Annotated in this window: 48 protein-coding genes and 2 pseudogenes (2 of these 50 cut by a window edge); 27 read left to right on the plus strand and 23 right to left on the minus strand. The window is 71.3% G+C overall.

The features are described from left to right. Positions 1-1,065: the 3' portion of an aminopeptidase P family protein gene (locus tag ACFV7R_RS33190; protein WP_385270079.1), read on the plus strand. 87 nt of this gene lie to the left of the window's left edge; only the last 1,065 of its 1,152 coding nucleotides appear in the window; its start codon lies beyond the left edge, outside the window; it ends in the stop codon at positions 1,063-1,065. An 18-nt stretch (positions 1,066-1,083) separates the two neighbouring features. Here ACFV7R_RS33190 and ACFV7R_RS33195 read toward each other — a convergent pair whose 3' ends face one another. Further along, positions 1,084-2,739, minus strand: a complete 1,656-nt coding sequence (locus tag ACFV7R_RS33195) for a glycoside hydrolase family 13 protein (protein WP_385270081.1) — start codon at positions 2,737-2,739, stop codon at positions 1,084-1,086. Between the two features lie 294 nt (positions 2,740-3,033). Between ACFV7R_RS33195 and ACFV7R_RS33200 the strand changes: the two genes are divergently transcribed. Then, entirely contained in the window at positions 3,034-3,957 is a 924-nt protein-coding gene (locus ACFV7R_RS33200; RefSeq protein ID WP_385270083.1) for an LAETG motif-containing sortase-dependent surface protein, read from the plus strand. 84 nt (positions 3,958-4,041) lie between these two features. Here the strand turns inward: ACFV7R_RS33200 and ACFV7R_RS33205 are convergent, their stop codons facing one another. Beyond that, the gene (locus tag ACFV7R_RS33205) at positions 4,042-4,590 is read right to left on the minus strand and encodes a flavoprotein (protein ID WP_385270085.1); all 549 of its coding nucleotides are present in this window, start codon (positions 4,588-4,590) and stop codon (positions 4,042-4,044) included. Positions 4,591-4,709: 119 nt separating this feature from the next. On the opposite strand from ACFV7R_RS33205, the gene ACFV7R_RS33210 reads away from it, so the two are divergent. The 3 genes from ACFV7R_RS33210 (at position 4,710) to ACFV7R_RS33220 (ending at position 7,365) form a co-directional block, all read left to right on the plus strand. Continuing rightward, positions 4,710-5,894, plus strand: coding sequence for a helix-turn-helix domain-containing protein (locus ACFV7R_RS33210; RefSeq protein ID WP_385270087.1), 1,185 nt, complete (start codon positions 4,710-4,712; stop codon positions 5,892-5,894). Positions 5,895-5,992: 98 nt separating this feature from the next. Next, positions 5,993-6,532: a DUF6415 family natural product biosynthesis protein gene (locus ACFV7R_RS33215; RefSeq protein WP_385270089.1), complete on the plus strand. Its 540-nt coding sequence runs from the start codon at positions 5,993-5,995 to the stop codon at positions 6,530-6,532. Positions 6,533-6,639: 107 nt separating this feature from the next. Beyond that, entirely contained in the window at positions 6,640-7,365 is a 726-nt protein-coding gene (locus ACFV7R_RS33220; RefSeq protein ID WP_385270091.1) for a GAF and ANTAR domain-containing protein, read from the plus strand. A gap of 15 nt (positions 7,366-7,380) precedes the next feature. Here ACFV7R_RS33220 and ACFV7R_RS33225 read toward each other — a convergent pair whose 3' ends face one another. Then, positions 7,381-8,157 carry a hypothetical protein gene (locus tag ACFV7R_RS33225; protein WP_385270093.1) on the minus strand — a complete coding sequence of 259 codons (777 nt, stop codon included), beginning with the start codon at positions 8,155-8,157 and terminating at the stop codon, positions 7,381-7,383. A gap of 216 nt (positions 8,158-8,373) precedes the next feature. Here ACFV7R_RS33225 and ACFV7R_RS33230 point away from each other — a divergent pair, with 216 nt between their 5' ends. Then, positions 8,374-9,060, plus strand: coding sequence for a DUF899 domain-containing protein (locus tag ACFV7R_RS33230; protein WP_385270095.1), 687 nt, complete (start codon positions 8,374-8,376; stop codon positions 9,058-9,060). Between the two features lie 55 nt (positions 9,061-9,115). Here the strand turns inward: ACFV7R_RS33230 and ACFV7R_RS33235 are convergent, their stop codons facing one another. Beyond that, entirely contained in the window at positions 9,116-9,670 is a 555-nt protein-coding gene (locus tag ACFV7R_RS33235) for a DUF2269 domain-containing protein (protein ID WP_385270097.1), read from the minus strand. Between the two features lie 328 nt (positions 9,671-9,998). On the opposite strand from ACFV7R_RS33235, the pseudogene thrS reads away from it, so the two are divergent. The 5 genes and pseudogenes from thrS to ACFV7R_RS33260 all read left to right on the plus strand — a co-directional run. Next, positions 9,999-11,222: pseudogene (thrS, locus tag ACFV7R_RS33240) on the plus strand (threonine--tRNA ligase); the annotation flags it as partial. 46 nt (positions 11,223-11,268) lie between these two features. Beyond that, positions 11,269-12,228, plus strand: coding sequence for a nucleoside hydrolase (locus tag ACFV7R_RS33245; protein ID WP_385270099.1), 960 nt, complete (start codon positions 11,269-11,271; stop codon positions 12,226-12,228). A gap of 345 nt (positions 12,229-12,573) precedes the next feature. Further along, positions 12,574-13,923, plus strand: coding sequence for a tetratricopeptide repeat protein (locus ACFV7R_RS33250; protein WP_385270101.1), 1,350 nt, complete (start codon positions 12,574-12,576; stop codon positions 13,921-13,923). Positions 13,924-13,991: 68 nt separating this feature from the next. Further along, the gene (locus ACFV7R_RS33255) at positions 13,992-14,993 is read left to right on the plus strand and encodes a permease (RefSeq protein ID WP_385270103.1); all 1,002 of its coding nucleotides are present in this window, start codon (positions 13,992-13,994) and stop codon (positions 14,991-14,993) included. Then, entirely contained in the window at positions 14,990-15,709 is a 720-nt protein-coding gene (locus ACFV7R_RS33260; protein WP_385270105.1) for a TIGR03943 family putative permease subunit, read from the plus strand. Before ACFV7R_RS33255 ends, ACFV7R_RS33260 begins: the two co-directional genes overlap by 4 nt. On the opposite strand, the gene ACFV7R_RS33265 is transcribed toward ACFV7R_RS33260, so the two are convergent. The 5 genes from ACFV7R_RS33265 to ACFV7R_RS33285 all read right to left on the minus strand — a co-directional run bounded on the left by ACFV7R_RS33265 (position 15,706) and on the right by ACFV7R_RS33285 (position 22,557). Continuing rightward, positions 15,706-17,067: an extracellular solute-binding protein gene (locus ACFV7R_RS33265; protein ID WP_385270107.1), complete on the minus strand. Its 1,362-nt coding sequence runs from the start codon at positions 17,065-17,067 to the stop codon at positions 15,706-15,708. The two genes, ACFV7R_RS33260 and ACFV7R_RS33265, sit on opposite strands and share 4 nt — an antisense overlap. Beyond that, entirely contained in the window at positions 17,067-19,685 is a 2,619-nt protein-coding gene (locus ACFV7R_RS33270) for a caspase family protein (protein WP_385270109.1), read from the minus strand. The genes ACFV7R_RS33265 and ACFV7R_RS33270 overlap by 1 nt, the downstream gene beginning before the upstream one ends. Before the next feature lie 4 nt (positions 19,686-19,689). Beyond that, entirely contained in the window at positions 19,690-20,031 is a 342-nt protein-coding gene (locus tag ACFV7R_RS33275; RefSeq protein ID WP_240797517.1) for a hypothetical protein, read from the minus strand. A 96-nt stretch (positions 20,032-20,127) separates the two neighbouring features. Next, complete coding sequence (locus ACFV7R_RS33280; protein ID WP_385270111.1) at positions 20,128-21,189, minus strand: hypothetical protein; 1,062 nt, start codon at positions 21,187-21,189, stop codon at positions 20,128-20,130. A 147-nt stretch (positions 21,190-21,336) separates the two neighbouring features. Beyond that, positions 21,337-22,557: a PP2C family protein-serine/threonine phosphatase gene (locus ACFV7R_RS33285; RefSeq protein ID WP_385270113.1), complete on the minus strand. Its 1,221-nt coding sequence runs from the start codon at positions 22,555-22,557 to the stop codon at positions 21,337-21,339. 125 nt (positions 22,558-22,682) lie between these two features. Here ACFV7R_RS33285 and ACFV7R_RS33290 point away from each other — a divergent pair, with 125 nt between their 5' ends. Together ACFV7R_RS33290 and ACFV7R_RS33295 are read left to right on the plus strand one after the other, a co-directional pair. Next, positions 22,683-23,123: a hypothetical protein gene (locus ACFV7R_RS33290; protein WP_385270115.1), complete on the plus strand. Its 441-nt coding sequence runs from the start codon at positions 22,683-22,685 to the stop codon at positions 23,121-23,123. Between the two features lie 360 nt (positions 23,124-23,483). Next, positions 23,484-24,338 carry a hypothetical protein gene (locus tag ACFV7R_RS33295; protein WP_385270242.1) on the plus strand — a complete coding sequence of 285 codons (855 nt, stop codon included), beginning with the start codon at positions 23,484-23,486 and terminating at the stop codon, positions 24,336-24,338. Here the strand turns inward: ACFV7R_RS33295 and ACFV7R_RS33300 are convergent. Next, a complete protein-coding gene (locus tag ACFV7R_RS33300; RefSeq protein ID WP_385270117.1) occupies positions 24,244-25,563 on the minus strand; it encodes a PLP-dependent aminotransferase family protein in 1,320 nt (439 codons plus the stop codon). The two genes, ACFV7R_RS33295 and ACFV7R_RS33300, sit on opposite strands and share 95 nt — an antisense overlap. Positions 25,564-25,639: 76 nt before the next feature. On the opposite strand from ACFV7R_RS33300, the gene ACFV7R_RS33305 reads away from it, so the two are divergent. Together ACFV7R_RS33305 and ACFV7R_RS33310 are read left to right on the plus strand one after the other, a co-directional pair. Then, a complete protein-coding gene (locus ACFV7R_RS33305; RefSeq protein WP_385270119.1) occupies positions 25,640-26,440 on the plus strand; it encodes an alpha/beta fold hydrolase in 801 nt (266 codons plus the stop codon). 21 nt (positions 26,441-26,461) lie between these two features. After that, a complete protein-coding gene (locus tag ACFV7R_RS33310) occupies positions 26,462-28,405 on the plus strand; it encodes an FUSC family protein (RefSeq protein WP_385270121.1) in 1,944 nt (647 codons plus the stop codon). Positions 28,406-28,570: 165 nt separating this feature from the next. On the opposite strand, the gene ACFV7R_RS33315 is transcribed toward ACFV7R_RS33310, so the two are convergent. After that, positions 28,571-30,637 carry a PhoX family protein gene (locus tag ACFV7R_RS33315; RefSeq protein WP_385270123.1) on the minus strand — a complete coding sequence of 689 codons (2,067 nt, stop codon included), beginning with the start codon at positions 30,635-30,637 and terminating at the stop codon, positions 28,571-28,573. 280 nt (positions 30,638-30,917) lie between these two features. Between ACFV7R_RS33315 and ACFV7R_RS33320 the strand changes: the two genes are divergently transcribed. The 3 genes from ACFV7R_RS33320 (at position 30,918) to ACFV7R_RS33330 (ending at position 35,100) form a co-directional block, all read left to right on the plus strand. Further along, complete coding sequence (locus ACFV7R_RS33320; RefSeq protein ID WP_385270125.1) at positions 30,918-32,651, plus strand: VWA domain-containing protein; 1,734 nt, start codon at positions 30,918-30,920, stop codon at positions 32,649-32,651. A 155-nt stretch (positions 32,652-32,806) separates the two neighbouring features. Continuing rightward, on the plus strand, positions 32,807-34,522 hold the full coding sequence (metG, locus tag ACFV7R_RS33325; RefSeq protein ID WP_385270127.1) for a methionine--tRNA ligase: 1,716 nt from the start codon (positions 32,807-32,809) through the stop codon (positions 34,520-34,522). 212 nt (positions 34,523-34,734) lie between these two features. Further along, positions 34,735-35,100 (plus strand): PH domain-containing protein, encoded by a 366-nt coding sequence (locus ACFV7R_RS33330; RefSeq protein ID WP_385270129.1) that lies wholly within the window; start codon positions 34,735-34,737, stop codon positions 35,098-35,100. A 115-nt stretch (positions 35,101-35,215) separates the two neighbouring features. Here ACFV7R_RS33330 and ACFV7R_RS33335 read toward each other — a convergent pair whose 3' ends face one another. Together ACFV7R_RS33335 and aspS are read right to left on the minus strand one after the other, a co-directional pair. Then, complete coding sequence (locus tag ACFV7R_RS33335; protein WP_385270131.1) at positions 35,216-36,136, minus strand: intradiol ring-cleavage dioxygenase; 921 nt, start codon at positions 36,134-36,136, stop codon at positions 35,216-35,218. A gap of 117 nt (positions 36,137-36,253) precedes the next feature. Next, positions 36,254-38,017 (minus strand): aspartate--tRNA ligase, encoded by a 1,764-nt coding sequence (aspS, locus tag ACFV7R_RS33340; RefSeq protein WP_385270133.1) that lies wholly within the window; start codon positions 38,015-38,017, stop codon positions 36,254-36,256. A 145-nt stretch (positions 38,018-38,162) separates the two neighbouring features. Between aspS and ACFV7R_RS33345 the strand changes: the two genes are divergently transcribed. Continuing rightward, positions 38,163-40,289 carry a SpoIIE family protein phosphatase gene (locus ACFV7R_RS33345; protein WP_385270135.1) on the plus strand — a complete coding sequence of 709 codons (2,127 nt, stop codon included), beginning with the start codon at positions 38,163-38,165 and terminating at the stop codon, positions 40,287-40,289. A gap of 1 nt (position 40,290) precedes the next feature. Here the strand turns inward: ACFV7R_RS33345 and ACFV7R_RS33350 are convergent, their stop codons facing one another. The 5 genes and pseudogenes from ACFV7R_RS33350 to ACFV7R_RS33370 form a co-directional block, all read right to left on the minus strand. Continuing rightward, positions 40,291-40,641 (minus strand): nuclear transport factor 2 family protein, encoded by a 351-nt coding sequence (locus ACFV7R_RS33350; RefSeq protein WP_385270137.1) that lies wholly within the window; start codon positions 40,639-40,641, stop codon positions 40,291-40,293. 1 nt (position 40,642) lies between these two features. Further along, complete coding sequence (locus ACFV7R_RS33355) at positions 40,643-41,698, minus strand: AI-2E family transporter (protein WP_385270139.1); 1,056 nt, start codon at positions 41,696-41,698, stop codon at positions 40,643-40,645. Between the two features lie 83 nt (positions 41,699-41,781). Then, on the minus strand, positions 41,782-42,759 hold the full coding sequence (locus ACFV7R_RS33360) for a pirin family protein (protein ID WP_385270141.1): 978 nt from the start codon (positions 42,757-42,759) through the stop codon (positions 41,782-41,784). Positions 42,760-42,905: 146 nt separating this feature from the next. Then, positions 42,906-43,001: pseudogene (locus ACFV7R_RS33365) on the minus strand (VOC family protein); the annotation flags it as partial. Continuing rightward, entirely contained in the window at positions 43,000-43,473 is a 474-nt protein-coding gene (locus ACFV7R_RS33370; RefSeq protein WP_385270143.1) for an SseB family protein, read from the minus strand. The gene ACFV7R_RS33370 and the pseudogene ACFV7R_RS33365, both read right to left, overlap by 2 nt. 121 nt (positions 43,474-43,594) lie before the next feature. On the opposite strand from ACFV7R_RS33370, the gene ACFV7R_RS33375 reads away from it, so the two are divergent. The 4 genes from ACFV7R_RS33375 (at position 43,595) to ACFV7R_RS33390 (ending at position 48,059) form a co-directional block, all read left to right on the plus strand. After that, complete coding sequence (locus tag ACFV7R_RS33375; RefSeq protein ID WP_385270145.1) at positions 43,595-44,413, plus strand: intradiol ring-cleavage dioxygenase; 819 nt, start codon at positions 43,595-43,597, stop codon at positions 44,411-44,413. Between the two features lie 128 nt (positions 44,414-44,541). Continuing rightward, positions 44,542-46,368 carry an acyl-CoA dehydrogenase gene (locus ACFV7R_RS33380; protein WP_385270147.1) on the plus strand — a complete coding sequence of 609 codons (1,827 nt, stop codon included), beginning with the start codon at positions 44,542-44,544 and terminating at the stop codon, positions 46,366-46,368. A gap of 78 nt (positions 46,369-46,446) precedes the next feature. Continuing rightward, positions 46,447-47,745 (plus strand): M18 family aminopeptidase, encoded by a 1,299-nt coding sequence (locus tag ACFV7R_RS33385; protein WP_385270149.1) that lies wholly within the window; start codon positions 46,447-46,449, stop codon positions 47,743-47,745. Positions 47,746-47,810: 65 nt separating this feature from the next. Next, positions 47,811-48,059: a DUF6458 family protein gene (locus ACFV7R_RS33390; protein WP_129798910.1), complete on the plus strand. Its 249-nt coding sequence runs from the start codon at positions 47,811-47,813 to the stop codon at positions 48,057-48,059. A gap of 21 nt (positions 48,060-48,080) precedes the next feature. On the opposite strand, the gene ACFV7R_RS33395 is transcribed toward ACFV7R_RS33390, so the two are convergent. After that, on the minus strand, positions 48,081-49,910 hold the full coding sequence (locus tag ACFV7R_RS33395; protein ID WP_385270151.1) for an NHL domain-containing thioredoxin family protein: 1,830 nt from the start codon (positions 49,908-49,910) through the stop codon (positions 48,081-48,083). A 115-nt stretch (positions 49,911-50,025) separates the two neighbouring features. On the opposite strand from ACFV7R_RS33395, the gene ACFV7R_RS33400 reads away from it, so the two are divergent. Further along, entirely contained in the window at positions 50,026-50,520 is a 495-nt protein-coding gene (locus ACFV7R_RS33400; RefSeq protein WP_385270153.1) for an LURP-one-related/scramblase family protein, read from the plus strand. Here ACFV7R_RS33400 and ACFV7R_RS33405 read toward each other — a convergent pair. Then, positions 50,517-51,344, minus strand: a complete 828-nt coding sequence (locus ACFV7R_RS33405; RefSeq protein ID WP_385270155.1) for a carbon-nitrogen family hydrolase — start codon at positions 51,342-51,344, stop codon at positions 50,517-50,519. The two genes, ACFV7R_RS33400 and ACFV7R_RS33405, sit on opposite strands and share 4 nt — an antisense overlap. A gap of 219 nt (positions 51,345-51,563) precedes the next feature. Here ACFV7R_RS33405 and ACFV7R_RS33410 point away from each other — a divergent pair, with 219 nt between their 5' ends. After that, positions 51,564-52,388 (plus strand): maleylpyruvate isomerase family mycothiol-dependent enzyme, encoded by an 825-nt coding sequence (locus ACFV7R_RS33410; RefSeq protein ID WP_385270157.1) that lies wholly within the window; start codon positions 51,564-51,566, stop codon positions 52,386-52,388. 67 nt (positions 52,389-52,455) lie between these two features. Here ACFV7R_RS33410 and ACFV7R_RS33415 read toward each other — a convergent pair whose 3' ends face one another. Both ACFV7R_RS33415 and ACFV7R_RS33420 read right to left on the minus strand, forming a co-directional pair. After that, positions 52,456-53,751: a nitrate/nitrite transporter gene (locus ACFV7R_RS33415; protein WP_385270159.1), complete on the minus strand. Its 1,296-nt coding sequence runs from the start codon at positions 53,749-53,751 to the stop codon at positions 52,456-52,458. Further along, positions 53,748-54,398, minus strand: a complete 651-nt coding sequence (locus ACFV7R_RS33420; protein ID WP_385270161.1) for a GntR family transcriptional regulator — start codon at positions 54,396-54,398, stop codon at positions 53,748-53,750. The genes ACFV7R_RS33415 and ACFV7R_RS33420 overlap by 4 nt, the downstream gene beginning before the upstream one ends. Before the next feature lie 195 nt (positions 54,399-54,593). Between ACFV7R_RS33420 and ACFV7R_RS33425 the strand changes: the two genes are divergently transcribed. Further along, a complete protein-coding gene (locus ACFV7R_RS33425; protein WP_385270163.1) occupies positions 54,594-55,499 on the plus strand; it encodes a D-alanyl-D-alanine carboxypeptidase family protein in 906 nt (301 codons plus the stop codon). Between the two features lie 166 nt (positions 55,500-55,665). After that, the gene (locus ACFV7R_RS33430) at positions 55,666-56,643 is read left to right on the plus strand and encodes a D-alanyl-D-alanine carboxypeptidase family protein (RefSeq protein WP_385270165.1); all 978 of its coding nucleotides are present in this window, start codon (positions 55,666-55,668) and stop codon (positions 56,641-56,643) included. 79 nt (positions 56,644-56,722) lie between these two features. Here the strand turns inward: ACFV7R_RS33430 and ACFV7R_RS33435 are convergent, their stop codons facing one another. Further along, on the minus strand, positions 56,723-57,259 hold the end of the coding sequence (locus ACFV7R_RS33435; RefSeq protein ID WP_385270167.1) for a dihydrolipoamide acetyltransferase family protein. It continues 870 nt past the right edge of the window; only the last 537 of its 1,407 coding nucleotides appear in the window; the start codon falls outside the window, past its right edge; the stop codon is at positions 56,723-56,725.

Below are 57,259 nucleotides of genomic sequence, written 5' to 3' on the forward strand. Positions count from 1 at the left end.
GGGCTGTCGGGGCTGCTGTTCACGCCCGGCCCGGACCTGGAGTGGCTGTGCGGCTACCGGCCCCCCGCGATCACCGAACGCCTCACCCTGCTCGTCGTCACCCCGGACTCCGAGCCCCGTCTGCTGGTCCCCGCACTGGAACGCCCGGACGCGACCGCGGCCCCCGGCGCCGGTGCCCTGCGGATCACGGAGTGGCGGGACGGCCAGGACCCGTACGCCGCGGCGGCCGGGCTGCTGCGTCCCAGCGGGCGGTACGGCGTCGGCGACGCGACCTGGGCGATGCACCTGCTCGGCCTCCAGCAGACGCTGCCGCTGACCACGTACCGCGCGCTGAGCGTCGCGCTGCCGATGCTGCGGGCGGTGAAGGACGCGCACGAGGTGGAGCGGCTGGCCGCGGCGGGGGCGGCTGCGGACGCGGCGTACCGGGACATCCTGGCGGTACGGTTCGCCGGGCGCCGGGAGCGGGACGTGGCCGCCGACCTGGCCCGGCTGCTGCGCGCACACGGGCACAGCCGGGTCGACTTCACCGTCGTCGGCTCCGGCCCGAACGGCGCGAACCCGCACCACGAGGCGGGCGACCGGATGATCCAGGACGGCGACATGGTCGTCCTGGACTTCGGCGGCCTGAAGGACGGCTACGGCTCCGACACCAGCCGTACCGTGCATGTCGGCGAGCCCACCGCCGAGGAGCGCAGGGTGCACGACATCGTGCGGGCCGCGCAGCAGGCCGCGGTCGACGCGGTACGGCCGGGCGTGGCCTGTCAGGACATCGACCGGGTGGCCCGGTCGATGATCGAGGATGCCGGGTACGGCGAGTACTTCGTCCACCGCACCGGGCACGGTATCGGCGTCACCACCCATGAGCCGCCGTACCTGGTGGCGGGCGAGGAGCAGCCGCTCGTGCCGGGCATGTGCTTCTCCGTCGAGCCCGGCATCTGTCTGCCGGGCCGGTTCGGCGTCCGGATCGAGGACATCGTGACCTGCACGGAGCACGGCGGCCGCCGGCTGAACGACACCCCGCACGAGCTGGCCGTCGTCGACGGAGCGGCTGCTGCGGGCCGGTGAAGGCGGGTCAGGCCCGGCTCACAGTCCGAGCCACGCCGTGGTGTCCGGGCCCAGGCGTCCGTCGGGCTCCAGGGGCGCGCTGGTCAGCAGCGGCTCCCCCGGCGGCATCGGTACGGGCGTGCCGGACAGGTTGGCCACACAGCGCCAGCGGTCGGAACGGGTGAACTGCAGAACGCCGGCCGGGGTGTCCTCCGCCCAGGTCAGCGTCTCGCCCTCGACCAGCTTGCGGCGCAGCCGCAGGGCCCTGCGGTACAGCTCCAGGGTGGAGCCCTCCACCCCGTCCTGGGCCTGGACGGCGTACGACGCGAAGCTCGCCGGCTGCGGCAGCCAGGCGCCGCCCGCGCCGAAGCCGTAACTGGGACCGGTCGTCGTCCACGGCAGCGGCACCCGGCAGCCGTCGCGGCCCTTGCGGACCCGGCCCGTCTGCTCCCAGATGGGGTCCTGGAGGACCGCGGTGGGCAGGTCGGCGACCTCGGGCAGGCCCAGCTCCTCCCCCTGGTAGACGTACGACGACCCGGGCAGCGCCAGCATCAGCAGGGTCGCCGCCCGCGCACGCCGCAGCCCGGCCACCGCGTCGATCGCGGGCGCGGTGCCGCCGGACAGCAGCCAGGCGTTGTCGTCCGTGCCGGGCGGGAACATGAGGCGGGAGGTGTGGCGTACGACGTCGTGGTTGGAGAGCACCCAGGTGGCCGACGCGCCGGCCGCGTGGGCGTCCGCCAGCGAGTCGGTGATGACCCGGCGGATTTCTTCGGCGTCCCAACCCGCCTGCAGATACTCGAAGTTGAAGGCCTGGCCGAGTTCGTCCGGGCGGGCGTACCGGGCGCGGCGGGCGCCTGGTACCCAGGCCTCGGCGACCGCCATGCGGGGCGGGGAGTAGGCGTCCAGGATCTTGCGCCAGTCGCGGTAGATCTCGTGGACCTCGTCGCGGTCGTAGAAGGGGTGGGTGCCGGGGGCGAAGTCGCCCAGCGCCTTCTCGTCGCTCAGCTCGGGCGCACCGAGATCGCGCAGCGGCTCACTCAGGTCCTTGGCGAGGGCGTGGGCGACGTCGACGCGGAAGCCGTCGACGCCGCGGTCGGACCAGAACCGCAGGGTGGTGCGGAAGTCGGCGCGGACCTCCTCGTTCTCCCAGTTGAGGTCGGGCTGCTGGGGTGCGAAGAGATGCAGGTACCACTGGCCGTCCGGTACGCGCCGCCATGCGCTGCCGCCGAAGACGGACTGCCAGTCGGTGGGCGGGAGTTCGCCGTGTGCGCCGCGGCCGTCCCGGAAGACATAGCGTTCGCGGGCGCCGGAGCCGGGGCCGGCGCGCAATGCCTCCTGGAACCAGACGTGCTGGTGGGAGGTGTGGTTGGGGACGATGTCGACGATGACCTTCAGGCCCAGGCGGTGCGCCTCGGTGACCATCGCGTCGAAGTCGTCGAGCGTACCGAGGCGCGGGTCGACGTCGCGGTGGTCGGCGACGTCGTAGCCCCCGTCGGCGAGTTCCGAGGGGTAGAAGGGGCTCAGCCACAGGGCGTCCACGCCGAGGGCGGCGAGGTGGGTCAGGCGCTGGGTGATGCCCTTCAGGTCGCCGAGCCCGTCGCCGTCCGCGTCGGCGAAGCTGCGCGGATACACCTGGTAGATCACGGCCTGGCGCCACCAGTCGGGGTTCTTCGGGGAGAGGTCGGGCGTGGTCACTCGGTCTCCTCTGCTGTGCGGGCGGCTCTGCTTGCGGGCAACAGAAGGACTCTGTCCGGTCGGCCGGAGAAGCGAACATCGGCACGCGGCGGAGCGACGGATTCCCCCTGTGACGGATCAGTGAGGACGATCGGGAGAACCGTTGAACTCCGCTTCCGTTCCCGCAGGTTGACAGCGTTCTGCCGGTCGACCCACCATGTGCTCACACTGTGGCCCATGTGACCAGTGAGCCCAGTGTTCCTACGATGACCACTCACTCTGTGTACACCCATGTACACGCATGATGGGATATGCATGTCCATAGCGAGACGTGTCACCATGCGCCGCCTGCTGGGGGCAGGCGCCGCGTCGCTCGCCCTCTGCGCGGCCTCCGCCTCCGGTGCCTGGGCCACCGGTTCACCCGGCGGCGGCGACGGCTGGGAGGCCGGCGGCCGGTACAAGCCCGGAACAGGCGCGGGAACGGTCACGGAGACCGACCGCTGCCAGTTCTCGCTCGACGGCACGAACTTCCACGACTCCGTCAAGGTCGACGACGTGAGCCTGCGGCCCAGCGACGACGGCAAGGTCCACATCCAGGTCCGCACCGCCGGTGACGCCACCACCTGCACGGCCTCCCTCGCCTCGTACCTCGCCCACGGCGCCACCTTCGCGACCTCCGGCGAGCAGGTGTTCGTCGACTTCGACACCGTGACCGTGAAGCCGGGACAGACCGACTCGCTCGACATCGCGGTCCCGGACGCGGGCTGCTTCGCGCAGGTCGACCTCTACCGCGGCGCGGTCAAGTACGACGGCGAGGACCCCGGCATCGGCGACGGCTTCGAGCACGGCGACCTGCCCAAGGGCCCGGACCGCCCGGTCATCAAGGACAAGCTGATCGCGGCGTGGAACGGCGGGACGAAGGACTGCACGACGACCGAGACGGAGCCGCCGTCGACGCCGACGCCGACGCCGTCCGCCCCGGAGCCGTCGGTTCCGGCTGAGACGACGCCGGAGGAGACGGAGCCGGCGAGCCCGACGCCGTCGGAGGCCACGCCGTCCACCGCGGAGTCGACCACCGCACCGGCGTCCGTGCCGTCCGCGGCGGGCGACGGCGGGGACCTCGCCGAGACCGGCGCGGACGGCAACACGATGCCGATCGCGATCGGCGCGGCGGTACTGCTGGCGGGCGGCGCGGGGATCGTGCTCGCTACGCGGCGTCGGCGGGCTGTCCGCTCCTGACGCTCTTTGGCCCACCCACCCGACTCGGCCAGTTGGTGGGTGGGCACCCGACCCGTCCTGTCGGGTGCGCCGACACCCACGTGATCAGCTGCGCCTGATCCCCTCCACGGCGTCAAGGACCAGGTGCCAGGGGTACTCCGTCGGCTTGCCCTGACCGGGCTGGTTCGGCACGAAGCCGTCGTCCCCGTACAGCACCTGCACGCCCATGGCCCGCAACTCCGCGACGCTCCGCTCGAACTGCCGATGCTGCACGTAGGCGGCGTTCACGCACGGCATCGTGACCGTCGGGATGCGCTTGCCGATGCCCTCGGCGACGACGCCGACCACGAAGTCGTGCGTGAGGCCGAGCGCCCACGAGTTGATCGTGTTGAACGTGGCCGGCGCGACCGCGATCACGTCAGCCTTCGGCCACACATCCGGCTCGCCAGGCAACTTGTACTCGCTGCGCACGGGGTGTCCCGTCAGCCGCTCCAGCTCGCCGAGTTGCGGCGCCAGCCAGCGCGCGGCAGTGGGGGTGAGGCCCAGGCACACGTCGAAGCCGCGGGCCTGTGCGTCCTGGATGACCGTTGCGACGTCGAAGACCGGCGGGGCTGCGGAGCCGAACAGATAGAGCACTCGACGAGTGGTCGTCATGTACCTATCCGATCACACACAACCGCCCCTGTTCACCGGGGAGTCGGGGGACGGAAGGAAGCACCCATGCGACCGGGCGCGGGTACTGTTCCAAACGGGTGCTTTGAACGGAGACCAGTATGCCCACACTGGACGACGACCACACGGGCGCACGCATCAAGGAGCAGCGCAGACTGGCCAGGCTCACCCAGCGCCAGATGGCCGACCTGCTGCCCTACTCCTACAGCTACCTCAATCAGGTGGAATGCGGCGCCCGCCCGGCGACGTCCGCCTTCGTTGCCGCGTGTGCCAAGGTCCTCAACGTCGACGTCACGGTCCTGACGGGCCAGCCGTACGTGACCGAGTTGCAGCGTGACCGGCTAGCCCAACTCGTGCGCCCGATCCGCGAAGCCCTCGATCTGTACGACCTCGGCCCCAACCCGGACCTGACCGTACGGCCGGCAGACCGGCTCATCGCCGAGGCGGACCGGATGTGCGCCGAGGTGCGGGCGACACACCTGCGGAACACAGCCCGGAAGCTGCCGGGTCTGATTGCTGAACTCACCCACGCCGCATGGTCGTCACCGTCCACCGAGCTGTGGCAGGCCCTCGCATCCGCCTACCGGACCGGACACGACATCAGCGTCAAGCTCGGCTACTACGACCTGTCCTCCGTGGCCTTGGACCGCATGGCGTGGGCGGCAGAGCGCGCTTCCGATCCGTGCTTGGGCGCCGTGCGGCAGTACATGAGGGCCCTGGTGTATTTCCGGGAGGGCGAGTACCGGATCGGGCGGCGGCTCGTCGCCTCCGGGCACACCATCGTCGGCCAGGCCGACGAGACCCGTGAGGCCTTGGCCGTCACCGGTCAGCTACACCTCGGTGCCTCGGTCATCTCCGCGCGGGCCGAGGACGAGGGGGCGGTGAAGCTGCACATCGCCGAGGCGCGCCGGATCGCGAAGCGCATCGGTGACGCCTCCGACGTGCACTGGCTCAGCTTCGGACCGACGAACGTCGCCCTGCACAGGATGTCCGCCGCCGTCGAAATGGGGCAGTACGACGACGCCCTCAAGCAGGCCCGGAAGATGAAGCTGCCGACGCAGCTGGCCACGTCCCGCCGTGCGCACTTCCTGATCGACCGGGCACGCACTCAGATAGAGACCGGCCACACGGACTCAGCGCTGAAGTCGTTGGTGGAGGCCAGGCACCTGGCTCCCGAGCAGACCAGGTACCACCCGGCGGCCCGCGAGACAATCACCGGCCTGGTCCATCTGTCACGACGCACTCCGGACGCGCTCCATCACATGGCAGCCTGGATCGGCCTGTAACGCACACTCACATCGCTCACAAAACTGTGAGCGTTCTGCCCTTCTCACAGCGTCACGCTGTTCTCACACCTGGTCAACGACGAGGCGGAGACAGCGTGATGAGGCAGCGCACACGAGCGGCGGAGATGACCACCGAGGCAGGCCCGGTGAACGCCACCCTAGGCGAGACCGAAGCAGCCGCGCCGTCCGCCGGATTGATGCGGGCCCAGGCCTCCTGGTTCATCGACCAGCGCTCGCTGCCCCGCCACCAGACCGTGAAGGGCTTCAGCCAGGACTTCCACAGCTACCTGAAGCAGCTGATCCCGAAGATCGAGCAGCTCGCTGAAACCCTGCCTCCGGACGACGTTCCGGCGAAGGTCGCGCTGGCCGGTGTCGCCAAAGCCCGACAGCGCCTGGAGGAAGCCGAGGCCGCGGGTCTGCACGGCGAGGTCGAACGCGTCAAACGGCTCGCCCGGTCCGTCATGGCCCTGTGCGACCACCACGACGCCCTCACCGGAGTCCTGATGTGCCTGGCCTGCGACAAGCCGATCGAGGCGGCTGACGCCTGGGTGCCGTACGACCGTGTCGGCCCCTCCGGACGCACCGCACCGCCCGGCCGGATCCACGCCCGCTGCGCGGGCACGACACACCGCCGCTGATCGGTGGCTCATCCCCCGGTTTCGGGTGAGCACGCGGGGGTAGTCGGGCCTCGTTTCCGGGCGGGTGGTGGTGGGGGTCCGCCGCGTCGTCGGAGGAGGGAGTCACCGTGCGGCCCAGGGACGAGCCGGAGCCGGCGTGGGCCGCCGACGCGAGCGCCCACGGGGCCCGGGGCGCCGACCCCGGAGAGGTCCCGAGAAGGGCGTGCCGTGTCGCGGTCCGGCTGCTGCCCGTGACCTGCGCGGGCGTGTCGCTGTGCAGCGACGGTATGCCCGTGCCGCTCAGCGCCAGCGACCCGCGGGCCGCCTACCTGATGGAGATCCAGGCCACCCTCGGCGAGGGCCCCTGCCTGCACGCCGCACGCACCGGCGCCCCCGTCATCGCCGCCGACCTGGCGGGCCGGGACGCCGACCGCTGGCCGGTGTTCGCCCAGCAGGCGACCGCGGCCGGCGTACGGGCCGTGTACGCACTGCCGCTCGGTGACGCCTCGGGGTGTGTGGGCACGCTCGACCTGTACCGCGACAGCCCCGGCGGCCTCAGCGCCCGCGAACTGCACACGGCGTATCTCATGGCCGGCGTCATGACGGTCGCCCTGATGGCCCTGCCGACCGGCGAGGAGAACGACAGCCGACGGGCGGACGGACCCTGGCTGAGCGAACTGGCCACCGAGCACGACGAGGTCTACCAGGCCGTCGGCATGATCATGGCCCAGCTCGGCGTCGGCTCCGACGAGGCACTGGCCCGACTGCGGGGGCATGCGTTCGCGCGCGGCCGGACCGTCCTCGATGTGGCGCACGACGTGGTGACCCATCGAGAGCGGTTCGAGCGGGACTGACAGGGCGAACGGGCCTCACACCAGTGCCCGGCCCTGTTTCCTGACCTCCGCGAGCCGTTCGGCGCCCAGTTCGGCCACCTCGTGGGTGACCTCCATGTACACCTCCCCGAGGCCGCCGTGGGTGAGGGTGAACGCGTCCTCACCCACCCGTACGGCCGCGACGTCCAGGGTGAGGGTGACGGGCTCGTAGTCCGTGTCGTCGGTGACGGTGATCCGCAGGCCCTGCCGCGCGTCCCCGACCTCCGGCAGCTCCGCGCCGAAAACCTCCACCCTCCGCTCCACCCCGCCCGCGGTCGTCGCCGTGAACTCCCCGCACTTCTCCGGCAGCGTCTCCATCCAGGCCAGCGTGCGGTCCACGTCCGCCGCGCGCTGGGTGGTCACCTGGTGGCGCAGCTGGGCCCCCTCGTCCCCGTCGTCCAGGCCGGTCACCGCGCGGGCCGGGGCGCCGAGCAATTCGTCGGCGTAGAGGCCGTCGAGGAGACGCCCGCAGTCGCGCCGGTCGGCGGGAACGGAGGCCTTGAGGAACGCGTCCCGCCAGGTCGCCGTGCCCTGCGTCGGCGCCCACGGCTCCCCCAGGTCGGCCTCCGTGATCAGCGCCGACCGGGCCTGGGCCTCGGTGAGGGCGGGCACCCCGGTGACGGGCGGCGGCGTGGCGGAGGCGACGGGCGATGCGGAGACGGCGGCCTGCCGGGCCGCCCAGGGTTGCGCACCGGAGCAGCCGCCCACCGTCAGCAGCGCCCCCGCCGAAAGGGCGGAGGCGAGGAAGGCGCGGGCGGCCGGGGGTCGGGTCATTTAGGTGCCTCCAGGGGGCTTTCCGACAGTCGTGCATCCACGGCACCACCGGTTCCGGCCGGGCGCCAGCGGTGCCGGACCGTACGGGTGAGCGGCGTTCCGGGTGCACCGGAAACGCATGCCCCGCCTCTCGCGCACCGGCGTGCGCCCGTGGCGGCAGCGGCCGACCCTGGACACATACGTGAGCTCGAACCGGCCTGGAAGGTGAACGTCACCATGAAGACGCCCCAGATCGTTTCGCCGCAGGAGTGGGAAGATGCGCGCCGGCAGCTGCTCGATGAGGAGAAGAAGCTGACCCGCGCCCGTGACGCACTGGCCGCCAGGCGGCGCAGGATGCCGTGGCAGGCGGTGGAGAAGAAGTACGAGTTCGACGGACCCGAGGGCAGGGTGAGTCTGCTCGACCTGTTCGAGGGCCGCCGCCAGCTGATCGTCTACCGAGCCTTCTTCGAGCCCGGCGTATCCGGCTGGCCCGACCACGCTTGCGTCGGCTGCTCCATGCTGGCCGACCAAGTCGGCCACCTCGCCCATCTGAACGCCCGCGACACCACGCTCGCCTTCGTCTCCCGCGCATCGCAGCCTGAGATCGAGCGGGTGAAGGCACGGATGGGCTGGGCGATGCCCTGGTACACGATCATCGACGATTTCGACATCGACTTCGGTGTGGACGAGTGGCACGGCACGAACGCGTTCATCCGCGAGGACGACCGAGTGTTCCGCACCTACTTCATCAACGCCCGCGGCGACGAGGCCATGGGGAGCCTCTGGAGCTACCTCGACATGACGGCACTCGGGCGGCAGGAGAACTGGGAGGACTCACCCGAGGGCTATCCCCAGACCCCGCCGTACGAATGGTGGAACTGGCACGACGAATACGGGACGGCCGCCGGGCCGGCGCAGGAGTAGGTACACGACGCGCCGAGGCCCCCGAGGGCAGCATGACCGAGCCCTCCGCCCGCCCTCACGAATGAGCTCGGGTATGCGCCCGCGGCGCAGCTGCTGCCGACACCACCGGAGTGCGGGCCGCCGTCCGCAGACGTCGGCCGCGCCGCGTCGGTCCCCACGGCTTGAGGACCGAGATCACGGTCATGAAGACGTACGCGGACAGGGAGACGACCGGCCCGAACAGCACGTCACCGGCGTCGGGCAGCGGGCCGCCCGCGGCAACGGCGGTGACCGCCGCGTTCACACCGGGGCGCAGCGCGAAGACCGTGGCGGTGGTCGTGGCCAGGGTCAGCCAGAACTTGGTGTAGACCCATCGGTGCCGCGCCAGCCCCCACACCGTGCCCAGCGACAGGAGCAGGCCGCTGAGCAGGGTGAGGAACGCGACGGGGAGCAGGAGCCAGTCGGCGAAGAGCTTCATGGCCCGGACGGAGGCCTCCACGGTCACCGCGGATCCGGTGGTGGTCGCGGTGACCCCGAGCGCGAGCAGCCCGAGCGTGAGCCCGAGCCAGCTCGCGGAGGCGGCCACATGGACGACGAGGGAAGCCCGCCGTGCGGGCCGGTTCAGTTTCATGCCCATCACCGTGCCGGGCGGGAGCGGCGCGGACGTCTGACGGCGGGAGTAATCGCGCGTACTGGTCTCGGCGTACGGACGGCGTACGGGCGTACATCGGCGTACGGACGCGCGGAGGAGAGCAGAGCGCCCACCGAAAATCCTTCGCGCACCTCGTCGGCCCCCCGTTACCGTCACCCCATGAAGCGCGCCCACCCGTCTCTCACGACGACGCCGGAGAGTGTCCCGGCGCGCTGACCACTGACGACGTAAAAGTCGAAGCCCCGGGGCGAGTGCCCCGGGGCTTCGTCGTCCCGTCCGGTTCCTCGCCCCCCGAGCGAGGGAGAACCCCGTGCACGACCACCGCCGCCTCGGCCGTGATCTGGACCTGTTCGACACCGATCCCCTGATGGGTGCCGGCCTGCCGTACTGGCTGCCCGACGGGGCCGTCGTACGCCACACCCTGGAGGAGTACATCCGCGAGGCCGAACGCGCCGCCGGCTACCGGCACGTGTACTCGCCCGTCCTCGGCAAACGGGAGCTGTACGAGATCTCCGGCCACTGGTCCCACTACAGCGACGACATGTTCCCGCCGATGAAACTGGGCGCCGAGGAGGTCGTCCTGCGCCCCAGCCTCTGCCCCCATCACGCCCTGATCTACCGCTCCCGCTCCCGCAGTTATCGCGAACTCCCGCTCCGCATCGCCGAGTTGGGCGGCATGTACCGCTCCGAACTGTCCGGCGTGCTCGGCGGCCTCACCCGGGTCCGGGCGATCCACCTCAACGACGCGCACATCTTCTGCACCCTGGAGCAGGCCGTGGACGAGGCCCGCGCCGCCCTGGAGCTGATCCGCCGCGCCTACGCCGACCTGGGCATCCGCGCCGCCCGCCACCGCCTGTCCCTGCCCGCCGAGGGCGGCAAGTACGTGGCCGACCCGGCCCTGTGGCGCCGGGCGACCGCCCTGCTCGAGGAGGCCCTCGACGCCTGCGGACTCCCCTACGAGTCCGCGCCGGGCGAGGCGGCCTTCTACGGCCCGAAGATCGACGTACAGATCGCGGACCCGGCCGGCCGGGAGACCACCCTCTCCACCGTGCAGATCGACTTCCACCAGCCCGCCCGCTTCGACCTGCACTACACCGGCCCCGACGGCGCGAAGCACCGGCCGGTCATGGTCCACCGCAGCATCATCGGCAGCGTGGAACGGGCGGTCGCGCACCTCGTCGAGCAGCACGGCGGGGCGTTTCCGCCCTGGCTGTCGCCGGTGCAGCTGGTGGTCCTGCCGGTGTCCGAAGCGCAGGAGGAGCGAGCGGCGTCCGTCCTGAACCAGGCCACCGCGCAGGGCATCCGCGCGGCGCTGCACGGTCCGGGGGAGGGCAGCCTGGGGGCCCGGATCCGGGCGGCGCGGCTGGTGCCGTACCAGGCGGTGATCGGGGCACGGGAGGCCGACGGTGACCTGGTGGCGGTACGGCTGCGGGACGGCCGCCGGCCAGGGGCGGTACCCGCCGCCGAGCTGCTGCGGCTGATTGCGGCCCGCGTCCGGGACCGGCGCTCCGGGCTGTGGGAATCCGCGTAGGGTCGCTGCCGTAGGGCCACAAGGCCCGGGTGAGAGGAGTCTGGACGTGACCGGTCAGCCCATCCCCGTGATCATCGACTGCGACACCGGCGTCGACGACGCCCTGGCCCTGCTGTTCGCCGTACGGCACCCGGGCCTGGACCTGCGCGCGATCACCTGTGTCGCCGGGAACACGGACGTCGACGGCGTGGTCCGCAACACCCTCACCGTGCTCGAACAGGCCGGTGCCCCAGGCATCCCCGTCGCCCGGGGCGCCGAACGCCCGCTGATCGAGGCACCGCGCTCCGCCCGGCACGTCCACGGCCACGACGGCATGGGCGACCTCGGCCTGCCGGCCCCCACCCGCAGGCCGGTGGACGTGGACGCGGTGACCCTTCTGCGCCGGGAGATCCTTGCGTCCCCACGCCCGGTCACCCTCATCCCCACCGCGCCCCTGACGAACATCGCCCTGCTCCTGCGCACCCACCCGGAGGTGATCCGCAACATCGAGCGGATCGTCTTCATGGGTGGCGCGGTGACCACGGGGAACGCCACGCCGGTCGCCGAGTTCAACGTCTGGCACGACCCGGAGGCCGCGGCGATCCTCCTCACGGCCGGTGTGCCGATCACGATGTACGGGTTGGACGTGTTCAAGCGGGTGGTGGTGCCGGGGTCGGACGTGGCACGGCTACGGGCGAGCGCGGAGCCGGGCGTACGGCTCGGTGGCGAGCTCCTCGCCCACCGCGACCCGGCCGTCTCCGGCGACCCCACCCCCTCGGGCGGCCTCGGCGACGCGGGCGCGGTCTGCGCGGTCGCCGACCCGGAGGGCCTGACCACCGAGCGGCTCCCGGTCGAGGTGAGCCTCGCCCCGGGCCCGACCCGAGGCCAGACCGTCGTCGACCGCCGCCCCCGCCCCGGCGAGTCCGAAATCCACGACGGCACACGCGAACAGCCCCTCGTCGACGTCGCGTTGGACGTCGACGAGGAGCGGTACGTGAAGCTGTGGCTGTCGGTGGTGGAGGGGTAGTCGGCGGGGGTCGCGTGCAGCGCGGCACAGGCCCTAACCGTGCCGACTGTCCCCCGCCGACTGCGTGGATGCCGATTCCACCGCCCGAGCCGGACCCGCGTTGGCCGCGGTGATCAGCGCCGCGGCCGCGATGACGGCTGCGACGGCTGCCCTGGCGTAACGGGAGGAAGGGCGTCCGTGGGGGGCGGATGTGGGTCCGGGCACGGGAACCTCGCAACGACAGCGACGGATTAAGCGGCCTTAATCTCATTCATAACCTAGGGGGTTGAGGCCCTCGATCGGAAGAGGGGCATGGAGAGTTGAACAACTACTTGCGTAAGTCGGCTTACTGGCATGATGAATCGCATGGCGAACCGGGACGACCCCGAGACCATCGGGCGCAGGGTGCAGCAGCTGCGGCATGAACGCGGGCTGACGCAGAGGCAGTTGGCCGAGCCTGCCTACACCCCGGCATACATCTCCACCCTCGAGGCCGGCCGGGTCCGCCCCTCCGACGAGGCGCTGCGGCATCTCGCCGACCGGCTCGGTGTCGCCTTCGACGAGCTGGCCACCGGACGCCCGGCCCGTCTCGCCACCGATCTGCGGCTGCGGCTGACCGAGGCGCAGCGCACCCTCGCCACGGGGGCCGCGGAGGAGGCGGCCGAGCAGTACGCCGCGCTGCTCGTGGAGGCGGAGCGGTACGGGCTGGTGGAGGAGCAGGCCACCGCGTTGCTGGGGCTCGGCGAGTGCGGCCTGGACACCGGCGATCTGACCGCCGCCCGCCGCCACTTCGAGCGCGCCGAGAAGTCCCTCGCCGAAGCCGACGCTCCGCTCCCGGCCCGGGTGCCCGCAATCCGCGGCCGGGCGGTGTCCCACTACCTGGCCGGAGAGCTCCGTTACGCCGTCTATCTCCTGGAGTCGACTCTCGATGAGCTGAACCGCGGTGGACTGCACGATCCGGACGCGCTGCTTCTGCTCTACGCCGGGGTCATAGGCCCGTACATGGACATGGGCGCCCACGCACGCGCCGCGCAGGCCGCCGAGTTCGCGCTCGCCCTCGCGCCGCAGGCGGGCGACCCCGCGCTGGTCGCCCGGATGCACCGCCAGGTCGCCCGCACCCTGGTCGCCGAGGGTCGGCTCGCCGAGGCCGACGCCTCGCTGGCCAAGGCCGCCGACATGTACCGCCAGCTCCAGATCCGTACGGAACTCGCCAACTGCCACTGGATGCGCGGCTACGTCTACGCCCAGAACGGCCGGCTGGAGCGCGCCGAGGAGGAGCTGCGGGCCGCCCAGACGATGCTGTCCGCCAAGCGTGCCGCCCTCTACAGCAGCCAGGTCGCCGTCGAACTCGCCGACGTACTGCACCGGCGCGGCAAGTCCGACGAGGCCGCCGCCCTGCTGAACGACGTCCTCGGCGACCTCTCCTCCGAGCGCGGCGCCGTGCACGCCGCCGCCGCGCACCGCCTGCTCGGCCGGATCGCCGAGGACGCCCACGACACGGACGCGGCCGAGGAGCACTACGTACGCGCCCTCAGCCTGCTGGAACGCGCGGGCGCCGCCGGTGACCTGGCCGACCTGTGCCGGCTGCTGGGCGATCTGCTGCGCCGCACCGGCCGGGTGGAGGCGGCTCTGGACGCGTACCGCACGGGGCTGGGCCACCGTACGGCCCCCGGCACCACCACCCTCGGGCCCGCCCCCGCACAGCCACCTCTTTGACGGAACCGGGGTGGCGCACAGCGCCGCCGGTTAGCCTGCCCCCGGAATCGAGCAGCGGGGCGAGGCGCGTGGAGAACCAACGGACACTGGCCGACGGCCTGCGCCTCGGCGTGCGCGCGCTCGTCCACGCGGTCGTCGGCGGCGCGGCCCTGATCGCCATCGCGACGGTCGCCTCGGTGCTCGGCCCACTCCTCGCGCTGGACCTGTACACGCCGCCGGTGGCGGCCTGGTGGACGGTGTTCACGGCGGTCGCGGTGCAGGGCGTGCCGTTTCTGCTGCTGGGCACGGTGGTGTCGGCGGCGATCGGCGCGTTCGTGCCCGAGCGGGTGTTCAGCCGACTGCTCCCTCGCAACCAGGCGCTGGCCGTGCCGGTGGCGGGCGCGGCGGGGGTGGTGCTGCCCGGCTGTGAGTGCGCGTCCGTACCGGTGGCGGGCAGCCTGATGCGCCGGGGAGTGGCCCCGGCGGCTGCCCTGGCGTTTCTGCTGTCCGCGCCCGCGATCAACCCGGTGGTACTGGTGGCGACGTCGATCGCGTTCCCGGGGCAGCCGGAGATGGTGCTGGCCCGGCTGGTCGCCTCACTGACGGCGGCCGTGGTCATGGGCTGGCTGTGGGCCCGCTTCGGCAAGGAGCGGTGGCTGCGGCTGCCGGGGAAGGGCAGAGCGCCGGTGCCCGGCCTGCGGGGCTTCGCGAGCGGCCTCCAGCACGACTTCCTGCACGCGGGCGGTTTCCTGGTCCTGGGCGCGGCAGCCGCGGCGACCTTCGACATCGCCGTACCGCGCGCGGTCCTCGACGTGTTCACCGGCTCCGCGTGGCTGTCGGTCCTGCTGCTGGCGGTACTGGCGGTCGTGCTGTGCGTGTGCAGCGAGGCGGACGCGTTCGTCGCGGCGTCCCTGTCCGGTTTCTCGCCGACCGCGCGGCTGGCGTTCATGGTGGTCGGCCCGATGGTCGACCTCAAGCTCATCGCGTTGCAGACGGGCACGTTCGGGCGGGCCTTCGCGGTGCGGTTCGCCTCGGCGACCTGGGTGGTGGCGGTGGCGTCCAGTGTGCTGGTCGGGTGGTGGCTGCTGTGAGGCACTACGGACCGGCGGTGCTGCTCCTGCTGACCGGCGGGGCGGTGCTGCGCATCTCGGCGTTCAGCGAGCTGTACCTGCGGTACGTGCAGGCGGGGCTGCGGCCGTACCTGATCGTGTCGGGGGTGGCGCTGGTGCTGCTGGGTGTGGTGTCGGCGGTACTGCTCAGGCGGCACGAGGAGTACGACGATGACGACGGCCACGGGCACCAGCACGGCCCCGCCGGTCCGCGCGTCGCCTGGCTCCTGGCCCTGCCCGCCCTCGCCCTGCTGCTCTTCCCGCCGCCCGCCCTGGGCTCGTACAGCGCGCAGCGGGAGGCGGCGGAGCGGGCGGCACAGGGGGTGGGGACGTTCCCGGCGCTGCCCTCCGGGAGGGTGCTCGACCTCACGCTCGCCGAGTTCGGCTCCCGGGCGGTCTATGACAGCGAGCGGTCACTGAAGGGCCGTACGGTCCGGCTGACGGGGTTCGTCACGCAGGACGGCGACGGCACGTGGTACGTGACACGGCTGCTGGTGTCCTGCTGTGCCGCGGACGCGACGACCAGCAAGGTCGAAGTGCGGGGCGCGGATGCGCCGGCGACGGACACATGGGTCACCGTCACCGGTACCTGGCGTCCCGAGGGCGAGCTCGGCTCCGCCGAGGCCTGGCCGCCCGTCCTCGACGCCGGGAGCGTGCGGACGGTTGCGCAGCCGGCGAATCCCTACGAGAAGCGTTAGGGCCTGTCCGGCAGCGCCTTCTTCAGCGCCTCGTCCAGGCTCGTCGCCAGCGCCGTGTCGCTCGGCGGGCTGTCGCCGAGCAGCGCGCCCAGCTGCGCGGTGAACGTCTGTGTGAACGCGCCGTACAGCGCGGTGCGCGGCCGCTGTACGGCGCTCTGCAGGGCCGGAAGCAGGATGCGGCGGGCGTAGGCGGGCCGGCCGGCCGGGTCGCGGGGCATGCGGTCGGCGCTCTCGCCGGACGGGGAGGGAGACGTGGGTGCGGCGGTGCACCGTACGGCGTCGTCCGTGTACGCCGACTCCCGTGTCGCCGCGAACCCCGCGTCCAGCAGGCAGCGTTCGCTTTCCTTGCCGGTGAGGAACCTGATCAGCTCGACCGCCTTCGCCGACCGCTGCGAGGCCGCGGTCACCGCGAGGTTCTGGCCGCCGAGCACCGCCCGGCCGGGCAGCGGCGCCACCCCGAGCTGCTCGTCGGTGAACGACTGGTGCAGGGTGCGGTACGCGTACGGCCAGTGCCGCAGGAACGTGGTGCGGCCGTCGGCGAAGTCGCCGAGCGTCGCCGCCTCGTCGGAGTGGACGGCGTCCTGGAGCAGGTACGGCGTCTGGGTGCGCAGGCGCAGCTCCCCGATGCCCTGCGTCAGCTGGGCGACGGTGGCGTTGTAGTGGCCGTCGTCGTCGGTGAGCGTGAGGTCCGGCACGGCGGACGCGAAGGCCTCGACGGCGTTGACGGTCCGGCCCTCGTACGCGGCGAGCTGTGTGGTCCAGCCCTTCTCGTAGCCCTCGGGCGGATGCTCGTCCAGGGTGTCGACCAGCTCCTCCAGCTCCCGCCAGTCCAGGCCGCCACTCAGGTCGGTGCGCTGTACGCCGCCGTCCTCGAGGTGGTCGCGGCGGTAGTAGAGCAGTCCGACGTCGCTGTTGAACGGGGCCGCGTACACCTTGTCGTCCCAGCGGGCCGTGCCGGCGACGGACTCGATGACGTCGGGGTCGATCACCTTGTCGGGCAGGGGGCGGACCAGGCCGGCGGCGGCGAACTCCGGCACCCAGGTCACGTCGAGGTTGACCACGTCGTAGGTGGCGCTGCCGGACTGGAGGGCGCCGAGGAGCTGGCTGCGCTGTTCGTCGGCGCTGCCGGGGAGTTCCACCAGGCGGGCGCGGAAGCCGGTGTTGTCCTGCTCCTGCTGCCGGTTCCACACGTCGATCAGCTGCTGGCGGATGCCGTTCTTGCCGGTGACGTCCCGGCCGCTGGCCACCACGATGTCGCCGGGCACCTCGGGGGAGGGTGCGGCGTCGGTGCCGTTCCCGCCGCCGGTGCACGCGGCGAGCAGCAGGAGGGCCAGCAGGGCGGCGAGCCGTCGGGCCATCAGTCCTCCCCCGTTCCGGTGCGCGCGACCTCGTCGCTCAGGCCCGCGCCGAGTTCGTCGTCGGCGTCCAGACAGCGGCCGCCGCTCACGACGGAGATCCGGGCGCCCGGCTCGGCCGCGGCACAGCCGCCGCCGGCCAGCGACACCACGGCGATCGGCACCTTCGCCGACTCTGCCCTGTTCAGCACGTCGTCGAGGCGGGCGCCGGTCAGCCGGTCGGCGTCCTCGTCGTCGGTGATGTGGACGATCAGCTGGGGACGGTCGTCGTCGGCGCCCCGCCCGGCCATGTCGTCGAGGGCGGCGAGCAGGGCGGCGTACGGGTCGGCCTCGGCGTCCCGTACCCGGGCCCGGCCGTCGATGGCGCGCTCGGCCTCCTTGCGGGTGTGGTGGCCGAAGGGCAGCAGGGTGTCGTACGGCGTGCTGCCGTCGGTGTCCGCCACCGCCCACACGCCGTACTCGTCCTGCTCGCCGAGCCCGCCCAGCGACTGCTTCAGCAGGCCGGGGCCGCCGCTGGCCCCCTTCCACAGCGACGCCATCGAACCGGAGCTGTCGAGCAGGAACAGGACGCGGCCGGGCCCGCGGGCGTCGCGGTACTTCCTCAGCGACGTCTCCATCGCGTCCCGCCCCGCGGACTCGACGAGCGGGGCGGGATCCCGCAGCACCCCCTCGGGGACCTCGCCGCTCGTGTCCAGCAGGACGCGGTCACGGTCGGCGGCGCGGAAGCCGTCCTCGGCGAAGACTGCGCGTCCGCCCTCCCCGGTGAGCCACTCCCGGAAGTCGTCGGCCGCGGTGTCGCGCACGTCCCGGTCGAGGTCGGCGCCCTGCCAGCGCACCCGGACGAACACGGGCTCCAGGCCCGGTACGTCGCCGGGGTACTGGGCGAGCCGCGGAGTGCGGGTCGTCCGGTCGCAGCCGACGCCGCTCTTCATCAGGAACTCCGGCACCAGGGCCGCGGTGCGGTTGTCCACGGCCTTGTCGTCCGGCAGCGCGCACAGCAGGTCGGCGGCCGTGCGGGCGGGCGGTCCCGCCGGGGCGATCTCCTGCTCGACGCGGCTCGGATCGGCGCCGGGCGTGCCGTACAGGGCCGTCGTGGCGAGCAGCGCACTGTCCGCGAACTCCGGGTCGGGGCGGCGCACTTCGGCACGGTCGTCCCGTTCGCGCAGGGCGCCGATCATCTCGGGGAGCGCGGGTCCTGCCCGCTCGTTCAGGGAGAGGACACCGAGGTGGCGGGGCACGGCCAGCACGATGGGGGAGTACGCGAACGCCTGGTTGTCCGGCTCCAGAAGGGCGAGCGCGTCCGTGTCCTGGCCGGTGGTGACCCGGGCGACGTCCGCCGGTGTGGCGGGGATCCAGATGTCCGGCTGCGGGCCGATGTCACGCTGCGGGTTGAGGTTCTCGCGCGGTTCGTGCCAGGCGCCGGAATCGCGGCGCAGCGCGGTGACCGCGTCGGCGGAGCCCGCGCTGTAGACGGTGATGCCGCTGCGTCGGCAGCCGTCGCCGGTGGTGTTCGCGTCCGACGTCAGATACGCGTCGGCCGCGGCACCGACGGTCGCCTCCAGGTCCGGGTCGGTCAGAACGCGTAACTCGAGGGGCGGCGCACAGTCGCCGGGTCCGCCGACCAGGCCGAGGAGGCGGTACGAGCCGAGGCCCAGGGCGGCGAGGGCGGCCAGGACGCCGACCCAGGCACGGGCCCGCCGGGCCAGGCCGCGCACGTGCCGCCGGCCCGGGCGCACCGGGATGCGGGTCAGCCGGGGCCACCGCAGGCGGGCGGCCCGGGCGGGGAGCAGCCGCAGCAGCAGGGGCCGCTGCGAGCCGTGCTCCCCGTCGTCACCGGCCCGCCAGGCCGCCCAGACGCTCCAGGCCCCCTGATCCACCCCGTCCCCACGGACCGACAGCAGCACGTCCTCATCGGGTTCCGCCCGGCTCTGCGGGGTCCACGGCTCGCCGCGCAGCGTCTCGTGGCGGCCCGCGGCCATCCGGACCCGGAGCGCGTCCGAGACCTGACGGAAACCCAAATCCCCCTTTCCACCCAGGAGTTGCAGCAGCTCCCCGGTGAACGGCGTGGGTGTGACCGCGTCGCCCGCGTCGATACGGTGGTTGGCCTGCACGCTCATCAGCAGCAGCACCCGGCGCTTGTCCCGGAAGGTCTCCCAGATCCAGGCCGCGTTGCCCGCGAAGCAGCAGTCGAGGATCACCACGATCCGCTCGGCCGGGCTGCTGGCGAGCCAGGTCAGCATGGTCGTGAACATCTCCGCGCCGGGGAAGACGGCATGCCCGCCCGGGATCACGCTCGCGTTGCGCATCTGCAGGAACAGCTCGTCGCCCGCGCTGGGAATCGCGCCGTGCCCGGCGAAGTACAGCAGGAGCAGCCCCTCGGCCTCCTCGGCGGCCGTACGCAGTTCCCGCTCGAAGTCGTCCAGGGACGGCGACCGGGCGACGGTGATCTGGCGCTCGCCGAAGACGCCGCCCCGGGACAGCACCTCGCGCAGCCGGTTCAGGTTCTCCTCGACGGCCGGCAGATCGCCCGGCACACCGTGCGGCGGCTCCGTGAAGTCGTACGTGGAGACACCCACCAGCAGTGCCCGGTTCACCCGCCCGCGCGGATCGAAACGGGTCACCGGCCTACCCGTCGAGGTCCACGGGGTCCACGCTGGCCTCGGGCGGATCACCGTCCTCGACCTCGCGGCGGTTCTCCCGCCACGCCTCCACGGCATGCGCGACCTGCACCACCAACTGGTTCAGCGCGACCGACGCGGATCCCCCGATCATCGCCACGATGATCTCCATGGCGATGCCCATCGGGGCCCCGGACTCGTCCGTACGGCGCCGCTCGTGAATCCGGAGCTCGCCCGCCCGCACCTTCTCGTCGAGCCGTTGCTCCCGTTCCAGCCACTTGCGCAGCGCGCCGACATCGCTCTCGGTCGCGGTCTCGTCCAGGCGGACCCGGATGACTCGGTCGGCCACTCCATCCCCCTCAGCCATAACTCACCATCATGGCACCGTGGTTGCGAACCGGGGAGGGTCAGGACGGCGACTTCCGCAGGCAGTTCGCGCGGGCGCTCAGTGCTGTGCCTGCGGCTGAAGCCGCTGCAGCTGCTGCTGTACGTGGTCCAGGGCGCCGGCCCGCCGGCCGGGCACCCGGCCACGCAACTCCGCCAGCGCCGCGCCGAGTTCGCGGGCCCGCGCCGGATCGCGGACCTCGCCCCACTGGTGGTGGGCCCGGTCCACGGCCGCCTCCACGGCGGGCGCGTCCTCGGCCTGTCCGGCGGCCAGCCGCGCGGCGGCCACCGCGAGCCATGTACGGCAGCTGCGGGCCGCGTCCCCCGCCAGCATCGCCAGATCCGCCCGCACCTCCGTCCAGTGCAGCGCCTCCTCGGAGGCGGCACCGTGTGCCCGTACGGCCGCCTGCTCCCACCGCGCGGCCAGCCCGTCCGCATCCGCGTGCCGGCCGGCCCGGACCGCGGCGGAGACGGCGGCGTGCGGATCGCTCACGGCCGGCGGCTGCGCGGCCAGCACGATGCCGACGTCCTCACCGGTGATCCGGCTCAGTGCCTGCTGGTGCAGCTGGTCCAGCGGCGGCCGGTGCCCGCTGCGCAGGATCGTCGCGACGGCCTTCATGTACGAGGGTCCGCCCAGCGACCGCCGGTGCGGCGGGGGCGCGATCCTGCCGTACACGGCGCTCTCCCGCCCGCAGTCCAGCGGCACCGAGCGCAACAGCTCCCAGCTCTCCGCGTCCGCGTGCAGATCGAGGAACAGCGTCGTCGTCCCCGGCGCCCGCAGCCGCAGCTCCTCCCGGAACCAGTGCCAGGGAAACCCCGTGTACCGCACGGTGGCCGGCGTCGTACGCGCCAACGCCAGATGCGGCAACCGCTGCCGCCGGTCCAGCTGAATCTGCCCGGTGACGTACACGGTCAACGGCCCCGGCGCCGCCGCGGCCGCCCGCAACCGCGTCAGCACGGCCTGCGGCTCCAACGGGTCCGCCAGCTCGACGACGTTCGCGGTCTCCGCGCCCGCCAGCACACCCGGCGCCACAGCCGCCAGCACAGGAAGCACCCCCGCCGCGTCCACCAGCCGCCCCTTGCCCACAGGCGAACCGGCCACCAACAACACGGTCCCCGGCATGGTCCCTCCCAGTCGATCAGGCACCCCAGCACGGTAAGCCACGCCGCCGATCCGCGGGCAGTCGTGCCTCACCCGGTGCCATAAGGGCCTGGGGACCTGAGGATCGGCAAGGCAGTGCGGCGCCGGAACGGCGAACAAGCGCTTCTCCTACAGCCGCCGCACCGCAAACACCGTCGTGTCGTCCGCCAGATGCCCCCCGCTGTGCCGCAGCACGCCGTCCCGCACGAACACCACCAACCTCCGCGGCCGAACCTCCCGCGTGTCCGCCGCAAGCATCCGCGTCACCTCCTCGGCCAGCGGATAGAACTCCCCGTCGGCGTTCCGAGCCTCCGTCACCCCGTCCGTCGTCACCAGCAATGTCTCCCCGTCCGCCAGCGGAAACCGCCGCACCGAGGGCAGCGACTCCCCACCCGACGCACCCGACACACCCGCCCCTCCCGACGCCCCCGTGGACACGAGCTCACCGAGCCCCAGCGGCAGCCCGTCCCCCACCGGCAGTACCCGCACCCCACCCGGCCCGGCAACCAACGGCGGCTCATGCCCGAAGTTCATGACGTCCACCGCAGCCTCCGCATCCGCCGGGAACCCCAGCAGCACCGCCGTGGCGAACCGGTCCCCGTCCGTGCGCCCGAGCGCGGAAATGTGCTCCCGATGCCGTCGCATCCGCACCTCCAGCCGCTCGGCGACCGTCCGCAGCTCCCGTTCGTGATACCCGGCCTCCCGGAACGTGCTGAGCAGCACCGCCGCCGTCTCGACCGCCCCGAGCCCCTTGCCCTGCACGTCCCCGACCAGGACCCGCGTGCCGTGGAGCCCGGGCTGGATGTCGTAGAAGTCGCCCCCGACTCGCGCGTCGACGTCCGCGGTGAGATACACCGCCGCGTGGTCGAGCCCGCCCCACGGCACCGGCAGCGGACGCAGCACGGTCCGCCGGGTGGTCTCGGCGATGTCCCGCATCCGCACCATGCGCGCCTCCCCGCGCAGCCGCACCACACACGCCAGCACGGCCAGCACACCGCCGATCGCGACCAGGACGAAGTCGGGCAGCACGGCCCGGAACTCCTCCGGCCAGGCGCTGTCCAGGACGAGGTACGTCGCGAGCGCCAGCGCCCCGAACATCGCCGTGCCCCACACCCCGCAGATCGCGGCGGCGATCCCGGGCACCAGCACGCTCCAGGTGGTGATCCGGAACTCCGTGTAGAGGTCGACCAGCGCAATCCCGATGAGCAGCAGCAGCGGCGGCACCCAGGCGACGCTGCGTCCCCGTACGCGCAGCATCTGCTGCCGGTGCAGCACGTCCCGGCGCCGGGCCCGGGGATACCGGTCGAGCAGCCGTTCGCCCCCGCCGCCGGCAACGCTCACGGGGTCCATGGGCCCCAGCGAAACACGGCCCCGCCCCCCGCGCATCCCCTCCCGGTGGGGCCGGCCGGCCGACTTGCCAGGGGTCGGCCCGAGGTGTGCCCTGGAAGGCGGGGCGAGGAGAGAGGAGTGCTCTCATGGCTCATGCGGCACCCGCGTCCGGCGTCACGACCCGAGCCGCCGGTACACCCGACATCTTCAGCGCGCGCACCCACAGCACCACCAAATGGGCCGTGCCCGTCGTGCTCGGGCTTCTCTACGGCTACTGGGCCGCGGCCAACCAGCGCGACGGCGGACCCATCACCGGCTGGAACCTGCTGCTCGGTTTCGTCGCCGCGCTCGTGTTCGCCGTGGTGTACTTCGCGCTGCTCCGACTGGGGCCGCGTATGAAGCGGGAGGTGCACGCGCTGGCGTGGACGTCCTTCGCCGGTATCGCGTTCGGCTTCCTGTACAGCCAGACCGGCGCGACCGTGCTGCGCTCGACGGCGATGGCGCTGGCGGTCGCGGCGACCGTGTTCGTCATCCTGTTCTACCGCTACTACACGCGTGAGGACGCCGAGGGCCACCGGGTCTCCTGAACGGAGCCCCGGACGTCTCCTGACGGCCCCCGGACATGACGCGTGGACCCCGGCACGGTGGCCGGGGTCCACGCTTCTCCCTCATCCCTCCACTCACCGGACGACGCGGAGCCAGACCCAGCCGCCCGGAGAGGTTCCGGAAGTGTTCCCCACCACCAGGAAACACCCGTTCGGGTGAGCCCTCCACCGGAGAGCGGAATCCCCAGCTCCGCGAGGGGGCCGGAGATGCACCCGATTGCAGTTGCCCCGCTCGCCCCGCCCGCGCCCAGGCCGTTGCCTGAAAGGGTGTCGTCCCGGTCCGTACGTTTCCTCCGCCTCCGCAGCGCCCTGTCGGCGGCGCTGATCGCGTTGTGCTGCCTGATGGTCCCGTGCTCGGCGCTGGCGGCCTGGGCGGCGTACGGCCTCGCCGACACCGGCCGCTACACCCGCACGATGGCGCCGCTGGCCACCGATCCGGCGGTCCGGGAAGCGGTCGCGGACACCGTCGGGGACGAGGTGCTGCACGAGGTCGGTGTGGGCGCGCAGGCGGGCGCCATGGGGCCGTTCGTGCAGGACGCGGTGCGTTCGTTCACCCAGACCGAGGCCTTCCGGGCCGGCTGGGACACGGCGATGCGGGCCACCCACGCCGCCGTGCTCCGCGCCCTGCGCGAGGACGACGACCGCACCGGCGCGGTCACGGTCGACCTGGCGCCCGTCACGACCCGGATCAAACACGAACTCGCCGCCGACAACGTGCTGCTGGCCCGCCACATCCCGGTCCGGCACACCCAGGTCGCCATCCTCCCGGCAAAGGAGCTGGACGGGCTCCGGAAGGGTTACCACGTGCTGGAAGTCGCCGCCCTCTGGCTGCCGGTCGGCGCGGTCGTGTTCGCCGTCGCCGGTATCGCCCTCGCGACCTGTCGCCGCCGCGCGGTCACCGCGACCGGCCTCGGCACGGCCCTCGGCGGCGCGCTGCTCGGCGTGGCCGTCGCGATCGGCCGGCACATCACGCTGGCCGGCCTGCCCGCCGAGGTCTCCCGGCCGGCCGCGGGCGCGGTCTACGACGCGCTCACCGGGACCCTGCGCACGGTGTCCTGGCTGCTGCTCGCGCTGGGCCTGACGGTGGCCCTCGGCGCCTGGCTCACCGGCCGGTACGGCCCCGTGCGGCAACGCCGGCGAGCGTCCGCAGCGCCCGGTCGAGCTCCGGCTCGGCAGCCGAGGCGAGCCCGAGCCTGACGGCGTCCGGCGTACGGCCGGGGCCGACGGCGAAGGCGGGGCCCGGGGTGACGGCGACGCCGTGTGCCGCGGCAGCCGCGGTGAAGGTGTCCGCCCGCCACGGCGGGGGCAGCTCCCACCAGGCGTAGTAGGCGTGCGGGTCGGTGCGTACGGCGAAGTCCCGCAGGTGCCGGCGTACGAGGTGCTGCCGCCGTTCGGCGTCCGCGCGTTTCGCCGCGACCAGCCGCTCGACGGTCCCGTCCCCGATCCACCGCACGGCCGCCTCCAGCGCGAACCGCCCCGCACTCCACCCGCCGGAGCGGATGGCGCCCGCCACCGCGTCCACCCGGTCCGGCGGCACGACGAGGAAGCCGACGGTGAGCCCGGGGGCGACCCGCTTGGAGAGGCCGTCGACGACATGGGTGAGACGGGGCGCGTGGACGGCCAGGGGTGGCTCGGGGCGCAGGAAGGACCAGATGCGGTCCTCGACGATCGGTATCTCCAGGTCGGCGGCGGTGCGGGCGAGTCGGCGCCGCCTCTGGTCGCTCATGGTGACCGAGGTCGGGTTGTGCAGCGTCGGCTGGACGTAGAGGGCGGACAGGGGTGCGCTGTGGTGGGCGGCGGCGAGGGCGTCCGGGCGCAGCCCGTCGTCGTCCGTGGCGAGCGGGACGAGGGTGAGGCCGAGCCGGGTGGCGATCTCCTTGACCAGCGGGTACGTCAGCGCCTCGACGCCGACGCGGCCGCCCGGCCGGACCAGGGAGGCGAGGGCGGCGGCGATCGACTGGCGGGCGTTGCCGGTGAAGAGCAGCCGGGCGGGGTCGGGGCAGCCGAGGAGAGCGGCGGCCGCTTCGCGGGCGGCGGCGTTGCCGGTGGCGGCGGCCGGGCGGAGGGCTTCCGTCAGGACGTCCGGGCGGAGGAGGGGAGTGAGGGCGGGGGCGAGAAGTTCGGACTGGCCGGGCGCGGACGGGTAGTTGAGCTCCAGGTTGACGGGCGCGGTGGTCGCGGGCTCGGTGAGGGCCCGTCCGCCCGGTGCGGGCGGGGCGGCGCGGACGAAGGTGCCGCGCCCGACCTCACCCACGACCAGTCCCCGGCGCACCAGTTCGCCGTACACCCGCCCCGCGGTCGACGGGGCGATCCCGCGCCGTCGTGCGAACGCCCGCTGCGGGGGCAGCCGTTGCCCCGGCCGGAGCCGGCCGGCGGCGATGTCGTCGGCGATGCGGTCGGCGAGCCGCACGTAGTCGTCCACAAGTCCCCCTGCCGGATTGCACCGAGAGCAAAGATCTTATTGCACCGAGGAGTTGGGGCGGCCTAGGGTCGAGCACATGGCACCCTTCCTTGCATACGAGGACAAAGGCACCGATTCCTCCTTGGTTCCGCTCGTTCTCGTCCACGGCCATCCCTTCGACCGCACGATGTGGGCCCCGCAGATCGAGGCGTTCGCCCCCGCCCGCCGGGTCGTCGCCCCCGACCTGCGCGGCTACGGCGCATCGCCGGTGACCCCGGGCCGCACGCTCCTGTCGGAGTTCGCGCAGGACATCGGGGCGCTGCTGGACGAGCTGAAGGTGGAGTCCTGCGTGCTGGCCGGCCTGTCGATGGGCGGCCAGATCGCGATGGAGTGCTACCGCCAGTGGGGCCCGGACCGCATCCGGGGCCTGGTCCTGGCGGACACCTTCCCCGCGGCGGAGACCCCCGAGGGCAGGCGCGCCCGCAACGCCATGGCGGACCGCCTCCTGCGCGAGGGCATGCGCGGCTACGCCGACGAGGTCCTGGAGAAGATGGTCGCCCCGTACGCGTCCGCCGAGGTCAAGGCCCACGTCCACCGCATGATGACCGGCACCCCGCCCGAGGGTGCCGCCGCGGCCCTGCGCGGGCGCGCCGAGCGCCCCGACTACCGCGAGCTGCTGACCCGCGTCACCGTCCCGGCCCTGGTCGTCGTCGGCGCGGACGACACGTACACGCCGGTCTCCGACGCCCGGGCCATGCACGCGGCCCTCCCCGACGCGACCCTCCACGTGATCGGCTCGGCGGCCCACATGCCCAACCTGGAACGCCCCGAGGAGTTCGACAGAGCGCTGTCCGGGCTCCTGGCCCGCGTCGACCGTCGTCGGCTCGGGCACACCTGACCGGCGTGGCCATAATGGGCCATGCCCCGCGAGTTCCCCATCGGCCTCACACCCCCCGACTGGCTGGTACGGAACCTCCAACCGCAGCAGGCCCCCGTCAACTGGCCGGCCGTGGTCCGCGCCGCTGTCGCGATGGCGCTCCCCCTGGCCCTCGGGCTCGCGGTCGGCCGGCCCGCCTACGGCGCCCTCGCCTCCATGGGCGCCCTGTCCGGCGTCATCGGCGACACCGCGGACGCCTACCGCATGCGGATCCTCAACATCGCCGTACCGCAGCTCTTCGGCGCCCTCGGCGTGACCCTGGGCTCCCTCGTGTACGGCCACGGCTGGGTCGCCGTCGCCGTCGTCACCGGCGTGGCCCTCGTGTCCGGGATGATCTCGACGATCGGCGCGGTCGCCTCCGTGTCCGGGCTGCTCCTGCTGCTCAACGCCGTGATCGGGGCCGGGCTGCCGCTGCCGGGCGAATGGTGGCTGCCGCCCCTGCTGGTGTCCGGCGGCGGGCTGCTCGTCCTCTTCCTCGCCCTGCTGTCCTGGCCCCTGCGCTCCGGGGTACCGGAACGCACCGCCGTCGCGGACACCTACCGGGCCGTCGCCGACCTGCTCGCCACCTGCGGCGGCGACTCGGAGGTCACGTACGACGACGCGCGGCACGACGCCACCCGGGCGCTCAACGAGTCGTACGACCTCGTCCTCGGCCACCGCACCCGCCACCACGGCCGCAGCCAGGATCTGACCCGGCTGGTCGCCCGGTTGAACGCCGTCACCCCGGTCATCGAGGCCGCCCCCGCCGTCCACCTGAGCGGCCGTACGCTGCCCCCGGAAGTACCGGACGCGGTACGCCGTCTCGCCGACGCCGTGGAGACGGGCTCGACCACGCCGGTGGAACTGCGCCTGCCCGTGCCGACCACCGAGACCGGCCGCGCCGTCGACCACGCCGTGCGGCACGCCGCCGACGTCGTCACCTCCCCGGACGTCGACCCCCACGGCATCGACGACCGCCTGGGCCGCCCGGCTGCCGTACGCATCCGCACCGCCCGGGCCGCCCGCACCGTCCTGCTGTCCGCCGGCTCCTGGCGCTACGGCCTGCGCCTCGCCCTGTGCATCGGCCTCGCCCAGGCCCTCGTCTCGATCGTCCCGGTCCCGCGCTCCTACTGGGTCGCCCTGACCATCACCTTCGTCCTCAAGCCCGACTTCGGCTCGGTGTTCTCGCGGGCCCTGCTGCGTGCGCTCGGCACCGTCGCCGGGCTGGTCGTCGCGGCGGCGGTCCTGGCGGAGGTGCCCCGGGGCTGGTGGGACGTACCGGTGCTGCTCCTCCTCGCCCCGCTGATCCCGGCGCTCACCCCGCGCGGCTACGGCTACCAGACGGCCGCCATCACCCCGGTGATCCTTCTCCTGTCCGACATCCTCAACCGCGAGGGCACGGACCTGCTCCTGCCCCGTCTGGTGGACTCCCTCATGGGCTGCACCATCGCGCTGGTCGTCGGCTACCTGCTCTGGCCGGAGAGCTGGCGCACCCGCGTCGGCGACCGCCTGGCCGACGCGGTGGCCGACACCGCCCGCTACGTGGAGGCCGCCTTCGGAGACACCACGGACCCCGCGGCCCGCGCCCGGATGCGCCGCCGCCTCTACCGCGACCTGTCCGGCATCCGTACGGAATTCCAGCGCGCGCTGACCGAACCGCCACCCATCGGCCGCCGGGCCGCCGCCTGGTGGCCGCTGGTCGTCGCCGTGGAGCGCATCGTGGACGCGACAACGGCGGCGCGGGTCCGCGTCGGCCACGGAGCCACGCCGCCGTCCCAGGCGGAGATCTGCCAGGTCGTCCTGCAACTGCGCGAGCTGTCCCAGGGCGTCCGCGAGGCCGAGGTCCTCCTACCGGTCCGCACCGACCTCACAGGCCCCTCGGGCAGCGTCCTGGAACCACTGCGCCAGGAGGTGGCGGCAGCGAGGGCGATCGCGTCCCCGCGCTGACTCCGCGGTAGCTGCGGGCAGTCGTGCCTCCCCCAGTGCCTTAAGGGCCTGGGAGGTGCCCCCAGGGCGATGGGGGTCCCCCCGCTCGAGCGAAGCCGAGAGTGGGGGAGGGTGGGCGCAGCGGCACCCCGCAAGCGCGGGCCCGCCACACCCCCGTCCACCGGATCAGACGCCGATGTCGCACCCGTCCTCACGCCAGACCGCCACAACCGCCGGCCGCACGATCTTGCCCGGCCCGTCGGGCCACGCACTCGCCGGCTTCTCCACGGACGCCCCGTCCTTCTCCCCCGGGTGCTGCACAGCAACCAGCACACGCCGCTCCTGAACCAGCGGCCCACAGGTCTCCGCCCCGATCGGCACGGTCAGGAACTGCTTCAGCTCGCCCCGCCGATCACCGCGCGTAGCCACACCGAACAGCCCGTCGTGCGACCCCAGCTGGTTGCCGTCGGTGGAGATCCACAGGTTGCCGTACCGGTCGAAGGCCACGTTGTCCGGGCAGGAGATCGGGCTGACCTGGTCCTTCGGGAACCCGGCGAAGTAGGTGGCCGGGTCGTTCGGGTCACCGGCGACGAGGAAGAGGCTCCAGGCGAACCTGGTGCTGTCGGCCTGGTTCCAGCGCTCGGTGAGCTCCAGGATCTGCCCGTGCTTGTTGGCGTTGCGCGGGTTGGCCTCGTCGGCCTTGGCGTTCGTACCGACACCGCGGTTGGTGTTGTTGGTGAGGGCGACGTACACCTTGCCGGTGTGCGGGTTGGGCTCGACGTCCTCGGGCCGGTCCATCTTGGTCGCGCCGACCTTGTCACCGGCGAGCCGCGTGAAGACGAACACCTCCTCGGCGGTCATGCCCTCGACGTGCGAGACGGCACCGTTCGCGGTGGCGGTGGCCAGCGGAATCCACTCGCCGGAGCCGTCGAACTCGCCGTCGCCCGGAAGCTTGCCGGTGCCGTCGATCTCGATGGCCGGGGAGTCACCGGTCAGCTTGGCGACGTACAGCGTGCCCTCGTCGAGCAGCGAGAGATTGTGCTCCCGCACGGCCCGGCCCGACCCCTCCTTCATCCGCTTGCTGCCGACGAACTTGTAGAAGTAGTCGAAGCGCTCGTCGTCACCCGAGTAGACGACCGGCCGGCCGTCCTCCGTGAGCCGCACGGTCGCGCCCTCGTGCTTGAAGCGGCCCAGCGCGGTGCGCTTGCGGGGCGTGGAGTGGGGGTCGTACGGGTCGAGCTCGACGACGTAGCCGTGGCGGTGCACCTCGTTGGGCTCCTGCGCGACGTCGAAGCGCTTGTCGAAACGCTCCCACTTGCGCTCGGTGGCGCCGGTGCCGATGCCGTACCGCTTGTCCGTGGCACGGGACGCGTTGGCGAAGTACTGGTTGAAGTTCTCCTCGCCGTGCAGCGTGGTGCCCCACGGGGTGGTGCCGCCGGCGCAGTTGTTGAGGGTGCCGAGCACCTTGGTGCCGGTCGGGTCGGCGGAGGTCTTGAGCAGGTCGGAACCGGCGGCGGGCCCGGTGACCCGGAATTCCGTCGTGGCGGTGACCCGCCGGTTCAGCGGGTGCCGCGGTACGGGGGTGAGCTTGCCGGTACGGGGGTCGTCCTCGACGACGACGGCGGACAGGCCGTGCGCGGCCCAGGCGATCTCGACCTGCTCACGGGTCGGGTTGGCGGCGTCGTAGCCGCGGAACATCAGTACCTCGTCGGTGTACTCGTGGTTGGCGACGAGGATCTGCCGGTTCCACTCACCCGGGAGGGGGAGCAGCGCGAGGAAGTCGTTGTTGTATCCGAACTGACCGGCCTGTGCCTTCGCGGTCTGGTTCTCCGGATCGAAGGCGGGCGCACCGCGCAGGATGGGCTCGCCCCAGCGGATGACGACGTTCTGGTCGTAGCCCTCGGGGACGGTCACGGCGTCGTCGGTGTTCGGCGCGACGGGCGTGAAGCGCAGGCCTCGGGCGCCCTTGCTGCTCGGGCGGTGCCAGCGGTCGGCGGTCGCGGCCTCGGCCTGCGGGGCGGCGGCGACGGTGGCCGCGGTGCCGGCGGCGGTGGCCGCGGTGACGACAGCGGCGGCGCGCATCACGGTACGGCGGCTGAGGGCGCCGGCGATGACGTCGCCGACGTACGGGTTGGCGGTGGTGTTCGGCACCTCGTGGAAGCAGGCGTCACCACAGCGGAAACGGCACGTCAGGGCGGACCGGCCGCCAGGGTGTGAGTCGTTCGTTCTGATGATCGGCAGCAGATTGCGCACTTTACTCCCCTTGCTTCCCCTTGAATCCAGCGTGACGGACGGTAGGAGCACGTTTGTGCGGGAGCGGGGCGACCGAATGAACGGAGCGTGAACTGGAGGTATCTGTAAGGAAGTTGCCGTGCTCGGGTGGACGTAACCCGCGAAAGTCTGGATGAAGACCTTGACGACGGAGGGCACCGCCCGTCGCCCCTCCTCAAGATCCCCATCCGGGGCCGCTAACCTTACGTGTCCGTCCTGGCCAGGAATTAACGGGCATCAACTCACGCGAAGGGTTGCGCATATGGGCATTCTCACTCTCCTGCGGAACGCATTCGGCCGGTCACGCAAGGAGCGTCCCGCCGAGGCAGAGGGTGCGGAGCAGGTACCCACGCAGCCAGCGACCGAGGCGGTCACCCTCCCCAGCCCGTCCACGGAGCCGACCCCCGCACCCCACTTCCCCGAGCCCCGCCACGAACACGACCTGGTCTCGGCCGCCTTCGACAAGATCACGGTCCCGGGCCCCACACCCCCCGCGGAAGCACCCCTTTCGAACCAGGCCGACCCAGCACAGGAACCGAAGCCCTCGGCCTCCCCGGCACCCGAACAGGAGCGGCCGACGGCCACGGAACCGAAGGCGGACGAAAAGCCCGCCCCGGCGACGGAGCCGACAACGGAGGAGAAGCCCGCCGCGGCCACAGAGCCCACGGCGGACGAAGAGCCGACGGCGGAGGAGGAGCCCGCCGCGGCCACGGAGCCCACGGCGGACGAAGAGCCGACCCCGGCCACGGAGCCCACGGCGGACGAAGAGCCCACCCCCGCCACGGAGCCCACGGCAGAAGCAGAGCCCACCCCGGCCACGGAGCCCACGGCGGAGGAGGCGGCGGAACCGGTGACGGAGCCGGCCGAGCCGCACACGGCCGCCGACGCGGAGCCCCAGCCCGAGCCGGAGCCGGAGACAGTCCCGGCCGCCGAGGCCGAAGCCACGCCGGAGCAGGAGCGCGTCGAAGCCGAACCCGACCCCCAGCCCCGGCCGGAACTCTCCGAGGAACCCGAGCCCGCACCGGAGCCGGAAGCAGCCCAGCAGCCGGAACCGGAGCCGACCCCGGAGCCCGCCCCGGCCCAGGAACCGGAGCCCAAGCCGGAGCCGAAGGCGACCCAGCAGCCTGAGCCGACCCCACAGCCGGAGCCGGAACCGGAACCGGAGTCAGAGCCGCAGGCAGAAAACCCGGCCCCCACCCCCACCCCGGCGGCCACCCCCGAACCCTCGGCCACCACCACCCCCGAACCCGCGGCCGCCGACGGCAAGGACGCCCCACTGGGGCCACCCGCACCCGACAACGAAAGCCGCACGGGTGGTGCGGGTGGGAACGAAGACCCGGCCGAAGGCCGGGTGCCCGTCCCCGCAACCCTCCGCACCGCCTACACCGCAGCCGCAACCACCCTCAAGGCCCACAACCTCACCCACACCACCGCCAAGATCTACCTCGTCCTCGACCGCTCCGCCTCCATGCGCCCGTACTACAAGGACGGCTCCGCCCAGGCCCTCGGCGAGCAGACCCTCGCCCTCGCCGCCCACCTCGACCCGGCAGCCCCCGAGGCCAAGGTCCACGTCGTCTTCTTCTCCACGGAAGTGGACGGCACCGGCGAGCTCACCCTCACCGACCACGAGAACAAGATCGACACCCTCCACGCCGGCCTCGGCCGCATGGGCCGTACCAGCTACCACGCCGCCGTGGAAGAAGTCCTCACCCACTACGAAAAGTCCGGCACCGGCGACCCGGCCCTGGTGATCTTCCAGACGGACGGCGCCCCCGACGCCAAGACCCCCGCGACCCAGTCCCTCACGGCCGCCGCGAAGAGCCACCCGGCCGTCTTCTTCTCCTTCGTCGCCTTCGGTGAGCACGACAACAAGGCCTTCGACTACCTCCGCAAGCTGAAGACCGACAACACGTCGTTCTTCCACGCGGGCCCCACCCCGAAGGAACTCACCGACACGGAGCTCTACGAGGGCGTCCTCGCAAACTGGCGCCCGTAAAGCCCGCCGTTAGCCGCGCAGCGACCGGCCGCCCGCTTCCACCCCGTAAAACAGGAAGCGGGCGGCCCGCCCATGTCGGCTACGATTTCAAGGTTCCGAGACGACCAGAGAAACGACGATCGTCACCCCCTGTAAAAACCTGGGAGCAGCCCGCGATGGCTCGACACCTCATCACCAGCGCCCTTCCGTACATCAACGGGATCAAGCACCTGGGCAACATGGTGGGGTCCATGCTCCCGGCGGACGTGTACTCCCGTTACCTCCGCCAGCGCGGCCACGACGTCCTCTACATCTGCGCCACCGACGAGCACGGCACCCCCGCGGAACTGGCGGCCAAGGAGCAGGGCCTGCCGGTCGACGAGTTCTGCGCCCAGGCGCACAACGCCCAGAAGGCGGTCTACGACGGCTTCAACCTGGCCTTCGACTACTTCGGCCGCAGCTCCTCCCCCCAGAACCGTGAGATCACTCAGGAGATCGCCCGCGAGCTGAAGGCGAACGGCTTCATCGAGGAGCGGGCCATCCGCCAGGTGTACTCGAACGCCGACGGCCGTTTCCTCCCGGACCGCTACATCATCGGCACCTGCCCCCACTGCGGCTACGACAAGGCCCGCGGCGACCAGTGCGAGAACTGCACCCGCGTCCTGGACCCCACCGACCTCATCGACCCGCGCTCCGCGATCAGCGGCAGCAGCGACCTGGAGGTCCGCGAGACCAAGCACCTCTTCCTCCTGCAGTCGGCACTCGCCGGCGAGGTCGAGGCCTGGGTCGACGAGCGAGCCGACGACTGGCCCGTCCTCGCCTCCTCCATCGCCCGCAAGTGGCTCACCGAGGGCCTGCACGACCGCGCCATCACCCGCGACCTCGACTGGGGCGTCCCGGTCCCCGCGGACACCTGGCCGGACCTCGCGGCCGAGGGCAAGGTCTTCTACGTCTGGTTCGACGCCCCGATCGAGTACATCGGCGCGACGAAGGAGTGGGCGGACCAGGACCCGGAGAACCGCGACTGGCGCTCCTGGTGGTGGAAGTCGGACGCGGACGTCCGCTACACGCAGTTCATGGGCAAGGACAACGTCCCCTTCCACAGCGTGATGTTCCCGGCGACCCTGCTGGGCACCCGCGCTCCGTGGAAGAAGGTCGACGTCATCAAGGCCTTCAACTGGCTGAACTACTACGGTGGCAAGTTCTCCACCTCGCAGCGGCGAGGCGTCTTCACCCACGACGCCCTCGAGATCCTCCCCGCCGACTACTGGCGCTACTTCATGATGGCCAACGCCCCCGAGTCGGACGACGCGTCCTTCACCTGGGAGCACTTCACGGCCACGGTGAACAAGGACCTGGCGGACACCCTCGGCAACTTCGTCAACCGCGTCCTGTCCTTCTCGAAGAAGCGCTTCGGCGAAGAGGTCCCGGCGGGCGCGGAGCCCGGCGAGGCGGAGACGAAGCTCGGCGAGGAGATCGCACGCCTGCTCACCGAGTACGAGGAGCAGATGGAGGCCATCCAGTTCCGCAAGGCGGCGGCTGCGCTGCGCGCCCTGTGGTCGGCCGGCAACTCCTACCTGGAGGAGAAGGCCCCCTGGCTGGAGATCAAGACCAACCCGGAGGGCGCCGCCCTGACCCTCCGTACGGCGATGAACCTCATCCACCTCTACGCGGTGGTCTCGGAGCCCTTCATCCCGACCTCCTCGGCGGCCATGCGCTCGGCGTTCGACCTCAAGGACGACACGGCGGCCTGGATCACCAGGGAGGAGGCGAAGTCCCTGACCTCCGTCCCCGCCGGCACCCCCTTCACCGTCCCGCCGGTCCTCTTCGCCAAGCTCACGGACGACGACCTGGCGGCGTACAAGGAGCGCTTCGGCGGCGAGCCGGCGTAACCCACCGGCATCCAGGACGGACGTCCTGTCCGAGCCTTACGCCAACGCGCCCCGCTCCCGGTGACAACCGGGAGCGGGGCGCGTGCGGTTGTCCCCACCACCGTCCGAATGACCTGTTCCCGGCCTGTTACGGGCGACTTCTGGACAAGCCGCGCCGAAGGTGAAGATCATGAACCACTGCCAACAAGGCACATCATGTGGGGGGTTCACCAATGGCACTGTTCGGAAACGCACACAGCATCGATCCGGGGACGGCGCAGCAGGACTACGCGCGTCTGCTGGGCCAGGGGGAGCAGGTGCACGCCGCGTACCTGCTGATCCGTGACACCATCCTGTTCACCGACCGCCGTCTCATCCTGGTCGACAAGCAGGGCATCACCGGCAAGAAGGTGGAGTACCACTCCGTCCCGTACCGCAGCATCACCCACTTCGCGGTGGAGACCGCCGGCACCTTCGACCTCGACGCCGAACTGAAGATCTGGCTCTCCGGCTCGGCCGCGCCGATCCAGAAGACCTTCACCAAGGGCGTCGACATCTACGAGGTCCAGGCGATACTCACGCAGTTCGTGGCGAGGTGACCCACTGGAGCAGGGCGGTCGGCCCAGGACCGCCCTGCTCCGTCCTCACCCTGCAACACCCTCTACCGCTACGCCGGCAAGGCGGACTTCACATCCCGGGCGCCCTCGTTCATGTTCAGGTGCCGGTGTTCGTCGCCTCGGGGTCCACGCCGACCGTGATCGAGGCCTGGACGCCCTTCGCGATGTTCTTCTTGCTGTACTTCAGCTTCAGGAGACCGCCGGTGGTGCCGGACTGGTCGTAGATCGTGTCCTCGGTGAGCGTCGTGCGCTCGGTGGTCGACGTCGAGTACGGCTCGACCTCGGCCGAGGCGAGCACCGACTCCTCGTCGAAGAAGAACTGGCCGGTGTGGCAGGTGTTGCCGCCCTCGTAACCGGAGTCGGTCCACTCGCCGCTCACATGCACCTTGGTGTGGATGTGCACGCAACGGCCCCGGTACCAGCCCGGGAAGATCGTCTTGAAGGTGACGTAGCCCTGCTTGTCCGTCCGCCAGGTGCCGCGCAGATAGCGCTCGTCGTCGGTGGGCTCCTCGTGCACCCCGCCGCCGGTACCGCCGCTCGGCGCGCCGGACGGGGGCTCGCCGGTCGGCGTGCCGGAGGGGGCGTCGGACGGGGCGTCCGACGGGGGTGTGCCACCGCCGCCGCCCGTGGACAGGCTCTCGTAGCCCGAGTAGATGCCCAGCGCGTCGCAGTGCCAGATGTCCACGGCCGCGTTCCGCAGCGGCTTGCAGGTCTCGGAGTCGATCACCTTGATGCGGAGGGTGAGCGGGATGCCCTCCCTGTCCTCGGTGATGTCCTGGCGGATCTTGTCCGCGTCGATGTAGTAGGGGCCCTCGGTGGTCTCCGAGGTGAGCCGGTAGCAGGCCTCGCCGGTGGCCGCCGTACCCTGCTTCTTCTCGCCGGCGAAGGCGCCCGCCGCGAGCGTGCCGCCGGCACCCGCCGCCATGACCGCTCCGACCCCGGCGATCATGACCTTACGGCGGGTCAAGTCCCGTTTGTGGAGCGGGGAATGGCTCTTGGATTCCGTGTTCTCCGTCATGGGCGGGACGCTAGGGAGCGCACCTGTCAGCACCCTGAGTAAGAGCTGGGTGGGAGCCCTGCATACGAAAGTGGCCCGGAACCGACGTCGGTTCCGGGCCACCCTCGCTCAGCAGAACTACTTCGGCTGCGGCTTGCGCACCGACAGGTGCAGCTCCTTCAGCCGCGCCTCCTCGAGCTCGGTCGGCGCGCCCATCATCAGGTCCTGGGCGTTGCCGTTGAGCGGGAAGGCGATCGTCTCGCGGATGTTCGGCTCGTCGGCGAGCAGCATGACGATGCGGTCGACGCCGGGCGCGATGCCACCGTGCGGCGGGGCGCCGAAGCGGAACGCGCGCAGCATGCCGGCGAACTTCTCCTCGACGGTCTCCCGGTCGTAGCCCGCGATCTCGAAGGCCTTCAGCATGATCTCGGGCTCGTGGTTCCGGATCGCGCCGGAGGACAGCTCGACGCCGTTGCAGACGATGTCGTACTGCCAGCCCAGGATGTCCAGCGGGTCCTGGGTCTGAAGGGCCTCCAGGCCGCCCTGCGGCATCGAGAAGGGGTTGTGCGAGAAGTCGATCGCGCCGGTCTCCTCGTCCTTCTCGTACATCGGGAAGTCGACGATCCAGCAGAACCGGAAGACGCCCTCCTCGAAGTGCCCGGCCCGCTTGGCGGCCTCGACCCGCACCGCGCCCATGATCTTGGAGACCTCGTCGAACTCGCCCGCGCCGAAGAACACGGCGTGGCCGGCCTCCAGGCCGAGGCGCTCGGTGAGGACCTTGACGTTCTCCTCGGTGAGGAACTTGGCGATCGGGCCGGTCAGCGAACCGTCCTCGGCCACGCGCACCCAGGCCAGGCCCTTGGCGCCGAGCGAGATCGCGAACTCGCCGAGCTGGTCGAAGAACTTGCGGGGCTGGTCCTGGACCGCCGGCACCGGCAGCGCACGCACGTGCTTGCCAGCGAAGGCCTTGAACTCCGAGCCCTCGAAGATGTCGGTGATGTCGACGAGCTCCAGCTGGGCGCGCAGGTCCGGCTTGTCGGAGCCGTACTTCAGCATCGCCTCGCGGAACGGGATCCGCGGGAACGGGGACGTCACATGACGGCCGTCGCCGAACTCCTCGAACAGCTCCGTCATCAGCTTCTCGACGGGCTGGAAGACGTCCTCCTGCTCGACGAAGGACATCTCGATGTCGAGCTGGTAGAACTCGCCCGGCGAGCGGTCGGCGCGGGCGTCCTCGTCGCGGAAGCAGGGCGCGATCTGGAAGTAACGGTCGAAGCCGGAGATCATCAGCAGCTGCTTGAACTGCTGCGGGGCCTGCGGCAGCGCGTAGAACCTGCCCGGGTGGAGGCGGGAGGGCACGACGAAGTCGCGGGCGCCCTCCGGGGAGGTGGCGCTGAGGATCGGGGTCGCCATCTCGTTGAAGCCCAGCGCCGTCATCTTGTGCCGGATCGCCGAGATGACCGCCGTACGCAGCATGATGTTGCGGTGCATGCGCTCGCGGCGCAGGTCCAGGAAGCGGTACTCCAGGCGCCGCTCCTCGTTGACCCCGTCCTCGGTGTTGATCGTGAAGGGGAGCGGGGCGGCGGCGCCCAGCACCTCCACCTCGCCGACCTCGATCTCGACCTCGCCGGTCGGCAGATCGGGGTTGATGTTCTCGGTACCGCGGGAGACGACCTTGCCGTCGACCCGTACGACGGTCTCCTTGGAGAGCTTGTCCAGCGCCTCGTAGGCGACCGTGTTGGGACGGGCCACGAGCTGCGTGATGCCGTAGTGGTCGCGCAGATCGATGAAGAGGATGCCGCCCAGGTCGCGCCGATTGTGCAGCCAGCCACTCAGCCGGACGTCGGTGCCGACGTCAGAGGCGCGGAGCTCGCCGCAGGTGTGGGACCTGTACCGATGCATCGTCGTTCATCCAGTCTTCGCGGATCGGGGCGTGTTTCACGTGAAACTTCTCCCCAGGGTACCGGCCACCCGCGACGGCCTCCCCACCATTAGGTGCGTGCGACACCAGTGGCACCCTTCGATCACCTCTTCTTAGAGTGGGCCAATGCGTATTGGTGAGCCCCTTCCCGCTGTGGGGCAGGTCCTCGCCGCCCTCGCGACCGGCATGTGGCACTGGGACACGGCCACGAAGCTGGTCACCGTGGACGCCGAGGCCGCTCGGCTGCTCGGGCTGCCCGCCGAACAGTCGACCCTGACCGAATCCCAGGCCCGGGCACGCCTCCACCCGGTCGACTGGAACGAGATCGTCAGCGTCATAGGTCTCGCCGTCGCCGAGCGGACGCTCGCCGAGGTGCGGGTACGGATCATGGACGAGCGGGGCCGGGTGATCCGCACCGTGCGCAGCCGCTCCAAACCGAGCTTCGACCCCGAGCGCCGGGCGTACCAGCTGATCGGCACCCTCCAGGAGGTCACCGACCCGTCGCCGGGCACACCTGCCGGGCGCCGTGCGGTCACCGGCGACTGGCGGCGCTCCCGGGAGGCGTTCCTGCTGGACGCCGGCCGGGCACTGGCCGAGGCGCGGTCCACGGAGGAGGTGCTGCGGGTCGCGGCCGGACTGTCCATGCCCGGTTTCTCACCGGACGGGCTCGCGGTGTTCGGCGTGGAGGCCGACCGGCTGACGGTCATCGGCCACCACGGCTACCGGCCCGGCGACGAGAAACGCTTCACGCACATGCCCGTGGAGACCGACTATCCGGCGGCCGAGGTGGTGCGCACCGGCCGGGCGGTCTACCTCTCCTCCCCCGAGCAGTACAAGTCCCGCTATCCGCTCACCTGGCCGCTCGCCGAGCAGTTCGGCCGCCAGTCCTGGGCCTTCCTGCCCCTGACCTTCGCCGGACGCACCATGGGCGCATGGATGGCGGCCTTCGCCTATCCGGTGACGTTCACCCCGGACGAACGATCCGTGCTGACGACGGTCGCCCGCATGCTCGCCCAGGCCCTCAGCCGGGCCGGCGCCGCCGAGTCGGAGCGGGAGCTCACCGACGGCCTGCAGCGCTCCATGCTGCCCACGCTGGGCCCCGAGATCCCCGGCATGAGCGTCGCCGCCCGCTACATCCCCACCGGCGGCGGACTCCAGGTCGGCGGTGACTGGTACGACATGATCCCGCTGCCCAACGGCCGCTTCGCCCTCGTCATCGGCGACGTGCAGGGACATGACGTACGGGCGGCCGGTCTGATGGGCCAGCTGCGGATAGCCCTGCGGGCGTACGCGGCCGAGGGCCATCGTCCGGACGCCGTGCTCTCGCGCGCCTCCCGCTTCCTGCACGGCATCTCCACCGTCGACGAGGACCCCGCCGACCTGCGCTTCGCGACCTGCCTCTACGTCGAGGCCGACCCCGCGACCGGCGTCCTGGACATCGCCCGCGCCGGACACCCGGACCCGGCGATCCGGCTGGCGGACGGCACGGTGCTGAAACGTCCGACGGCCGGCGGGCTGCCGCTCGGCATCGACCCGGACGCCGACTACCCCACCACGCGGTTCCTCCTGGAACCGGGCGAGACCATGATGATCTGCACCGACGGCCTCATCGAAACCGGCGGGCACGACCTGGAGTCGGGCTGGCTGCGCATCCGGACGGTCCTCGAGGAGCACAAGGGCGACGAGCTGGAGGAACTCGCCGACGCCCTGGTCCAGGCCGTGCACGGACCGTCCTCCCACCACACCACCGGCCCGCTCGCCGACCGGCGCGAGGACGACATCGCCGTGCTGCTGCTGTCCCGGCAGGGTGAGGAATACCGCTACGGCGGCACCGTGACCGGCCGGCCGGCCGCACGCCGCACGATGCTCACCGTCGCCCAGGACGAGCCGGAACGCGTCGCCGTGGCCCGGCAGGAGCTGAGGGACCTGCTGCACGACTGGTCCTCGGCCGACCAGGTGGACACCGCGGTGCTGCTGCTGTCCGAGATGCTCACCAACGTCCTCGTGCACACCGACGCCGACGCGCTCCTGGTCGCCGAGGTCACCGGGGAGCCGGCCGGGCGGCGGATGCGGGTGGAGGTCACCGACGCGAGCGACGACCTGCCGCACAAGCGCCGGCCCGGGGAGCTGGCGTCCTCCGGGCGGGGGCTGATGCTGATCGAGATGCTGGCGGACGCGTGGGGAGTGGACCCGCGGGGCGAGGGCAAGAGCACCTGGTTCGAGCTCTACGAGTCCGACGGACACCCCGCCTGAGTCATTCCCGGCCGCCGAAGAAGACCCGCACGTCCCGGATGAGCCCGTCGCGTACGGTGATCGCCTCCACGTTGCGGTACCTCTCGCCCGTGGGGAGCTCGTACTCGTAGTACGCGAACACGAGCTCCGGATCCACGGGTGTCACCTTCAGCAGCCGCTGCTCCCTGACCCGGTCGGCGGTGGGAAAGCACCGCTCGAAGAACGCGTCCTTGTCGATGTGGTCGTCCTGCGGGCTGGTGAAGGTGAAGTCGTCGGCGTAGAGCAGAACGGCCGCCTCGCGGTCCTGCGCCCGGTAGTACCGGAACGCGGCCTCGACGACGGCGGCCGGTGAGCCGCCCGTGTGATCGTGCATGCTAGGTCTCCAACTGCTCCGGTTCGGGCGGCGTTCCGTAACGCGCCCGCAGCTCGTGCAGTACCCCGAAGACGGCGGCGGTGAGCGGTACGGCCAACAGCATCCCGAGGATTCCGGCGACGGCCGCGCCCGCGGTGATGGCCACCATCACGACCGCCGGATGCATCTGCACCGTACGGCTCTGGATCATCGGCTGGAGCACATGCCCCTCCAGCACCTGCACGGCGAGCACCACCCCGAGCACCCACAGCGCGATGACGAAGCCCCGGTCGGCGAGCGCGACCAGCACGGCGACCGCCCCGGAGAGGAAGGCGCCGAGGTAGGGGATGTAGGCGCCGACGAAGACCAGCGCCCCCAGCCCCACGGCGCCCGGCACGTCCAGGACCAGCAGTCCGACGGTGATGCACACGGCGTCGATGAAGGCGATGAAGGTGGTCCCGCGCATGAACCCCTCGACGGCCCGGTAGGCGCGCCGTGCCATGGCCTCCAGGGTGTCGGCGGTCCCGTGCGGGGCGAGCGCGCGCAGGGTGCCGGTGGCCCGGTCGGAGTCCCGCAGGAAGAAGAAGACGAGCAGCAGCGCCAGTACGGCAATGGCGATGGTCTCGCCGACGACGCTGACCCCGCTGATGACCCCGGAGGCGGCCGTCCCGCCGAACCTGCCCAGCAGCTCCCGCGCGTTGGACGCCAGGTCGTCCAGCGAGGTCCCGGCCGCCCCGAAGTGCTCGGCGATCCCTCGCGCCGCGTTCCTGAGCGAGGCGATGATCTGGTCCCCGCTGTCGATCAGCGCCGCGACGACGATGTACACGGCCCCGCCTACCACCGCCACGACGGCGACACAGGTGAGCCCGGCGGCGACCGACCGGTTGACCCGGGCCTTGACGAGCCGCCGGTGGAAGGGCCCGAGCAGCGCGGTGCCGAGCAGCGCCAGCAGCACCGGCACCACGGCCGCCCGCAGATGGGCGCACAGCAGGATCCCGACGTACACCACCCCGGCGACAAGCAGGATGACGGCACACCAGGCGGCCAGCCGTCGCACGGAGTCGGGAAGCAGATGCACCCGTCCAGGGGATCACGCGCCGGGCGGGCTGTCCTGCGCGGACAGCCCGCCCGGGTGACAGGGCGTCAGCCGACGGCGGAGGCTCAGCCCTTCGGCCCGCGCTCCGTCATGCCGTGCACGGCGGGGATGGTCCCCAGCCGGCCCTTCTGGAAGTCCTCGAAGGCCTGCTGGAGCTCGTCGCGGGTGTTCATCACGAACGGGCCGTAGTGCGCCATCGGCTCGCGGATCGGCTGACCGCCCAGCAGGACGACCTCGAGATCCGGCGTGTTCGAGTCCTGCTGCTCGTCCGCGCGGACGGTCAGCGAGGAGCCGGCGCCGAAGACCGCCGTCTGCCCCAGGTGGACCGGACGGCGCTCCGCACCGACCGCGCCCTTGCCCGCCATCACGTACGCCAGGCCGTTGAAGTCCTCGCGCCACGGCAGGGTGATCTCCGCGCCCGGCGCCAGCGTCGCGTGGATCATCGTGATCGGCGTGTGCGTGGCACCGGGACCCTGGTGGCCGTCGAGCTCACCGGCGATGACCCGGAGCAGCGCGCCGCCGTCGGGGGAGGTGAGCAGCTGGACGTTGCCGCCGCGGATGTCCTGGTACTTGGGCGGCATCATCTTGTCCTTGGCCGGGAGGTTCACCCACAGCTGCAGACCGTGGAAGAGACCGCCGGACATGACCAGTTGCTCCGGCGGGGCCTCGATGTGGAGGAGCCCCGAGCCCGCGGTCATCCACTGGGTGTCGCCGTTGGTGATGGTGCCGCCACCGCCGTGGGAGTCCTGGTGGTCGAAGATCCCGTCGATGATGTAGGTGACGGTCTCGAAGCCGCGGTGCGGGTGCCAGGGGGTGCCCTTGGGCTCACCCGGCGCGTAGTCCACCTCTCCCATCTGGTCCATCATGATGAACGGGTCCAGGTGGCGGTAGTTGATCCCGGCGAACGCCCGGCGCACGGGGAAGCCCTCACCTTCGAAACCGCTCGGTGCGGTCGTGACGGTGAGCACGGGGCGCGCCACGGCGTCGGCCGGTGCGGTCACGCGGGGCAGCGTCAGCGGGTTCTCGACGGTCACTGCAGGCATGTCGGTACCTCCTTGGGCGACGTGCGCCCCACTTTAGTTGAGCGTTGAACTTTCTGCCACCTCAAACAGAGAAAGCCCGGAGGGCATTCCCTCCGGGCTCCTCCGCCCGTACGACGGCCGCGGACGGCCCTACACCGTTGCAGTACTCAGGGGCGAACGTACGGCCGGGTCATGATCTCCATGTTGTGCCCGTCCGGATCGTCGAAGTACGCACCCCGCCCACCGAAAAGATCGTTGGCCCTAGCCGTACATCCGCCGCATCGCGAAATCGACCATCTCCTCGACCGCCTTCGCGTCGAAGACCATCCGGTGCTCGCCCTCCATGTCGAGGACGAAGCCGTAGCCGGTCGGCAGCAGGTCGATCACCTCTGCGCCGGTGATCACGAAGTACTTGGACTCCTTGCCCGCGTACCGGCGCAGCTCCTTCAGCGAGCTGAACATCGGGATCACCGGCTGCTGGGTGTTGTGCAGGGCGAGGAAGCCGGGGTTGTCACCGCGCGGGCAGTAGACCTTCGACGTCGCGAAGACCTGCTGGAAGTCCTCCGCGGACATCTGCCCGGTGGTGAAGGCGCGCACCGCGTCCGCGAGCGAGGGCGGGGACGGCTCGGGGTACAGCGGCGGCTGCTGCTGTCCGTACCCGCCGGACATCTGCTGCGGGGGGACGTAGCCCTGCTGGGCAGCACCGCCGTCCATGGGCTGGCCGTATCCGTACATGGGCGCAAGCGTACCGAGGGCAGCCGGGCGGGCGGGCCGGTACGGGCGCCCCGGCAAACCGACAGCGACTTGACAGCCACCGCCCTGGCTTCCCACAGGTGCCGCTCATAGCGTCTGCCCCATGAGCAGACGCCACCACGACGAAACACATGAGCACGACAGAGGCCTCTCCTACGACCTTCCCGTCCTCGCCCGCCGCCGGATGATCCGGCTGATGGCGGGGGCGAGCCTGATTCCCCTGGTGGGCTGCTCCACCGACGACACCTCCGCCGGCAGCAGCTCGCCGAGCTCGGCCTCCTCGCCCACCGAGTGCGCCACGATCCCGGACGAGACCGCCGGTCCCTACCCCGGCGACGGCTCCAACGGCGTGAACGTCCTCAAGGAGAGCGGTGTCGTCCGCAGCGACATCACCTCCAGCTTCGGCGACTCGGCCGGCGGCACCGCCGAGGGCGTGCCCCTGGCCATCACGCTCACCGTCGTCGACGCCGCCTCCGGCTGCGGTACCCCGAAGCAGGGCGCCGCCGTCTACCTCTGGCACTGCGACCGGGACGGCAACTACTCCCTGTACTCGGAGGGCGTCACCGACGAGAACTATCTGCGCGGCGTCCAGGAGACCGACGACAAGGGCCAGGTCACCTTCAGGAGCATCTTCCCGGCCTGCTATCCGGGCCGCTGGCCGCACATCCACTTCGAGGTCTACGGCAGCCTGGACGACGCCACCGCCGCCACCTCGATCACGAACACCTCCCAGCTCGCGCTGCCGAAGGACGTCTGCGACACGGTGTACGCCACGGACGGCTACAGCCAGAGCGTGCAGAACCTGGGCCAGTTGTCCCTGGAGACGGACAACATCTTCAGCGACGGACACGACCAGCAGCTGGCCACGGTGACGGGCAGCGCCGAGAAGGGCTACACGGCGACGCTCACGGTGCCGGTGTGACCCGTCACAGATGAGGGGATCGGGGTTGCATCTTATTACTGACGGGTAGCATCATCGTAGCTACTTGTTGGTACGTGAACTAGCGCGAGGATCCAGTGCCTCGCCGATCTCTCTACGGAGCTGTCGCCATGGGGCACTACAAGTCGAATCTCCGCGACATCGAGTTCAACCTCTTCGAAGTACTCGGGCGCGACAAGCTGTACGGCACCGGCCCGTTCGAGGAGATGGACGTCGACACCGCCAAGAGCATCCTCGACGAGCTCACCCGGCTCGCGGAGAACGAGCTGGCCGAGTCCTTCGCGGACGCCGACCGCAACCCGCCGGTCTTCGACCCGGAGACCAACACCGCTCCGGTCCCGGAGACGTTCAAGAAGAGCTACCAGGCCTTCATGGACTCCGAGTACTGGCGCCTCGGCCTGCCCGAGGCCATCGGCGGTACGACGGCTCCCCCGTCGCTGATCTGGTCGTACGCGGAGCTGATCCTGGGCGCCAACCCGGCCGTGTGGATGTACTCCTCGGGCCCGGCCTTCGCCGGGATCCTCTTCGACGAGGGCAACGAGGTCCAGAAGCAGATCGCGCAGATCGCCGTCGAGAAGCAGTGGGGCTCGACGATGGTCCTCACCGAGCCCGACGCGGGTTCCGACGTGGGCGCCGGGCGCACCAAGGCGGTCCAGCAGGAGGACGGCTCCTGGCACATCGAGGGCGTGAAGCGCTTCATCACGTCCGGTGAGCACGACATGTCGGAGAACATCCTCCACTACGTGCTCGCGCGGCCGGAAGGTGCCGGTCCGGGCACCAAGGGCCTGTCCCTCTTCCTCGTCCCGAAGTACCTCTTCGACTTCGAGACCGGCGAGCTGGGCGAGCGCAACGGCGTCTACGCCACCAACGTCGAGCACAAGATGGGCCTGAAGGCCTCCAACACCTGCGAGATGACCTTCGGCGACCAGCACCCCGCCAAGGGCTGGCTGATCGGCGACAAGCACGACGGCATCCGCCAGATGTTCCGCATCATCGAGTTCGCCCGCATGATGGTCGGCACGAAGGCGATCTCCACGCTCTCGACGGGCTACCTCAACGCCCTCGAGTACGCCAAGGAGCGCGTCCAGGGCCCCGACCTGGCGAACTTCATGGACAAGACCGCGCCCAAGGTCACCATCACGCACCACCCCGACGTGCGCCGCTCGCTGATGACGCAGAAGGCGTACGCCGAGGGCATGCGCGCCCTCGTCCTCTACACGGCCTCCGTCCAGGACGCGATCGCGGTCAAGGAGGCGGCGGGCGAGGACGCGTCGACGGAGCACGCGCTCAACGACCTCCTCCTGCCGATCGTCAAGGGCTACGGCTCCGAGAAGGGCTACGAGCAGCTCGCCCAGTCGCTGCAGACCTTCGGCGGCTCCGGCTTCCTGCAGGAGTACCCGATCGAGCAGTACATCCGCGACTCCAAGATCGACACCCTGTACGAGGGCACCACGGCCATCCAGGGCCAGGACTTCTTCTTCCGGAAGATCGTCCGCAACCAGGGCGCCGCGCTGAACTCCCTCGCCGAGGACATCAAGAAGTTCCTGGCCGTCGGCACCGGCGGCGAGGAGCTGTCCGCGGCCCGCGAGCAGCTGGCCAAGGCGGCCGTCGAGCTGGAGGCGATCGTCGGCCTGATGCTGACCGACCTCGCCGCCACCGAGCAGGACGTCAAGAACATCTACAAGGTGGGCCTGAACACCACCCGCCTGCTGATGGCCTCCGGTGACGTGATCGTCGGCTACCTGCTGCTGAAGGGCGCCGCGGTCGCCGCCGAGAAGCTTCCGTCGGCCTCCGCCAAGGACAAGACGTTCTACACCGGCAAGATCGCGGCGGCGAAGTTCTTCGCGGCCACCGTGCTGCCCGGCGTGACGCTGGCCCGCAAGCTGTCGGAGAACGTCGACCTGGACCTGATGGAGCTGGACGAGGCCGCGTTCTAGTCGCCGTCCACACCCTCCTCACGAGGGCCCGCTCCCCTTTGCCGGGAGCGGGCCCTCGTACGTCGTTAAGGTGAACCCATGAGCGAACCTTTCCGCTTCGACCGCGGTCACACCGACGACCTGATGTCCTTCCTGGCGGCGAGCCCCTCGCCGTACCACGCCGTGGCGAACACCGCCGAGCGGCTGGAGAAGGCCGGCTTCCGGCAGGTCTCGGAGACGGACGCCTGGGACGGGACGTGCGGCGGCAGGTTCGTGCTGCGCGGTGGCGCGATCGTGGCGTGGTACGTCCCCGAGGGCGCGGCCCCGCACACGCCGTTCCGCATCGTCGGCGCGCACACCGACTCGCCCAACCTGCGGGTCAAGCCGCTGCCCGACACGGGGGCGCACGGCTGGCGGCAGGTGGCGGTCGAGATCTACGGCGGCCCGCTCCTGAACTCCTGGCTGGACCGCGACCTGGGCCTGGCCGGCCGCCTCACCCTGCGCGACGGCACGACCCGCCTGGTGAACATCGACCGCCCGCTGCTGCGCGTCCCCCAGCTCGCGATCCACCTGGACCGCTCGGTGTCGTCGGAGGGCCTCAAGCTCGACAAGCAGCGCCACCTCCAGCCGATCTGGGGCCTCGGCGACGACGTCCGCGACGGCGACCTCATCGCCTTCCTGGAGTCCGAGTCCGGGATCCCGGCGGGCGAGGTCACCGGCTGGGACCTGATGGTGCACTCCGTGGAGCCGCCGGCGTACCTGGGCCGGGACAAGGAGCTGGTGGCGGGCCCGCGCATGGACAACCTGCTGTCGGTGCACGCGGGCGCCGCGGCACTGACCGCGGTGGCCACCGGCGGTGAGGGGCTGCCGTACATCCCGGTCCTCGCCGCCTTCGACCACGAGGAGAACGGCTCCCAGTCGGACACCGGCGCGGACGGGCCGCTGCTCGGCGGCGTGCTGGAGCGTTCGGTGTTCGCGCGAGGAGGATCGTACGAGGACCGGGCGAGGGCATTTGCGGGAACGGTCTGCCTGTCCTCCGACACGGGCCACGCGGTCCACCCCAACTACGCGGAGCGCCACGACCCGACGCACCACCCGCGCGTCAACGGCGGGCCGATCCTGAAGGTCAACGTCAACAACCGCTATGCGACCGACGGTTCGGGCCGTGCGGTCTGGGCGGCGGCCTGCGAGAAGGCGAACGTCCCGTTCCAGTCCTTCGTCTCCAACAACTCTATGCCCTGCGGCACGACGATCGGCCCGATCACAGCGGCGCGGCATGGCATCAGGACGGTGGACATCGGGGTGGCGATCCTGTCGATGCACAGCGCGCGCGAACTGTGCGGGGTGGATGATCCGTTCCTCCTCGCCAACGCGCTGGTGGCCTTCCTGGAGGGGTAACGCCCGTCGGGCCGGGTACCCGCCCCCGACCGGAACGACTGGACCGGACAGGGAGGCGACAACTCATGGGCCTCGGCGGGTGCATCATCCTCATCGCCGTGGGAGCCATCCTCACGTTCGCTACCGACTGGGACATGCAGGGGGTCAACCTCGACCTGGTCGGCGTGATCCTGATGATCGTGGGCCTGATCGGCGTGACGACCTTCAGCAGCATCGCCCGGCGCAGGCGAGTGGTGGTGCCACCCGCGACACCGGTCGTGGAGGAACGGCACCACCATCGGCGGGACGGGTACAGCGACGGGTACGGGGTGTGAGCCCCGCAGGGCCCCGCAGGGTCAGGCGTCCAGGCCGGCCAGGACCAGCGGCAGACGGTCCGTTCCCCCCTCGGTGACACGGACCGGGACGCCCCAGTCCTGCTGGTGGACATGGCAGGCGGGGTACTCGTTCGCCGGGTCGTCGTCGCAGGACGCGGCCATCGCGGAGACGTGCAGGACGCCCTCGGGGACCGCGGGGTCGAGCTCCAGGGCGCGGGAGAGATCGGTCCCCGCGCCCTCACCGTCCACCAGCAGCTCGGGAGGCGTGGACGAGACCAGCAGGCGGGTCGAGGGACCGTACCGGGTGTCGAGCTTCTGGCCCGCCGGGGCCTGGAAGATCACGTCCAACTGCAGGCGCCCGGGGGAGACTTCGGTGGCCGCGCGCTGCGTGTGGTGCGCGACCGCCTCGACACGGACCGCCTCCTCGGGGAGGCGAAGGCGGGTCAGCCGATGCCGGGCGGACTCGACTACGACGATGTCGTCGCCGACCAGCACGGCGTCGCTCGGTTCGCGCAGATCCGTGGCCAGGGTGGTCACTTCGCCGGCGGCGGGGTCGTAGCGGCGCAGGGCGTGGTTGTAGGTGTCGCTGACGGCCACCGAGCCGTCGGGGAGCGCGGTCACGCCCAACGGGTGCTGGAGCAGGGCCTGCTCGGCGGCGCCGTCGCGGTGACCGAAGTCGAACAGGCCGGTGCCGACGGCGGTGTGGACGGTGCCGTCGGGGTCGACCCAGCGCAGCGCCGACGTCTCGGAGTCGGCGAGCCACAGCCGGTCGGGCGTGGCCGCGAGGCCGGACGGCTGCGCGAACCAGGCCTCTGTGTCCGGGCCGTCGACCAGTCCCTCGTTGGTGGTGCCGGCGGCGACGGAGACGGTGCCGTCAGCGGGGTCGTACGTCCACAGCTGGTGGATGCCGGCCATGGCGATCCAGACCTTGCCCTGCCACCAGGCGACGTCCCAGGGGGAGGAGAGGTTCACCTCGCGGCCGGGGCCGGACGTGGCATCGCCCTGCATCCACTGCCTGCCGGTGCCCGCGAGGGTCGTGACCTCACCGGACGTGAGGTCCAGCCGCCGGAGGACGTGGTTCACGGTGTCGGCGACGACGACCGAGCCGTCGTCGAGGAGGGCGAGACCCTGCGGCTCGTTGAAGGTGGCCGTGTCCGCCGTGCCGTCGGAGAGGCCGCGGACGCCGGACCCGATGCGCCGTACAACGGACTCGCCGTCGGCCTCCAGCTCCACGAGCTGATGCCGCGTCGTGTCGCTGACCAGGAAGTTCCCGCTCGGCAGCAGCAGCGCCTTCCCGGGGAACCGCAGCACCGTCGGCTCCGGCTCCGGCGCCACGTACGGCCCGTCCCCACGCCGCAGCGTGCCCTTCGCGGCGTGCTCCGCCTCCAGCTCCGTCACCAACTGCTCGATGGCGTGCACATGCCCCTCACCGGAGTGCTGCGCGACGACGTACCCCTCGGGGTCGATCACGGCCAGCGTCGGCCACGCGCGCACCGCGTACTGCTTCCAGGTCGCGAGCTCGGGGTCGTCGAGCACGGGATGCTCGACGCCGTACCGCTCGACGGCGTCGATCACCGCCTGATGCTCCGCCTCGTGCACGAACTTCGGCGAGTGCACCCCGATGACCACGACCGTGTCCCGGTGTTTGTCCTCCAGCTCCCGCAGCTCGTCCACGACGTGCAGGCAGTTCACGCAGCAAAATGTCCAAAAATCAAGGATGACGATACGTCCGCGCAGGTCGGCGAGCCGGTACTGCTTCCCGCCGGTGTTCAGCCAGCCACCCTTGCCGGTCAGCTCGGGGGCACGGACACGGGCGCGGCGGCGAGTCGGGCCCGGGGAGGAATCGGTCATGGATCAAGAGTGCCACCCGCCACCGACAAACACCCCGGCGCGAACGTCGTACCGCGCTGAGCCCGTCGGCCTACCGGCGGCGTTTCGGGCCGGCCGGCGGGGAACCGGTCCTGTCATGAGATTCCTCGTACGCGACCGGATCCTCTCCTTCGGTGACGACTACTGGATCGAGGACGACCACGGCAACAAGGTGTTCCTCGTCGACGGCAAGGCGATCCGGCTGCGGGACACCTTCGAGCTGAAGGACACCCAGGGTCAGGTACTGATCGACATCCGTCAGAAGATGTTCGCCCTGCGGGACACGATGCTCATCGAGCGGGACGGCGAGCCGCTCGCGCGGATCAGGCGGAAGCGGCTGTCGTTGCTGCGCAACCACTATCGGGTGACGTTGGTGGACGGCACGGAGCTCGACGTCAGCGGCAAGATCGCCGACCGCGAGTTCGCCGTCGAGTACGACGGCGAGCTGCTCGCCGTCATCTCCCGGCGGTGGCTGCACGTCCGGGACACGTACGGCGTGGACGTCGTCCGGGACGACGCGGATCCGGCGCTGCTGATCGCGGTGACGGTGTGCGTGATCCACCTGGCGGAGAAGGAACGGGAGGACGCCTAACGGCGAGGGCGCGGCGTCGCGAGTCCCAGTACGCGGTCCTTCAGGGCCGGGAACTGCTCCCGGGTCTGGGCCACCTTGCCGTGGTCGAGCTCCACGGTGAGGACCTCCTCGCCGCGGCCGGCCTCCGCCAGGACCGTTCCCCATGGATCCACCACGATCGAGTGACCGGCCTGCGGAACTCCCGCATGTGTCCCGGCCGTTCCACACGCGAGGACGAACGCCTGGTTCTCCACCGCCCGCGCCTGAGCCAGCAGCGTCCAGTGGGAGCGCCTGCGCTCCGGCCAGCCCGCCGGGATCACAAAGGTCTCGGCACCGGCGTCGACGAGCCCACGGAAGAGTTCGGGGAAACGGAGGTCGTAGCAGGTCGCCAGACCGAGCGTCGTCACGCCCGGCATGCGGACCGTCACCAGCTCGTCGCCCGCCCCCATCAGCACGGCCTCGCCCTTGTCGAAGCCGAAGCGGTGGATCTTGCGGTAGGCGGCGACCAGATCACCGGAAGGAGAGAAGACGAGCGACGTGTTGTACAGCGGCCCCTCGCCCGCGGCCGGGGTGCCGTCGGATTCACCCCGCTCCGGAATCGAGCCCGCGTGCAGCCACACGCCCGCGTCGCTCGCGGCCTTCGCCATGGCCTCGTGCGTCGGCCCCTCGAGCGGCTCGGCCTCCCGGGCGAACCCCTCGTAGGCGAACGCCCCGGTGGTCCACAGCTCCGGCAGCACGACGAGATCGGCACCGGCCTGGTCCCGTACGAGCGAGGCGACCCGACGCCGACGCGAATCGACCGATTCACTCTCATTTACGGAGATCTGGAGCAGAGAGGCGCGCACACTACCACCGTCCTGGCATTCGAGCCGTCCACACGGGCCTACGATCGTCACACGAAAGCACTGCCGGGGTGCCTCACAGCAGCGTAACTTTGGGGGTCCCCCCGGTTCGAGCGCAGCCGAGAACCGGGGGAGTCCCGAGACGCCGCCGACCGCAGCCACCTCCCACTGGCAATGCCGCCACAACCTGCCCGTGTTCCGACCGCCGAGGGGTCCCGTTCCGTGAGTCTGCATCCCACCCTCCAGCCCTACGCCGACGCCTGGACCCACTCCATCGAAGCGATATCCGAGCTGGTGCAGCCGCTTGTGGAGGCCGACTGGAACCGGCGGACCCCGTGCCCGGGCTGGTCCGTGCGTGACGTCGTCTCGCACGTCATCGGCCTCGACTGCGAGATGCTCGGCGACCCGCGCCCCATCCACACGCTGCCGCGCGATCTGTTCCACGTCACGAACGACCACCAGCGCTACATGGAGATGCAGGTCGACGTCCGCCGGCACCACACGGCGCCCGAGATGACCTCCGAGCTGGAGTACACGGTCATCCGCCGCAACCGGCAGCTGCGCAACGAGTCGCGCGACCCCGGTACGAAGGTGCGCGGGCCGCTGGGCACCGAGCTCACCCTCGAGGAGGCCATGCGCGGCCACGCCTTCAACGTGTGGGTGCACGAGCAGGACCTGCGTGTCGCCGTCGGCCGGCCCGGCAACCTCGACTCCCCCGGTGCGCAGGTCACCCGTGACGTCCTGCTGGCCGCCCTCCCGGACATCGTCGCGAACAAGGCGGGGGCTCCCCGTAGTTCGGCGATCGTCTTCGACGTTCACGGCCCCGTCGAGTTCCTGCGCACGATCCGCGTCGACATCCAGGGGCGCGGCACCCTGGAGACGGCTCCCGCACTCGGGCCCGCCGCCACCCTCACCCTCGACTGGGAGACGTACGTCCGCCTGGCCTGCGGCCGGGTGACGCCGGAGGCGGTCGCGGACCGGGTGAAGACGGAGGGCGACCCGGACCTGACGGCGGCGATCCTGCGGAACTTCACGGTGACGCCGTAGGGCCGCAGGCGCGGCCCCCTGAGAGGTGTGGGAGGAGCGACGAGTCGGGCCACTGGCAGACGTCAGCTCACGCCGGCACGTGCACCGTCTCCACCCGGCTCGCCACCAGCCGTTCCCGCTCCCGGCGGGCCGCTCGCCTGCGCAGGCGCAGGATCTGGGTGACGCCCAGCGCCTGGAGCACGAACACGGACGAGAAGGCGACCGTGTAGTCGTCGTCCGTGGCGTCGAGCAGCGCGCCGATCGCGAACAGCGTCGTCATCGAGGCCACGAAACCACCCATGTTGGTGATCCCGGACGCCGTCCCCTGACGCTCCGCCGGATTCGCCGGCCGCGCGAAGTCGAACCCGATCATCGAGGCCGGCCCGCACGCCCCGAGCACCGTGCAGAGCACGATCAGCAGCCACATCGGGGCGTGCTCACCGGGATACCCGAGCGTCGCCGCCCACAGCAGCGAGGTCGCCGCGACGGTGCCCAGCGCGAGCGGCAGCCGCGCCCCGTGGTGCCGGGCGATGATCTGGCCGTACACCAGTCCGACCGCCATGTTCGACAGCACGACCAGGGTCAGCAGCTCTCCGGCCGCGGCCCGGGACAGCCCCTGCGCCTCGACCAGGAACGGCAGCCCCCACAGCAGCAGGAACACCATGGCCGGGAACTGGGTCGTGAAGTGCACCCACAGCCCGAGCCGAGTCCCCGGCTCCCGCCAGGACGCGGCGATCTGCCGCCGTACGTACGCCGCTCCCTGATGCGGTACCGGCTCCGGCTCGTGTCCTTCGGGGTGGTCCTTCAGGAACAGCAGCAGGAGGACGAGGACCACGACCCCGGCGAGCGCACTGCCCGCGAACGCGGCCGTCCAGCCGATGCCGTGCAGCAGCCGGGCGAGGACGAGCGTCGAGACGAGGTTGCCTGCCATGCCGACCAGCCCGGCGAGCTGCGCGATCAGCGGTCCGCGCCGGGCCGGGAACCACCGGCTGCCCAGCCGCAGCACGCTGATGAACGTCATCGCGTCGCCGCAGCCCAGCAGCGCCCGCGACGCGAGGGCCATCCCGTACGTGGGGGAGAACGCGAAGCCCAGCTGGCCCGCCGTGAACAGCACGACGCCCATCCCCAGCACCTTCTTGGTGCCGAGCCGGTCGACCAGCAGGCCGACGGGTATCTGCATGCCGGCGTAGACGAGGAGCTGGAGGATCGAGAACGTCGACAGTGCGGAGGCGCCCACGTCGAAGCGGTCGGCGGCGTCGAGGCCGGCGACCCCCAGGGACGTACGGAAGATGACGGCGACGAAGTAGACGGCGACGCCTGTGCTCCAGACGGCGACGGCGCGCCGGCCGCCGGGCGGATCGCCCGGGAGGGCGGCCCCGCTCATCGGACCTCACCCCGGGCGAGGTGCGAGAACCAGCCGACGTGCCGGTGGACGATTCCGACGGCCGCCTCGGCGTCCCCCGAGCGCAGCGCGTCCAGGATCTCCTCGTGCTCGGTGAGGGTCTTGGCGATCCGGTCGGGGTGGGAGTGCATGACGGCGACTCCCATCCTCAGCTGCCGGTCGCGGAGTTGGTCGTAGAGCCGGGAGAGGATCTCGTTGCCGCCGCTGCGGACGATCTCGGCGTGGAAGCAGCGGTCGGTGACGGCGGCGGCGGCCAGGTCCCCGGCGGCGGCCTGTTCCTTCTGCAGTGCGAGCAGTTCCTCGAGCCGCTCGATGAGGCCGGGCGGTGCGGGTACGGCCTTGCGGGCCGCGTGCTCCTCCACCAGCAGCCGGGTCTCGACGACGTCCGCGATCTCCTGCGCGGAGACGGGCAGTACGAGGGCGCCCTTCTTCGGATACAGCTTGATCAGGCCCTCGACCTCCAGCCGGAGCAGTGCCTCGCGCACCGGGGTGCGGGAGACCCCGACGGCATCGGCCAGCTCGCCCTCGGTCAGCAGGGTTCCGCCCTCGTAACGGCGGTCCAGGACGCCCTGTTTGACGTGGTGGTAGACGCGGTCGGCGGCGGGCGGTTGCTTCACGACCAGAGACATGCCCACAGGATAGATACATCACGTACGCATATGGAGTCCCGTCCATCATGCGGACGTTACGGGGTCCGCCTCATCCGCCGCACAACCTTCTGTGGTACTTACGCGTCACACATGTGCGGCCCCTTACGCCTTCGGGCCCCCTGACCTCAATTCGGCCGCATATCAGAGGAATTCAAAGCAATCGGGGTACTTCACTTGAAAACAGGCATTCAGGGCACCCGTATCCGCAGAGCCACTGCCGTCGCCGTGACCACCGGCGCCATGCTCGCGGCCGGTGCCTTCTCCGCTGCGCCCGCGCAGGCCGCCGCCGCCCCCTCGATCGTGGCCAAGGGCGGCTACGTCATGAACAACGCGAACGGCAGGACGCTGTACACGAAGGCAGCGGACACCAGGCGCTCCACCGGCTCCACCACCAAGATCATGACCGCGAAGGTCGTGCTCTCGCAGCCGAACCTCAACCTCGACGCCAAGGTCACGATCCAGAAGGCCTACAGCGACTACATCGTCGACAACAACTGGGCCTCCAACGCCAAGCTGATCGTCGGCGACAAGGTCACCGTGCGCCAGCTGCTGTACGGCCTGATGCTGCCGTCGGGCTGCGACGCCGCCTATGCGCTCGCCGACAAGTTCGGCACGGGCTCGACGCGGGCCGCGCGCGTGAAGTCGTTCATCGGCAAGATGAACACCACCGCGAGGAACCTCGGCCTGACGAACACCCACTTCGACTCCTTCGACGGCATCGGCAACGGGGCGAACTACTCGACGCCGCGCGACCTGACGAAACTCGCCGCCAGCGCGATGAAGAGCTCCACGTTCCGCACGATCGTCAAGACGAAGCAGTACACGGCGAAGACGATCACCAAGACCGGCAGCGTCCGCACCATGGCGCCGTGGAAGAACACCAACGGTCTGCTCGGCACCTACAGCGGTGCGATCGGCGTGAAGACCGGTTCCGGCCCGGAGGCCAAGTACTGTCTCGTCTTCGCCGCCACCCGCAACGGCAAGACGGTCATCGGCACGGTGCTCGCCTCCTCCTCGATCGCCCAGCGCGAGACGGACGCGAAGAAGCTCATGAACTACGGCTTCACCAGCCTGGGCTGACACCCAGGACGACCGGCTCACCGGGTCACCGGCAAGGGGGCGGACCGCTCGACGGCGGCCGCCCCCTTGGACGTTCCTCGCCCTCTTGGTGATTTCGTTATGCCGGGCCGTACATCCCCGAACGCTCCTGGCGAGTCTCACCAGAGCCTGCCCCCTCATATCGCAGATGCCTTACCAGGCATTTCGCACACTCGGAGCGTTCATAGTGATAACCGGCATCAAGGGTGTACGTTTCCGCAGAGCCGCAGCCGTCGTCGCCACCACCGGCGCGCTGGTCGCGGGCGGCGCCCTGACGGCACCCGCCCAGGCGGCGACCGCGCCCACGGTCAGCGCCAAGGGCGCGTTCATGCTCAACAGTGCGACGGGCTCCACGCTCTACAGCAAGTACGCCGACACCAAGCGGCCGATGGCGAGCACCACGAAGATCATGACGGCTCGGGTCGTGCTGGCCATCCCGGACGTGAACCTGGACACCAAGGTCACCATCAAGCAGTCCTACCGGGACTACGTCGCCGCCAAGGGCGCGAGCACCGCGGACCTGAAGACCGGCGACAAGGTCACCGTCCGCCAGCTGCTGCACGCGATGATGCTGCCGTCCGGCTGCGACGCCGCGATGGCCCTCGCGGACAAGTTCGGCACCGGCACGACGGTCGCGGCCCGCACCAAGAACTTCATCGCCAAGATGAACAAGAAGGCCGAGGCCCTGGGCCTGACCAACACGCACTTCGACTCGTTCGACGGCAACTCGACGCAGAACACGAACTACACGACACCGCGCGACCTCGCCAAGCTCACGCGCAGCGCGATGACGTTCTCGACGTTCTCGGGCATCGTGAAGAAGACGAAGACCGTGCAGTACGCCACGACGAGCACCGGCGGCACCCGCACGTACACCTGGTACAACACCAACCAGCTGCTGGGTTCCTACAGCGGCGCGATCGGCGTGAAGACCGGTACCAACACCCCGGCCGGCCCCTGCCTCGTCTTCGCCGGAACCCGCGACGGCAAGACCGTCATCGGTGTACTCCTCAACGACCAGTACCGCTTCACGGACGCCGCGAAGCTGATGGACTACGCCTTCGGCAGCAGCACAGCGAGCACGATGCAGCTGCGCACGCTGCCGTCGGGGGCCCAGCGGGACTGACCCCGGCTGGACACCGGTACGCAGTAGGGGCCCACTGCTGACAAGCAGTGGGCCCCTTGGCGCCTGCGGACCGGACGCGTCAGGCCCAGGTGATCAGCCTCTTCGGCTGCTCCAGGATCGCCGCCACGTCCGCAAGGACCTTCGACCCCAACTCCCCGTCCACCAACCGGTGGTCGAAGCTGAGCGCCAGTGTCGTCACCTGACGTGGCTTCACCTTGCCCTTGTGGACCCACGGCTGGAGCTTGATCGCGCCGACCGCGAGGATCGCGGACTCGCCGGGGTTGAGGATCGGCGTACCGGTGTCGACGCCGAAGACTCCGACGTTGGTGATGGTGACCGTGCCGCCCTGCATGGCCGAGGGGGACGTCTTGCCCTCGCGGGCCGTCGACACCAGCTCGCCCAGTGCCTCGGCGAGTTGCGGCAGGGTCTTGTCCTGCGCGTCCTTGATGTTCGGGACGATCAGACCGCGCGGGGTGGCCGCGGCGATGCCCAGGTTGACGTAGCGCTTGACCACGATCTCCTGGTTGGCCTCGTCCCAGGACGCGTTGATGTCCGGGTTGCGCTTGATCGCGACCAGGAGGGCCTTGGAGATGAGCAGCAGGGGGTTCACGCGCAG

The sequence above is a fragment of the Streptomyces sp. NPDC059866 genome, assembly GCF_042731325.1.
GTDB lineage: Bacteria > Actinomycetota > Actinomycetes > Streptomycetales > Streptomycetaceae > Streptomyces > Streptomyces flavusporus.

Bases quoted from the DNA above. Each gene is read 5' to 3' on its own strand.
- ACFV7R_RS33200 (WP_385270083.1), top strand. From the start codon at position 3,034: ATGTCCATAGCGAGACGTGTCACCATGCGCCGCCTGCTGGGGGCAGGC.
- ACFV7R_RS33205 (WP_385270085.1), bottom strand. From the start codon at position 4,590: ATGACGACCACTCGTCGAGTGCTCTATCTGTTCGGCTCCGCAGCCCCG.
- ACFV7R_RS33210 (WP_385270087.1), top strand. From the start codon at position 4,710: ATGCCCACACTGGACGACGACCACACGGGCGCACGCATCAAGGAGCAG.
- ACFV7R_RS33215 (WP_385270089.1), top strand. From the start codon at position 5,993: ATGAGGCAGCGCACACGAGCGGCGGAGATGACCACCGAGGCAGGCCCG.
- ACFV7R_RS33225 (WP_385270093.1), bottom strand. From the start codon at position 8,157: ATGACCCGACCCCCGGCCGCCCGCGCCTTCCTCGCCTCCGCCCTTTCG.
- ACFV7R_RS33230 (WP_385270095.1), top strand. From the start codon at position 8,374: ATGAAGACGCCCCAGATCGTTTCGCCGCAGGAGTGGGAAGATGCGCGC.
- ACFV7R_RS33235 (WP_385270097.1), bottom strand. From the start codon at position 9,670: ATGAAACTGAACCGGCCCGCACGGCGGGCTTCCCTCGTCGTCCATGTG.
- ACFV7R_RS33250 (WP_385270101.1), top strand. From the start codon at position 12,574: ATGGCGAACCGGGACGACCCCGAGACCATCGGGCGCAGGGTGCAGCAG.
- ACFV7R_RS33265 (WP_385270107.1), bottom strand. From the start codon at position 17,067: ATGGCCCGACGGCTCGCCGCCCTGCTGGCCCTCCTGCTGCTCGCCGCG.
- ACFV7R_RS33280 (WP_385270111.1), bottom strand. From the start codon at position 21,189: ATGCCGGGGACCGTGTTGTTGGTGGCCGGTTCGCCTGTGGGCAAGGGG.
- ACFV7R_RS33285 (WP_385270113.1), bottom strand. From the start codon at position 22,557: ATGGACCCCGTGAGCGTTGCCGGCGGCGGGGGCGAACGGCTGCTCGAC.
- ACFV7R_RS33290 (WP_385270115.1), top strand. From the start codon at position 22,683: ATGGCTCATGCGGCACCCGCGTCCGGCGTCACGACCCGAGCCGCCGGT.
- ACFV7R_RS33295 (WP_385270242.1), top strand. From the start codon at position 23,484: ATGGTCCCGTGCTCGGCGCTGGCGGCCTGGGCGGCGTACGGCCTCGCC.
- ACFV7R_RS33305 (WP_385270119.1), top strand. From the start codon at position 25,640: ATGGCACCCTTCCTTGCATACGAGGACAAAGGCACCGATTCCTCCTTG.
- ACFV7R_RS33310 (WP_385270121.1), top strand. From the start codon at position 26,462: ATGCCCCGCGAGTTCCCCATCGGCCTCACACCCCCCGACTGGCTGGTA.
- ACFV7R_RS33320 (WP_385270125.1), top strand. From the start codon at position 30,918: ATGGGCATTCTCACTCTCCTGCGGAACGCATTCGGCCGGTCACGCAAG.
- metG (WP_385270127.1), top strand. From the start codon at position 32,807: ATGGCTCGACACCTCATCACCAGCGCCCTTCCGTACATCAACGGGATC.
- ACFV7R_RS33330 (WP_385270129.1), top strand. From the start codon at position 34,735: ATGGCACTGTTCGGAAACGCACACAGCATCGATCCGGGGACGGCGCAG.
- ACFV7R_RS33335 (WP_385270131.1), bottom strand. From the start codon at position 36,136: ATGACGGAGAACACGGAATCCAAGAGCCATTCCCCGCTCCACAAACGG.
- aspS (WP_385270133.1), bottom strand. From the start codon at position 38,017: ATGCATCGGTACAGGTCCCACACCTGCGGCGAGCTCCGCGCCTCTGAC.
- ACFV7R_RS33345 (WP_385270135.1), top strand. From the start codon at position 38,163: ATGCGTATTGGTGAGCCCCTTCCCGCTGTGGGGCAGGTCCTCGCCGCC.
- ACFV7R_RS33350 (WP_385270137.1), bottom strand. From the start codon at position 40,641: ATGCACGATCACACGGGCGGCTCACCGGCCGCCGTCGTCGAGGCCGCG.
- ACFV7R_RS33360 (WP_385270141.1), bottom strand. From the start codon at position 42,759: ATGCCTGCAGTGACCGTCGAGAACCCGCTGACGCTGCCCCGCGTGACC.
- ACFV7R_RS33370 (WP_385270143.1), bottom strand. From the start codon at position 43,473: ATGTACGGATACGGCCAGCCCATGGACGGCGGTGCTGCCCAGCAGGGC.
- ACFV7R_RS33375 (WP_385270145.1), top strand. From the start codon at position 43,595: ATGAGCAGACGCCACCACGACGAAACACATGAGCACGACAGAGGCCTC.
- ACFV7R_RS33380 (WP_385270147.1), top strand. From the start codon at position 44,542: ATGGGGCACTACAAGTCGAATCTCCGCGACATCGAGTTCAACCTCTTC.
- ACFV7R_RS33385 (WP_385270149.1), top strand. From the start codon at position 46,447: ATGAGCGAACCTTTCCGCTTCGACCGCGGTCACACCGACGACCTGATG.
- ACFV7R_RS33390 (WP_129798910.1), top strand. From the start codon at position 47,811: ATGGGCCTCGGCGGGTGCATCATCCTCATCGCCGTGGGAGCCATCCTC.
- ACFV7R_RS33395 (WP_385270151.1), bottom strand. From the start codon at position 49,910: ATGACCGATTCCTCCCCGGGCCCGACTCGCCGCCGCGCCCGTGTCCGT.
- ACFV7R_RS33400 (WP_385270153.1), top strand. From the start codon at position 50,026: ATGAGATTCCTCGTACGCGACCGGATCCTCTCCTTCGGTGACGACTAC.
- ACFV7R_RS33415 (WP_385270159.1), bottom strand. From the start codon at position 53,751: ATGAGCGGGGCCGCCCTCCCGGGCGATCCGCCCGGCGGCCGGCGCGCC.
- ACFV7R_RS33420 (WP_385270161.1), bottom strand. From the start codon at position 54,398: ATGTCTCTGGTCGTGAAGCAACCGCCCGCCGCCGACCGCGTCTACCAC.
- ACFV7R_RS33430 (WP_385270165.1), top strand. From the start codon at position 55,666: ATGCCTTACCAGGCATTTCGCACACTCGGAGCGTTCATAGTGATAACC.